This window comes from Nocardiopsis sp. CNZ308 (genome assembly GCF_004217075.1).
In genome coordinates, this window is the sequence record NZ_SHKJ01000001.1 from 6,660,145 (window position 1) to 6,717,525 (window position 57,381).

Below are 57,381 nucleotides of genomic sequence, written 5' to 3' on the forward strand. Positions count from 1 at the left end.
AGTTCGTGGCGGGCGAGCGGGGCCGCGACTACCTGGCCGAGCGGATCAACAGCCTGCGCGACCACTGGAAGCAGGCCCGCGAGGGCTCCACCCGGCTGGGCTACGAGCGCTCCACCCGGGAGCGCCAGCAGCTGCGCGGGCTGCTGACCAAGCCGGGCGAGGGCTCCTGGAGCGAGACCACCGTCGGCATGTCCATGCGCGAGACCGAGAACGAGATCAACCTGCTGGTGTCCGGCAGCGGCGACTTCTTCCGGCCGGTGCTCAACGAGCCGCCGTGGTCGTTCGCTCCGCCGAGCGCGCGCGGCGGCGACGACACCGAGGACGAGCGGACCCCGGCCCCGGCCGGACAGGCGAAGGAGCAGGGCTGATGCACAAGGAGACGCACCGGCGCAGGGTCGGCTCGGTCCGGCCCAGCCACCTGATGTTCACCAGCGGCGTGGGGTCCCTGGTGGACCTGCCCAACTTCGCTGTGCTGGTGCGCGGGCTGGACGAGTGGAACCACACCCACGCCTACGGCTGGGAGCCCATCGTCGAGCCCCGACTGCTCAAGGTGATCCAGGAGCAGCCGGGCCACCGCAAGGTGAAGGAGCTGCGCCCTGCGCCGTGGACCGAGGGGCTGGAGCGCGACCCCGGCGGACCCGCCGCCGGGGTGGGCGTGCCCACCACCCCCTTCCCGTCCTGGTTCCGGTGCACCTCCTGCGACGAGCTGGTGGCCCTGGACTCGGACATGCTCGCGTTCGAGAACACCAACCCGCGCAGGCCGCACGAGGCCCGCTTCGTGCACAACGTCGGCAGGCACAAGAAGGGCAAGCCGCTGGCGGTCCCCGCCCGGTTCGTGCTGGCGTGCACCGACGGCCACCTGGACGAGTTCCCCTACGCCCACTTCGTGCACCGGGGGGACGCCTGCCCCAAGGCCGAGAAGCCGCAGCTGAAGATGGAGGACCGGGGCGGCAACGTCGGCGCGAACGTGGAGCTGACGTGCGTGGTGTGCGGCGCGCACCGCAACATGCGCGACGCGAGCGGCGCGCGGGGCGAGGAGAACCTGCCGGCGTGCCGGGCACGCCACCCCCACCTGGGCGTGTTCGACCCGGAGGGATGCAGTCAAAATCCCAAGACCCTGGTGCTGGGCGCGTCCAACCAGTGGTTCTCGGAACTGCTGTCGACGCTGGCGGTCCCCTCCGGTCAGGGAGCGAGCGAGCTGGACTCCCTGGTGGAGCAGTACTGGGACATGTTGGAGGAGAGCCCCAAGGACCAGTACAAGGTACTGCGGCAGTTCGCGCCGCCCATGCGCGACCACTTCGGCAGGTGGGACGACGACACCGTGTACGCGGCGGTGGAGCGGCGCCGGGCGGTCCTGTCCGGACAGGCCGAGGGCGGCGGCGAGGCGGCGTCGGGCCGCCAGGCCCTGCGCACCGCCGAGTGGGAGGCGCTGTCCTCCCCCGACGCTCACGAGCCCCGGCCCGACTTCGCGCTGCGCCGTCTGGAGGGCGGCGTGCCCGAAGAGCTGCGGGGCGTGTTCGCCGACGTGGTGCAGGCCGAGCGGCTGCGCGAAGTGCGGGTGCTGACCGGGTTCACCCGCCTGGACTCCCCCGACCTGGACGACCCGTTGATGGTGCAGACGGTGCGGCTGTCGAAGGAGGACACCACCTGGCTCCCGGCCAGCGAGGTGCGCGGCGAGGGCATCTTCCTGCGGGTCCCGGAGGAGCTGCTGGCCGCCTGGGAGAAGCGGGTGTCCGACAGCCAGGCCCTGGAGCTGCACCGGGAGGCCTACGGCACCTTCCGGGAGAAGCGCTACTCCAACCGGGTCGGCTCGGGGTTCGAGCGGATGCGCAACTGGCCGGGCGCCCGCTACACCGCCCTGCACACCCTGTCGCACCTGCTGATCCGGACCATCGCCCTGGACTGCGGGTACAACGCGGCGAGCCTGTCCGAGCGCGTCTACGCCGGGACCGAGGAGGACCCGCGCGGGGGCATCCTCATCTACACGGCGGTGCCCGACGCCGAGGGGACTCTGGGCGGGCTGGTGTCCCAGGCCGAACCGGAGCGGCTCGTGCACCTGGTGCGCAAGGCCCTGCGCGGGGCCATGCACTGCTCCTCGGATCCGTTGTGCGCCGAGCGGCTGCCGCAGGCGAACGCGGACTTCCTGCACGGGGCGGCCTGCCACGTGTGCCTGTTCGTGTCCGAGACGACCTGCGAGCACGGCAACCGGTTCCTGGACCGCAGGTTCGTGGTGCCGATCGGGGATCCGGAGCTGGCCCTCTACCCTGAGCTTCCGTGACGAACTCCGCGAAACCCCCATCGTTCGAGGAGGCCGCCGCGGCGGCCTCCTCCGCCCTGGGCGCGTCCGGCCTGCGCGAGGTGGCCGCCCTCCTGGCCGACGGCTGGCCCGACCAGGCCCTCCTGGGATCGGTACGCGACCGGGAGGCGGCGGCGCCGCTGCTGGCCTCCCGCTCCCGGGAGGGCGTGCCCCCGGCCGAGGCCGCCGCGTTCCTGCGCGGGCTAGCCGCCGGGCACGCCGCCGCGACCGGAGGGGTGTCGGTGGAGACCGTGTGGACCGGGCCCTCCAGCCACTCCGTGCCCGTGCGCTCCACCGCCCAGGCGCTGCTGGAGGTGGTGGACGAGGCTCGCGAGGAGCTGGTGCTGATGACCTACTCCGCCCGGCGGCGCGCCGACATCCGCGAGGCGCTGGCGCGCGCCGTGGCACGGGGGGTGTCGGTGTCGGTGGTGGTGGAGACCCTGGCCGGGGCGGGCAGCGCGATCAGCGGCGAGGAACCGGGGCAGGCCTTCACCGGGATCGACGGGGTGCGTCTGTGGCACTGGCCGGTGGACCGGCGCGAGGGCAGGGGGGCCAAGGCGCACGCCAAGCTCGCCGTGGCCGACCGCCGGGCGCTGCTGGTCTCCAGCGCCAACCTCACCCAGTCGGGGGTGGCCACCAACATGGAGGCGGGCCTGCTGGTCCGGGGCGGCGCCACGCCGCGCCGGGTGGCCGAGCACGTCGTCGAACTCCAGGTGCGGGGCGTGCTCGCTCCGATGGGTGTGGGGGGCCGTTGATGGGCGCCGGAAATGACGGCGGCGGAGACATCGCGCGCGCTCTGGTGGGGCCGGCCGACATCGCGCGGCTGGCCGGTGTGCGCAGGCCCGCTGTGAGCAACTGGCGGCGGCGCTTCGACGACTTCCCCCGCCCGGTGGACGGCACCTCCGCCAACCCGCTGTTCGCGCTGGAAGCGGTGCGCGCGTGGTGTCGCCAGCACGACAAGGCCTTCGAGACGGACCGGACCGACCTGCTGTGGCAGCGGGTGCGCACCGAGGTCCCCGACGTGCGGCTCACCGCGTTCATGGCCTACGCGGGGCGCCAGCTCACCGACCTGCTGCCCGTGGGAGCCCGGCCTGATGGGGTGCCGGAGGAGTGGGTGGACCTGGCAGACGAGGTCCTGGCCGGAGACGATCCCGAACCGGTGTTCGAGGAGCTGTGCGCGCGCCTGACCAGGGAGCGGGGCCGGGCCGAGACCTCCCCGGAGCTGGCCGCGTGGATGGCCGAGCTCGCCGGAATCGGCGAGGGAAGCAGTGTGCTCGATCCGGCGTGCGGCACGGGCGTGCTGCTGTCGGCCGCGCTGCGGCGCGGCGCCCTGACCGTGTTCGGTCAGGACCGCGACCCCGACGCGCTGGACATCGCGACCGCGCTGCTGGTCGTTCCGCACGGGGTGAGCGCCACCGCCAAGGGCGATTCGCTGCGCTCCCCGGCCTTCGAAAGCTCCCGGGTGGACGCCGTGCTGTGCGACCCGCCCTTCCGCGACCGCGAGTGGGGCTACGAGGAGCTCGTGGACGACCCCCGGTGGGTGCACGGGCTGCCGCCCCGGGGCGAGGGCGAACTGGCGTGGGTCCAGCACTGCCTGTCGCGGGTGCGGCCCGGCGGGCGGGCGGTGGTGCTGCTGCCCGCCTCGGTGGCCTACCGGCCGGGCGGGCGGCGTATCCGCGCGAACCTGCTGCGCTCGGGCGCGCTGCGCGCCGTGCTGGAGGTCCCCGGTGGTGCGGGCGCGGAACCGGGGCGCCACGCGTGGGTGCTGGTGCGCCCGGAGGAGTCGCACGGCACCGGCGACGGGGTCCTGCTGGTCGCCTCGACGGAGGCGTCGGAGTCCGCGCGGGTGTGGGGGGACTTCGCCGCCGGACGACCGGTGGCCCCCGGCCCGTACTGGATGGTGGCCGAGGTCGGCCCGCTCCTGGACGAGGAGGTGGACCTGCGGCCCTCGCGGCTCCTGGACTCCGCGTCCAGGAGCGGTGCCGTCGTGCGCTACCCGGCTCTGCTGGGCGAGTTCGCCGAACTCCTGGACCAGGTGCGCGCGCTCTCGGACGAACTGGAACTCGTGCCGGACGGGGAGACCCCCATGACCACGCTCGGAGCGCTGGCGGACGCGGGCGCGGTCGAGCTGCACCGCGCGCCGATGGCGATGGGCACCGAGAGCGGCGAGGTGCCGGTGCTGACCGTGCGGGACGTGCGCTCCGGAGAAGGTCCGAGCGGACGGTGCGACCGCGTGCCCGGACTCGTGATGCTCCGGTACGGGGACGTGGTGGTGGCCGAGACGGTCCGCGACGCGCCCGTGCACGTGGTGGAGGAGGGCGGTGCCGCGCTGGGACCGCGTCTGCTGGCGCTGCGACCGGTGTGGGGACGCACCGACCCGGACTTCCTCGCCGGGGCGGTGGGAGCCGAGGCCGTCTCCTCCTCCCGAACCTCCAGCGGCCGGGCCGACGTGCGTTCGCTGCGCCTCCCCGCGCTGTCCCTGGAGGAGCAGCGCGCCTACGCGGGCGTCTGGTCCCGCATGGAGCAGGGGAGGGAACTCCTGGAACGGGTCGCGGGTCTGGGCGCGCGGCTGGCGGCGTTGGGAGGCCGAGGGCTTAGAGAAGGCGAGTTGCGACCGCGGGAGTCAGGGACATGAGCGCACCGGCGCCGGGAAAGCGCCTGCTGGAAGGACGTTACGAGCTCAACGCCACGCCGCTCGGGCGCGGCGGCATGGGCGAGGTCTACGAGGGGCACGACACCCGCCTGCTCCGGGAGGTGGCGGTCAAGTTCATCCGCTTCCCCGCCGACGCGGGCGACGACGAGCGCGCCGAGATGGTGCACCGGTTCGTACGCGAGTCCCGGATTACGGCGGGGCTCCAGCACCCGGGGGTCCCGGCGGTCTTCGACGCGGGTGCCGACGGGGACAAGCGGCCCTACCTGGTGATGCAGCGCGTCCACGGGGTGAGCGTCACCGACCTGGTGGCCGAGCAGGAGCGCCTGTCGGTGGGCTGGGCGGCGGGGATCGCCGCCCAGGTGTGCTCGGTGCTGGCCGCCGCGCACCGGGCCTCGCTGGTGCACCGGGACCTGAAGCCGGGCAACCTGATGCTGGAGGCGGACGGGACGGTGAAGGTCCTGGACTTCGGGTTGGCCGTGGTGCTGGACCGCGGCGACGCCTCGCAGATCACCCGGACCGGCCAGAGCCCGGGCACCCCCGAGTACATGGCGCCCGAGCAGCTGATGACGGGCAGGGCCAATCAGCGCAGCGACCTGTACGCGTTGGGCTGCGTCCTGCACGAGATGCTCACCGGGCGGCGGCTGTTCACCGCCTCCACGCCCTTCGCCGTGGCGTCCAAGCAGACCACCGAGCGCCCCGCCGATGTGCGGGACCTGTGCCCGGAGGTTCCGGCGGAGCTGGCGGAGGTGGTCACCGCCCTGTTGGAGAAGCACCCCGAGGACCGGCCCGCCGACGCCGTGGAGGTGTACGACAGGCTGATCGGCTGCGTGGACGCGCCTGAGCCGATCCCCGGGGTGCTGCACCCGCCCTCGCGGCCCAACCCGCACCTGATGTACGGAAGGGCGCTGTCCCGGGTCGTCCGCCATGTTCCGGCGGGCGGGGTTTCGGCTGCGCCCGGAGCGTCTCGGAACGAGGGCACGGTCCCGACCGGCGGGTCGGCCGGTTCCGCCGGGCGTCCCGCATCCGGGGACGTGTCCCGGGCATCGGAGAAGGCCGGGACTTCCTCGTGGGACGGGGTGTCCGTACCCCGGAGGGAGGGCCTGCGCAAGGCGCGTACCAGAGCCGCCGAGCTGGTGGGGTCCGCCCGGTACCGGCAGGCCGCCGCCACGCTGCGCGAGGCCGTCGAGCACGGCTCGGCGGTGTTCGGACCCACCGACTCCGAGGTGGTGGAGTTGCGGCTGGAGCAGGCCAACGCCCTGTTCGAGGGCGGCAACTTCCGCCAGGCGGGGCCGCTGTACGCGGAACTGGCCCGGGACCTGGCACAGGACGCCGGAGAGGAGGACCAGAGTCTGGTATTCCGGTGCCGTTTCCAGGACGCCACCTGTCTGGCCATGGGCGGTGAGGAGGAACCCGCCCTGAACGGTCTGACCTCCCTACTCGACGACGAGGTCGCGGTCTACGGTCCCGACGACCACCGCCCGTTGGAGCTGCGCCGCCAGATCGGGGTGCTCGAACTGACCCTGGGACGACTGGCCGAGGGTGCCGGAACCCTGCGCGGACTGCGCGCGGACCTGGTTCGCCTGCACGGCGCCGACCATCCGGAGGTCTCCCGGATCGACGGTCTCCTGGAGGAGGCGCCACCGCCGGACTGAACCGCTCCACCGCGTCCCCCCTTCCGACCCCTTCGAAGCACACGAGGTAAGCCGTGGCACAGCTCGCCGTCCACCGGGACTTCTTCCAGGAGTTCGCCAAACTGGAGAAGCCCGTCCAGGAACGGGTCACCGAGGTCTTCGCCAAGTTCGAGGAGGCCACCCACAGCGGTCTCCACCTGGAGAAGATCACCCGGGCACGCGACGACCGGTTCCGCACGATCCGCATCGACCAGTTCTGGCGCGGGGTGGTGCTGGCACCGGTGACAGGCGACACGTACACCCTGCTCAAGGTGCTGCCGCACGACAAGGCCTACGAGTGGGCCAGGACGCGCAGGGCGTCGGTCAACACGGCGACCGGCGGTATCGAACTGCGCGACGTGGAGGCGATCGACTCCAGCATCCCCTACCTGGAGAAGATGGCCCGCAAGACGCCGACCCGGCTGTTCGGCCACGTCGCGGACTCCGACCTGACACGGTTGGGGGTGGACGGGCAGACCCGGGACTTCGCGCGCACCCTGACCGACACCTTGCAACTGGAGGCGGCGCAGGGGCTGCTGCCGCCGGTGCAGTGGTCCGTGCTGTACGGACTGGCCGCCGGGATGAGCCCGGAGGAAGTCTGGGACGACATGGGCGCGGCGATCAGCGCCGAGCAGATCGACCCCGAGGACCTGGACGCCGCCGTTCGGCGCAGTTCTGACCGGGTGCTCCTGGTCAAGGGACCAGAGGAGCTGATGACCGCCCTGGCCCACCCCTTCGACCTGTGGCGGATCTACCTGCACCCGGTGCAGCGCGCGGTGGCGGAGGCCTCCTACCGTGGACCGGCCCGGGTCAGCGGCGGCCCGGGTACAGGCAAGACCGTGGTGGCGCTGCACCGCGCCCACCAACTGGCGCGACAGGACCAGGGACCGGTACTGCTGACCACGTTCACCTCGACCCTGGCCGAGGCACTGGAGCGCAACCTCGCCCTGCTCTCCGAGACCACCGGGAACCCGGGGACAGCTGATCGGGTGCGGGTGGAACACGTGGACCGGCTGGCCCACCGGGTGTTCCGGGAGGCGCACGGCAGGCCGAACCTGCTCGTCCCCGACCGGGAGCGGGAGCTGTGGCAGCGGATCTGTGCCGGGTTGGGCGTGGACCTGTCCCCCGCGTTCCTCGCCGAGGAGTGGCGTCAGGTGGTGCTGGCTCAGCGGGTGGAGTCGGCATCCGAGTACCTGGCTGTCAAGCGCACCGGACGCGGGCGCGGCCTCGCCCCCACGCAGAAGGCCCGGGTGTGGCAGGCGGTATGGGAGTTCCAGACTGAGCTGTCGGCACACGGGCTGTGGACGCACGAGACCGTGTGCGAGGAGGCGGCCCGACTGCTGGCCGAGCGCCCCGACACCGACAGGCCCTTCCGGCATGTGGTGGTGGACGAGGCCCAGGACCTGGGCGCCCACCAGTGGCGGCTGCTGCGGGCGGCTGTACCGCACGGCCCCGACGACCTGTTCGTCGCCGGGGACACCCACCAGAGCATCTACGGCCCCGGGATCACCCTGAGCGAGGTCGGGGTGAACGTGCGCGGCCGCTCCTCGAAGCTGCGGATCAACTACCGCACCACCGGCGAGATCCTCGGGTGGAGTCTGGGACTGATGCAAGGCCAGCCCGTGAACGACCTGGACGGGGGACCCGAGTCACTGACCGGTTGCCGCTCGGAGATGCACGGCGCGGAGCCGACGGCGAAGGGGTTCGCCAATCAGGAGGCGGAATCCGCGCACCTGAAGGAGACGGTCCGCGCCTGGCTCGACGCCGGGGTGCTGCCAGCCGAGATCGGAGTGGCGGCACGCTCCAACCGGGCCGCGGACCAGGCGCTGCTGGCCCTGGAGGAGGCCGGGATCCCAGCCGTTTCCCTGGCACGGGACCCGTCGGGGAACGGCGCAGGGGCCGCCGTCGGCACGATGCACCGCATGAAGGGGCTGGAGTTTCGCTGCCTGGCCGTGGTCGGCGCCGGGAGCAGCCAGCTGCCCGCCCCCCGAAGCGTCACACCCGAGGAGGAGGATCCCGGTGCGCACGTCCGGGATCTGCTGCGCGAACGCAGCCTGCTGTTCGTGGCGTGCACCCGAGCGCGCGAGCAGCTGAGCGTGAGCTGGCACCAGGAGCCCAGTCCGTTCCTGGAACCGCTGGTGAACCGGACCTGAGCGGCCCGTCGCTCACGCGTACGACGCCCCACCGAACGGAGGAAGTCCCCCACCATGGCGAAACTGTCCCAACTCCTCGACCAGGTCGACTCCGGCACGATCCTGCTCCCCGAGTTCCAGCGCGGCTACGTGTGGAACCGTGACCAGGTGCGCGGTCTGATGCGGTCGATGTACCTGTCCCACCCGGTCGGCAGCCTGCTCCTGTGGGAGACCTCCGACACCGGTGTCTCCGCCCGGGGCGGCGCCACCGGCAACGGCACCTACCTGATGCTGCTGGACGGCCAGCAGCGCATCACCTCGCTGTACGGGATCGTCAGGGGGCGCCCACCCGGTTTCTTCGACGGCGACGCCAAGGCGTTCACCGGCCTGTACTTCAACGTGGAGAGCGAGGAGTTCGCCTTCTACTCACGCAACCGGATGGCCGGGGACGCGCGGTGGGTGAACGTGACCGAGCTGTTCACGAAGGGGGCGATGCACTACATGCGCCCCCTTATGGACGCCTTCCCCGAACAGGCCGAGACCTTCCTGAACCGGCTGAACCGACTGCGCCAGATGACGGAGCGGGAGTTCCACCAGGAGAAGATCACCGGGGCGGACAAGGACGTCGAGGAGGTCGTCGGAATCTTCAACCGGGTCAACTCCGGCGGCACCAAGCTCTCCAAGGGTGACCTGGCGCTGGCCAAGGTGTGCGCCCAGTGGCCCGACGCGCGCAGGGTGATGCGCACGGCCATCGACCGCTGGCGCGAGCGCGGCTACACGTTCACACTGGACTGGCTGCTGCGGACCACCCTGGCGGTAGCCACGGGCAAGGCCCGGTTCGAGCAGATGTCCAAGGTGGGGGCCGAGGACTTCCGCGATGCGCTGGCGCGAACAGCCGACCACACCGACACGCTCCTGGAGGCGGTCTCGGGAAGGCTGGGCCTGGACCACGACCGCGTTCTGAAGAGCCACTCCTCGCTGATCGTCGCCGTGCGCCTGCTGGAGCTCAACGGCGGAGCGTTCGATGACCGGGCGCACCGCGACAAGGTCCTGTACTGGTACATGCACTCGGCGCTGTGGGGCCGCTACAACGGCCCCACCGAGAGCACCCTGCAACGGGACTTCGACACCGCGGAGCGCAGCGGGGTAGACGGGCTGATCGCGGCGCTGGAACGCTCCCGGAGCGGTTCCCTCAAGGTCCGGCCGCACGACTTCGAGGGGACGCAGGGGTCGCGGTTCTACCCGCTGCTGTACCTGCTGGTGAGGGCCAGGGGTTCCCGGGACCTGGGAACCGGCCAGGAACTGACCGCCGAGGCACTGGGCTCGCACAGTCATCTGCTGCGGCACACCCTCTTCCCGACCCCTCTGCTGCGCGGGCGCGACGCCAAGTCCGACGCGATCGCCAACTTCTGCTTCCTCACGGAGCGGAACGATCTGGAGGTCGGTCAGCGAGCGCCGGACGAGTACCTGGCCGAGGCCGAGGCAGCGCACCCCGGGGTGCTGGCCTCACAGTGGATCCCCGGGGACTCCGCGCTGTGGAGGCCGGAGCGCTACCGCGACTTCCTGGCCGCACGACGGGAGTTGCTGGCCGAGGCTGCGCAGTCCTTCCTGGAGGGGCTGCGGCAGGGAACCGCGCCTGAAGAGAAAGAACTGCGTCCGCTGACGGTGACGGCAGAGGAGGCTGCCGACCCGCGCAGCGCCCAGGTGCGTGCGCTGGTCGAGGAGATGCGTCAGACGGGATACGCCGAGCCGGATCTGGGCACGGCGATCAACGACCCGGAACGGGGCGGGGTGATCGCCGAGGCCGAGGCGTTCTGGCCGGACGGGCTCCAACACGGACTGGGCAAGCCGGTGGTGCTGGAACTGGATCCGGAACAGGCCGACCTGCCCAGGTTGCAGGAGTTGGGCTATGAGGTGTTCACATCCGTGGAGGCGTTGGCGGGGTTCGTCCGGCGACTGGGGCAGGACGCCGCGGGTGAGGCTTCGGCTGCCGAGCCGGTGGCGGAGGTCGGCGATCGGGAGGCCGACCCCGACGTGGCCGCCTTCGGCAGGGCGATGGTGGAGGGGTACGAGCGGGCCAAGGTGGAGGCGGGGTACACCGCCTCGTTCTTCCTGGGCATGCTCGCGGAACTGGGCCCTCTGGAGACGGCGCGCAAGCTGCTCAACGCCCCGGCTGTCTCGGACGGGTTCTCCAACCTGTGGGACCGGGGCCGCCTGGACCTGACGGTGGAGGCGTTGGTGCTGCGCCCGGAGTTCTCACCGCTGTTCACCGAGGAGGAGCTGGGCAGGGCGCGGAGCCGCCTGGGCCAGTTCGGCTACACGCTCCCGAGCACCGTCTGAATCGCTCGGGAACGGGTGTGCGCCGCGCGGAAGGGGCGGTGCCGGGTGGATCCGGCGCCGCCCCCGTGCGGGTCACAGGGCCCGCAGCACCACCAGGTCGCAGGTGATGGCCTCCTTGACGTGGTAGACGCTCTGCGGGGTGCTCTCCTCCAGGCACACGGCCCCGGCTTCCCGCAGTGCCCCAGCCCTGGCCTCGCACCCGGAGCCGGGCCGGGGACCGTGACCACGACCGGTGCGCCCGAGTGGGGCAGGTCGGCCTCGGTGAGGTCGCGGGAGACCGTACCGGGCGGGGCGCGCCCCTGTCAGCGCAGCTCCCCTCGGTACCGACGGAGCTCACGGCGTGGTGGGTTCCCCGTCCGTGACCGGCTCGGCGCCCTCCAGGACGAGCATGTCGACCACCAGGGAGCGGACCCGGCCGTCCTCGGTACGGCCGATCCAGACCGGGTAACTACCGTCTCCCCAGCCGCTCGGGACGACGGTCAGGTCGCCTCCGGTCTTCGGGTCGGGGAGCCGCCGGGACCACGGGCTGGTGTCCCGCGCCTGCTGGAGGGGATCGTCGAGCGCCGCGAGGTCGGGGTCGACGGTGTTGGCCACCGCGTGGGCCAGCCGGAGCAGGTTGTGGTTGCTCCGGTACTGGTCATAGCGCTCATCGCTGGGAGACAGGCCGATCGCCTCCATGAAGGCGTCGCGCACGTCGGGGTGGAACTCAGGCCGGGCGATCAGCGCACGGGCGGTGTCCTGCCATGTCCGCTCCCTGTCCCTGATCGCCTGGAGCTGCTCCTCGGGCAGCCCGTGGAAGACGCGCTCGTAGACGTGGAAGTCGTCGAAGAGATCGGCGAAGTAGGGCAGGCAGGCCGCGTCGGTGATACCGATCTGCCCGCCGTCCACGCCGACGCCGTAGAAGTGGTCCTCCTCCAGGTCGTGCGGGTCCTGCCCCGGGCGCAGGGCCATCTCCCAGGAGGCGACCGGGAGGGCTTCGAGGTTCCGGACGTCCACGCGCAGGGCCATGACGCACGAGGGCCTCTCGTCGCCGTCCTCCCCGAGGTGGAGCAGGGACAGGCGCATCGGGTGTTCCCCCGGCGGGAGGGGCGCGGTGAAGGCATCGGTGTCCTTGGCGAAGGCCAGGGAGCTGGGGTCGTAGACCATGACGCGCCCGGTGGGCAGGTTCACGGTGCCGATGTCGCGGACGCCCACCGTTCCCGTCCCGGGATACCAGGAGCTCGTGAACCGGCTTCCGGGACGGAAGAGGTCGTCGACGCGCCGGGGTGCGAGGGGACGCGGCGGTGTCCAGGGGGCCGCCACGGGAGCGCCGCCCGGTTCCACCGCGGCCTCGCTGAGCCGGAGTTCCCTCTCGGCGAGGACGGGGTGCGCCCGCAGGAGGGCGGCCCAGTCCCCGAACGGCGGGGCGGGCAGCGTGACCACGCGGGCCAGTTCCGGGTCCGGGGCGCGGTTGACCGACGTCAGGCCGCCGCCGTGCTGCGTCTGGTACCGGTAGAGGCCGCGCTCACGGTTGAGTGTCTCGACCCTGACGGTCCAGTCGTCGCGCCGGTCCGGCATCGCTCCCCGCGGGGGGTGGTTCCACTGGAAGCCGTGTGAGAGGAGGAGTTCTCCGCCTCCGTCCGCGCGGGTGTAGCGGTGGTGGGTGTGGCAGCGGCCCTCGGCGTCGAACAGCCAGATCCCGCAGTGCCGGTCGGCCCAGGAGATCTCCAGGAGGACGAGCGGTGCCGTGTCGGGGGTGCGGACCAGGACGGCGTACTGTTCACCGGCCCCGTCCCGGGCCCGTGCCGTCGCCGTGTCCAGGAGGCCGATGGGCGCGGCGGTGGTGGGATCCCAGCCCTCGCAGTAGACGACTTCGAGCGGGGTGGGGGTGGTGGGCATGGGGGTGTTCCTCGTGTTCGGGGGATGTGCGCGAAGAACGTAACGGACACGGGTGACCTTTTCTGTACACCTCAGCCGTGCCTGAACATGGACCGATGAGTTCTGTCACTCCGGATGGTCACTATGGGCAGGAGACGACAACGTTCCCGGAGAGGACGCCTGATGACGGAGACGAGGACCCGCACCCTGGACGTGCCGGGCGCCGTTCTGCGCTACGACGTTCGGAGCGGCTCGTCAGCCGGGCCGCCCGTCCTGCTGCTGATCGGCTCTCCGATGGACGCCAGCGGGTTCACCACCCTGGCCCGCCACTTCACCGACCGCACGGTCGTGACCTACGATCCCCGCGGGATCGGGCGCAGCGAGCGCGCCGACGGCGGAGCCGGGGGCACACCCGAGGAGCACGCGGACGACCTGCACCGGCTGGTCTCGGCCCTCGGCGCCGGACCGGTGGACCTCTTCGCCAGCAGCGGCGGCGCCGTCAACGCCCTGGCCCTGGTGGCCCGGCATCCGGAGCAGGTACGCACCCTCGTGGCGCACGAACCGCCCGCCGTCCAGGTGCTGCCGGACCGGGAACGGGCGCTGGCCGCGAGCGTGGACATCCGCCGAACGTACGAACGCGACGGCCTGGGCCCCGCGATGGCGAAGTTCCTCGCGCTCATCAACCACCAGGGGCCGCTTCCGGCCGACTTCACCGACCGTCTCGCTCCGAACCCCGCCGACTTCGGACTGCCCGCCGAGGACGACGGTTCCCGCGACGACCCGATGCTCGGGCAGCTCATCCCATGCACCCACTTCCAGCACGACGTCGACCGGCTGCGCGCGGCGTCGACGCGCATCGTCCTCGGCGCCGGGGCCGAAAGCGGGGGTGAGCTGTGCAACCGGGCGGCCGAGGCCGTGGCCGAGCGGCTCGGAACGGCGGTCGTCACCTTCCCCAGCCACCACGCCGGTTTCCTCGGCGGCGAGTTCGGCGTGAAGGGTGACCCCGACGCCTTCGCCGCCGTCCTGCGCCGCGTCCTGGCGGAGGGAGTCTGAGGCCCGGCGCCGGATCCGGTCCGGCGCGGGGCTGCGTCGGGCCGTGAGGCGTGGGCGTAGAAGCCCTGCGGCGCGGGCGAACCCGCTGCCCGCCCCGCGCGTCCGAAGGGATGGCCGTGTCCCTGCGGGGCGGAGGCGGCGGGGAGGGGCGCATGGGCTGGCGAAGGGCTTGGTCGGGAGACATCGGACTTCTGTCACCGGGGAAGGCGTTCGTCGTGTTCCTGGCCAGCGCGGCGCTGGCCTGCGCGTTGATCCCGGTGTCGGTGCGGTTCTCAGGCCATGAGCTGCGGGCTCTGGGAGCCGCCTACGGCTGGACCGGGCAGGAGGGCGTCCTTGAGGTCACCGAGTCGGTGCCCCTCTCGGATGGGGGCTCGCTGTGCCTGGGTGTCTTCCGTTCCGGGGACGACGGACCCGTGCGGACCGGTGTCCACCTGTACCTGTCGGGGCCCTGTGAGCCCGGCCGCCTGGAGTCGGCCCGCCTCGTCCCCGGCGAACCGTCCTGGATGGTGACCACGGAACCGGACCGCGCCTACGCGGACGCGGGGTTCGGGAGCGGTGTCACCACGTCGGTCCTCGGGTTCGTCCTCGTCAACCTCTTCTGCCTCGGTTTTGGTCTGGTGTTCGCCCAGGCCGCCTTGGGCCTGGGCACCGCGCTCCTGAGGAGGGCGTGGCTGCGCCGGGGCGCGGCCCCGGAACCGTGAGACCCCTGCGAAAGGGGCGCGTGCGTCAGTCGTAGGAGCAGCGGGGGTGCGGAACGATCCCGCGTTCGGGCCTGCGGGGGCGCGGGCAGCGGTCGCGCACGCGGTCGCGGAGGGCCCTGCGGCGCGGGTCGGCCTCCGCGGCGGGTGCGGTGACGGGCGTGGTGTGCGCGGGAGGGGCGCACGGCGCGAGGAGGACGTGGGGGTTTCCCAGCGCGGCGGTGAGGGCGAGTGCGAGGAGTCCGGAGCAGGGGCGCAGGAACCGACGGTGTCGCTCGGGCATGGGCACCAGCCTGGCAGCCGTCGCCTTGTGTGGTGGGGTGATCACGCAAGGAGAGGTGTCCGGTTCAGGCCAGGGACTGCGTGTGTGAACCGTGTTGTACCCGGGTAACCGGTTCGGTCGGTGAGGTGGGGACACGCGTTCCGGGGACGAACCCGGGCGCCGCCCGCCGCGTCCCGCAGCGTTCCCGCGCCCGGAGCGGGCCCGGGTGGCAAGGCCCCGGCCGGGGCTGGCGGCGACCCGTCCACCGGGACAGCGGCCCCGGCGCGAGGCGGCGTCCTCGGCCGGGGCGGGTGCGGACGGGGCGGGAACGGGCAGACCAGGGCTGGTGCGGACGGAGCGGCAACGGGCCGGGCGGGAACGGGCGGGGCGGCTTCCTCGGACGGACCGGACGGGGTGCGGGGTCAGGCCCCGGTCGGGCCCTCCGTGCCGCTCCCCGTCGGCGCGGAGGCCTCGGCCGGGACGTCCGCGGGCGGGCGGCGGGCCCAGTAGGTGGCCACGAGCGCGCCGGAGATGTTGTGCCAGACCGAGAACAGGGCGCCGGGCAGAGCGGCGAGCGGCGCGAAGTGGGCGGTCGCCAGGGCCGCGGCGAGACCGGAGTTCTGCATCCCCACCTCGACGCTGGCCGCGCGGCGGGCGGTCTCGGGCAGCCTGGTGACCACGCCGACCAGGTAGCCGAGCGCCAGGCCCAGGGAGTTGTGCAGCACCACGGCCAGGGCGACCAGGAGGCCGGAGGAGAGCACGGCGTCGGCGTTGGCGCCCACCACCGCGGCGACCACGACGACGATGCCGACGACGGACACCAGCGGCAGGACGGGCAGGACCCTCTCCACGAACCGGCGCGCGGCCATGCGCAGCAGCAGTCCGGCCAGGACCGGGACCAGGACGACCTGGAGGATGGAGACGAACAGGTCGCCTGCGGCGACGGGCAGGGTGGAACCGGCCAGGGCCAGGACCAGGAGCGGGGTCAGCAGCGGGGCGAGCAGGGTGGAGATCGAGGTCATCGCCACCGACAGGGCCACGTCGCCGCGGGCGAGGTAGACGATGACGTTGGAGGCGGTGCCGCCGGGGGCGGAGCCGACCAGGACCATGCCCACCACGAGCAGCGGCGGCAGGCCGAGGGCCTGGGCGATCCCCCAGCCCAGCAGAGGCATGACCGTGTACTGGGCCAGGACGCCGAGGACGACGGCCTTGGGATGTCTGGCCACGATCGCGAAGTCCACGGGGCGCATGGTGAGCCCCATGCCGAACATGATCACCCCGAGCAGCAGGGAGATGTAGGGGGCGAGGAGGGCGGCCTGCCCGGGGGCGGCCAGGCCCGCGATCCCTCCGGCGAGGACCAGCAGGGCGAACCACCTGCCGACGAAGTCGGCGACGCGCGTGAGAACTGACATCGAAGGACTACTTCCCGTGGGTACCCGGGGGCGGCGGAGCACCGCTCCCCGGACGGTCGCCGCCGCGAGGGTCGGCCGCCGCGCGGCCATGGTAGTCCCCGCGTTCGGCGCGAGCGGTGGTCAGGGCGGGTCCCGGACCGGAAACGGCTCCGCGCCGTGGCGTTCCCCACAGGGCACCGGCGCCGGGGCGGGTGACGAACCGCCCGGACGGGGAAGGGGCAGTCCATGACCGACATCTCCCCTGACGACGCGGCCGAGGACAGGACGTACCCCGACAGGACGTACCCCGGCGAGGGCCGGAGGGGCCCCCGGGAGTGGCGGTTCGTGTGGCGCCACCGGTACGCCCTCGTGCTGGGCCTGGTCGTGGCGTTGATGGTCGGCGCGTGGGTGGCCCAGAGTTCGGCGCGGCCGCTGCTGTGGGTCGTGGCGGCGCTGGGGGTGGCCGCCCTGCTGTGGTGGTGCCGCGTGCGGCTGCGCCTGGCCCGGGAGAAGTGGCGGGTGGCGCGGGTCGACCTGTCGGAGGTCGACCGGATGACCGGTGTGGAGTTCGAGGAGCACGTGGCGGGGCTGATGCGCACGCACGGCTACACCGCCGTGACGGTGGTCGGCGGGGCCGACGACGGAGGGGTGGACGTGCTGGGCCGGGCGCCGGACGGGCAGGCCGTGGTGGTGCAGTGCAAGCGGTGGAACAGCCCGGTGCCCCCGAACGAGGTCCGCGCCTTCCTCGGCGTCCTCGCCACCAGTTACGAGGGGTACCGGGGGGTGTTCGTGGCCTCGAACGGCTTCACCGAGGCCGCCGCCCGTGAGGGCGAGGGGTACATGACCCTGGTGGACCGGGAGCGGTTGGCGCGGTGGATGGGCGGTTCGGGCGCGCCCGAACCGCCTCCGGCGTGAGTGCCCCGTTCCCGGCGGCCGCGGTACCCGGTCAGTCCCACCAGAACTGCCAGACCGGGCGGTCGACGAGTATCTCGGCGTAGGCCCTCAGGTCGCGGTGGGAACCCTGCCAGAGGTTGTCCGGGCAGAACGCGAAGTGCTCGGCCGCCACGCGCAGGGCCTGCCCGCCGTCGGTCGGCGGGGCGCCGACCGCCAGGGTGAGGGTCGCGAACCCCATGCCCAGCACGCGCGCTCCGAAGCGGCGTTCCCAGTCGGCCACGACGGCCGCGAACACGGCGGTGTCGTTGTCGTAGTTGAGCGGCCCCGCCCATCCGGAGGCGGCGATGGCCTCGGCCCCCGAGGCCGCCGGAACCAGTCCGAGCCGCAGCCCCGGCACGTGTTCGACGAGGAGTTCGGCGCATTCGACGGCCGTCCGCTCGGGCGCTCCCTCGGGCACGTCCGCGGCGGGGGCCGGGCCGGGCCACGACGCCCCGTAGGGAGCGGTGGTCGATAGCGGGTCGGTGCTCGGGTCGGCCTCCTCGCCGGAGGCGTGCTGTCTCCACCACCGGGCGAGCAGTTCCGCCGGGTCGTGGTCTCCCGGTGAGGAGATCCAGCCGGGGAACAGCTCCTGGGACTCCCAGGGCCGCACCGGGTCCCCGTGCATCCCTTCCAGCAGCAGCGGCCACAGCCCGGAACGGTGGTGCTCGGCCAGGAGCTCGGACCACAGTCCGGCCGGTGCGGAGTCGTGGCTCAGCCACAGCAGCGGAGTGCCGTCCTCCGAGGACACCGTGTGTCCGGGCGGAAGCTGTGCGGAGAGCGCCTTCTGGGGATCCATGTCGCGATCGTAGGCGTCCCCGGTGACGGTTCGCGGCGGCGCGGGCGCGCCCGCGCCGTTGCCCGTCCTGGCGCGGCGGGCGTGACCGCTCCGGCTCCGGACGCGGCGGCGGCGCGCGGGCCGGTGCCGGACCGGACCGCGCCCGGTCCGGTCCGGTCGGTCGGTGCGTACGGGCCGGTCAGGTGGCGAGCGCCCGCAGGGGTCCGTCCAGTTCGCGCCGGTAGAAGTCGACGAACCCGTCCGGGTCGGGCCCGGCGTTCTGCATGACCAGGCGGTCGAAGCCCGCGTCGACGTACGCGCGGACGGCCTCGACGTAGCGTTCGGGGTCGGGCCCGCAGGCGAAGTGCCCCAGCACGTCCTCCTCCCGGACCGTGGTGGTGGCGGCCGCGAAGTTGACCGGGTTGGGCAGCTCGCTCATGACCTTCCAGCCGGTCAGGGCCCAGCGGGAGGTCTCCAGGGCCGCCCGTGCGGCGGTGTGCTCGTCCTCGGCCCAGGCCATGGGCACCTCGGCGTAGCGGGGGCCCTCTCCCCCGGCGTCGCGGTAGTCCCGCACGATCGCGGCCTTGGGCTCGGTGGCGAACAGCCCGTCGCCGAATTCGGCGGCGAGCCTGGCCGACTGCCCGCCGCTGGCGGCGACGGCGATCAGCGGCGCCTCCTCGGGCAGGTCGAACACCCGGGCGTCCTCCAGCCGCAGGTACTCGCCCTCGTAGGACTGGTAACCGCCGCCCCACAGGAGGCGGATGATCTCCAGGGCCTCGCGCAGCATGTGGTGGCGCACCTGGACGGAGTCGGGGAACTCCTGGCCGACGACGTGTTCGTTGAGCCGCTCCCCGGAGCCGACGCCGAGGACGAAGCGGCCCTTCGAGAGCAGGGCCAGGGTCGCGGCGGCCTGGGCGATGATCGCCGGGTGGTAGCGCACGGTCGGGCAGGTCACTCCGGTGGCCAGTCCGATCCGCTCGGTCCTGGTCGCGATGGCGCCGAGCACGGTCCAGGCGAAGGGTGAGTGGCCCTGGTTGTCCAGCCAGGGGTGGTAGTGGTCGCTGATCTCCACGAAGTCGAACCCGGCGCGCTCGGCCAGCTCCGCCTGCCGGACGAGTTCCTCCGGGCCGAAGGCCTCGGCCGCCAGTTTGTACCCGATCTGCATGCGTCTCCCCTGTTCGGTGGTGTCGGGCGCCGACCCGCGCGCACCGGAGGGGCCCGCCCCCGACCGGACCGGTGGGCCGCGGGCCCGGACACCATTCACTCAGGGCACCCATACAACTACCGTCCGGTGTCGCGAGAAGGTTGCGACACACCCGCCTCCGGGTCAGGGCCGCGCGACCGGAGACCCGAGCGGGGCACGGCGCGGAGCCGCCCGCGGAAAAGCAGTCAGGTGATCACGGAGAGCAACAGAGGGAGGAAAAACGTCTCCTGCCATTATCAATCTATAGCGCACCCCGGGGCTTGCGGCAAGACCCGGGTCGTGCCGCACAATTTCCCTTCGAAACCGGAATCCGCGTGAATTCGGGACGTGTGAAAAGCGTGTGCCGTCGTCGGCGCACCGATCACGTACCGACGTCCCAGCACTGGTGGGGACCGCGGTGCGCTCACAGGTGTCTGACGCGGGAACACGGACGTGCGCCCCGCGAAAACACGCGGAACGGCCGGTGGAGAGCGATCTCGTTGAACGGGGAATCCATGATTGACGTGACCGTGGTCGGCGGCGGACCGACCGGCCTGATGCTCGCCAGCGAGCTGCGGCTGCACGGTGTGCGCGTGGTCGTGCTGGAGAGGCTCACCGAGCCGACCCGGCAGGCCCGCGCCCAGGGTCTGCACACGCGCAGCGTGGAGGTGATGGACCAGCGCGGTCTGCTGGAGCGGTTCCTCGCGGTCGGGAAGAAGTTCCGGGTCGGCGGCATCTTCGGCGGCATCACCAAGCCGTGGCCCGACGGGCTGGACACGGCCCACCCGTACGGCCTGGCCATCGAGCAGCCGGTCACCGAACGCCTGCTCCACGAGCGCGCCCTCGAACTCGGCGCCGACGTCCGGCGCGGCCACGAGCTGGTCGGGTTGAGCCAGGACGAGGACGGGGTGAGCGTCGAACTGGCGGACGGCACGCGTCTGCGCTCGCGCTACCTCGTCGGCTGCGACGGCGCCCGCAGCACGGTGCGCAAGCTGCTCGGCGTCGGCTTCCCCGGCGAGCCCGCCAGGGTCGAGACGCTGCTGGGCGAGATGGAGGCGACCGAGGATCCGGAGTCGATCGCCGCCGTCGTCGCGCGGGTCCGCAGGACCCATCTGCGGTTCGGCCTCGCCCCGCTCACGGGCGGAGACGGGGACCGGAAGGGGGTGTACCGCGTCATCGTGCCCGCCGACGGGGTGGCCGAGGACCGCACGAGCGCGCCGACCCTGGAGGAGTTCAGGCGGCAGCTGCGGTCCCACGCGGGCACCGACTTCGGCGTGCACTCGCCGCGCTGGCTGTCCCGGTTCGGCGACGCCACCCGGTTGGCCGAGCGCTACCGGGTCGGCCGGGTGCTGCTGGCCGGGGACGCGGCGCACGTCCACCCGCCGACCGGCGGGCAGGGGCTCAACCTCGGTGTCCAGGACGCGTTCAACCTCGGTTGGAAGCTGGCCGCCGAGGTCGGGGGCTGGGCGCCGGAGGGGCTGCTGGACAGCTACCACGCCGAACGGCGCCCGGTGGCCGCCGCCGTGCTGGACAACACCCGCGCGCAGATGGTGCTGCTGGGCACCGAGCCGGGCGCGGTCGCGCTGCGGGGACTGCTGTCCAGGCTGATGGACTTCGAGGAGGCGAACCGGTACGTGACCGGGCTCGTCACCGCGACGGACCTGCGCTACGACCTCGGCGAGGGGCACGCGCTGCTCGGCAGGCGGATGCGCGACATCCCCCTGGCCCAGGGGCGCCTCTACGAGCTGACGCACGACGGACGCGGGCTGCTGCTCGACCGGACCGGTCGGCTCTCGGTGGCGGGCTGGGCGGACCGGGTCGACCACGTCGTCGATACCGGCGGGGCCGGCGAGGAGCTGGGCGCGCCCGCCGTGCTGCTGCGGCCGGACGGCCACGTGGCCTGGGCCGGCGGGGACCAGCGTGAGCTGCTCGACCGGCTGCCGAGGTGGTTCGGCGCCGCCGCGGGCTGAGCGCGCCTGCGGACCCCGTCAGCGCCCGCACCTGGGAAAACCGGTTGCGGGCGCGCGCCGCGCCGTGGAAACCTGCCGGGGCGCTCGCGGCGGTGACCGGGCGCCTACGGCGAAACCCCTGTGGAGAGCGGTCTTGGGCTACATCGACGTCAACCAGGTCAGCCACACCCTGCCCGACGGCAGGATCCTGCTGGACGCGGTGTCCTTCCGCGTGGGCGAGGGTTCCAAGGCGGCGCTGGTGGGCGCCAACGGCGCGGGCAAGAGCACCCTGCTGCGGATCGTGCGCGGCGAGCAGCGCCCCCAGGGCGGCGCGGTCACCCTGGACGGCGAACTCGGCGTGATGCCGCAGTTCATCGGGCACGTGCGCGACGAGACCACCGTCCACGAACTGCTGGTGTCGGTCTCCCCCGCCCCGGTGCGCGAGGCGCACGCGGACCTGGAGGCGGCCGAGGCGGCCATGATGGTCGACGACGGCGAGAGGACGCAGATGCGCTACGCCGCGGCCATCGCCCGCTACGGCGACGCGGGCGGCTACGACGCCGAGGTCGTGTGGGACCAGTGCTGTACGGCGGCGCTGGTACCACGAACCTCTGAACCCCTTACGGGACAGTCACTCTGAGAGGGTCACTACCGGTTCCTAAGTTCCTGGTACCAGGATATGCAGTGATAGTGAGTGTGTCCAGGTCACGAGGGTACCCACACCTAGGGTCCTGGGGCACTGATACCGAGAACCCCGCACCCATCGTTGGATGTTGATACAAAGATTGATACACAACACGAGACATCCGATGATTGTCTCTTGCTTCATCGGATCATCGAAGCTCTGAGATCAACGCTACGACACGAACGCAAGTGTCCGAAGCTTCGCATACATGTAGCGGTCACCGATCGCTTGCGAGGGCATCTGAGAGCGTCACAGGTGGCAGTGCGTCCGAAGCGGTGTCCCGGGGTCTGGTTTCCGGGGTCTCCGGGACGCTAGACCCCCTGGAAACAATGACGTTCGGTGCTGTTGCCGTGTCTGTTGCGTGGTCTGCGCGGAGAATTGCGCGATACCCGGTTCCACTGCCACAAATGCGTGGACACTCTGTCCAAGACACTAGTAGCCAATTCGCAGGCAGCGGAGACAGCTCTGACCCGTGGATTTTTTGCTCAGCATTTTTTGACACCTAAAGGGACCCCCTGTCCCACGGTCACGAGCTACAACCCCGAGTTTCAATGAAACCCTTTGTCAGGCGGCTTTGTCACTCTGTCCGAGGAATGTCCGAAAGGTGTGTTACAATCAGATAAAGGGGAAAGTCCCCTGGTTCAAAGGGGGCTTCGATGTCCGATTGGATTCCACTGTACCCACCGGTACGAAAGCGTTGTATGCGCATGGCGACCCTTTACGACACGGGTACCCCGGTCGCGGAGATCGCCGCTACCTTCCAGGTCTGCGAAAAGACGGTATACCGTTCGATCGCTGCTGGGCGACGGCTGAACGAGGCAATGGCGCGCGCGGAACGAGAACTCTCGTGGAGCGCGTAACCTCCGAACAACTCCGAAGGATTATCGAACTGCTCCGAGTAGATCCGATGATCACACCGGAGCAGGCACGAGAGATGGTCACAGCGACCGAGGAGAGTAACCATGGCAGTTGATAACCCACACGAGTCACCGAAGGGTCGTTCCTTTCTCGACGATTACCAGGCGCTGGGTGACGAACCCAAAAAGGACGACACCACAGACAGGCTGATGCAGCAGCTTCGCAACCAGAAGAAGGGTCTCCGTCACCCGACCCAGCAGCAGCTTTACGACAAGTACCTCAAGAGTGTCGAACGCGAAAAGGACGACGACCGCTGGGAACGTCAGCGTGCACTACAGTTGATCGCTCAGTATCCGTTTCCCGAGCAGAGCGACATCAACGCCGCAAAGGCACAGGCGAAGCGGGAACGCCAGCACATGGTGAAGCTCCGCCGCGAAGACGCGCGTGTCAAAGCAGAGGAAGCCGCTGTTCACGCTGTGTCTATCGGAAACACCCCCGGATACAAGCTCCGGCGTCTGTTGGAGTCAGTTCGCGCAAAGGGCACCTACGACGCCAAGGATGTCATTCTGTGGCAGAACCTCCAGCGCACTATCGAGAGTTCCCACGACGTCCAGGTTCCGACTCTTGACGAGATCCTCAAGAATCGTGATTACCGGGAAAACCCCATGAGGGACGTATGGGAAACCAACTCAGCGGGTGACCCCATCCCCGGACGCGAGCAAGAGCAGTAATTCCCCTACGGAGTGGATTCTCCGTCATAGTCTTCGGTCTCAGAGATTCTTCTCCAGTCCTCGTATCTCACGAGACCATTCCCAAGCTCCCCACGGATGTGGGTTGAGCTGACAAAAGGGGCGGTTGGGGCATAGCTAGCACACCCCCGTCCCGGGAACTCGGCGTAGCTTACCGAGGTCACCGAAATCGACCCCGGTACCGGAGCTGTCACCGGTACCGGGGTCACCCTCTCCGTTGAGCGGACGCTCCGGAACCCTTTTCAGTGCGTGGTGGATTCCCGTGCTCACGAGCCGGAATCCACTAATGCATTGGGAGGAACCGTGGCGGGATTCAAGATCGCTTCGGGTTACGTCGAAGTCGAAGTCCTCTACGACCAGAGGAAGCTGAGAAAAGAAGCAGACCGCGCCGGTAAGGACGCCGGTTCGAGGTTCTCGTCTGCGTTCTCCAGAGAAACCCGGAACGTCCTTTCTGGGTTCGGAAAGAACACCGGCACCTTCACCAAGATAGGTGACGCCGCCGGAAAGTCCTTCGCGGACTCGTTCGGTAAGAGCTTCCAGAAGACGCTACCGACATACCTCAAGACCGACGTCGTCACCAAGTCGCTCTCGAAAGACATCGACAAGACCGGAACCGACCTTGGTCGCCGGTTCGCGGAGTCCTTCGGTCGTGGTTTCTCGCAGTCGATGCCGAAGCTCACGGTTTCCGGTTCGGGTTTCTCCGAGTCGGGTGCCGCCGCTGGTCGGGCGTATTCCGCTGGGTTCCAACGCGGCATTGACGATAACCGGACGATGTTCTCCGGAGTCGAGCGCGAGGGACGCCGGTCCACGGGAATCCTCGGCGGCCTCGCACGCGCGGGAGCCGGAATCTTCACCAAGTCCTTCGGTGAGGTAATGGAGACCGGTACCCGAACCGCAATGGGTTCGTTCAAACGCGTGATGTCCAAGCAGGTCGGTCTCACCGTTGGAATGGTCGTCGCGGCGGTCGGAGCGATCGCCGTTGCGATGCCCGCTATCGGAGCTGGCATCGCCGGAGCGCTCACCATCGGCTTCGCATCCGGCATCGGTGTCCTCGGTGTTCTCGCGTGGGCGGAATCCGCGAAGGTCAAGGGTGCCTTCCGTGACATGTCGAACTTCATCGTCTCGGACTTCAAACGCGTCTCCGCTCCCATGGAGTCGGTACTCACCGACCTAGCAGGGGATATCCGAACGACCTACGAGTCACTGTCCCCGAGTCTGTCGACGTTCTTCGCGACCGCCGCTCCGTCGTTCAAATCGTTCCAGCGTGACATTCTCCAGGGGTTCTCCGAGTGGGGTCCCGCTATCGAGGGTGCCGGGTCTGCGTTCTCGTCTCTGTCGGTCCATATGGGTCCGATGCTTCAGGAGAAGATCGGTGAACTCGGTGGCGCTTTCGAGCGGATGTTCGCTGCTGTCGAGAGGAATCCCGAAGCGGTCACCGCTGTCTTCGCCGGAATCATGAACCTCATTATCGGGGTCATCAACGTCGTCACGTGGTTGACGAATACCTGGGGCAAGATGGTCGAAGCCTGGAACAACGACACGGGTCAGATTCGAACGATCCTGACGTTCCTCGGATCTTTCATCTCCGCGTTCTTCCAGACGTTCACGAAGTCTCTCGGATTCGTGATTCAGTTCCTCGGCGCTTTCTTCGCGACCTTCGGTCAGACGTTTACCCACGTCGGCAACTTCATTGACCGCGTCGTCGGTGGAATCGGTACGACGTTCGTCACGGTGAAGAACACCATTGTCTCTGCTTTCGGTACCGCGATTACCTGGGTCCAAACCACCGTTGGTTCCTGGGTCGGGTGGATTCAAGCTCGGTTCTCCGGATTCGTCGCCGGTGCCGTCGCCATCTGGAACAACTTCAATATCGGTCTGCGCTTCATCGTGGGTTCCGTGGTGGGTTGGGTCCGGAACACCTTCAGTTCGTGGGTTGGGTGGATATACGCGAAGTTCAACGCACTCCGAACCAATGCGTCGAACATCTGGAACGGATTCACCTCGGGAATCCGGAACATCGTCGGTGCGGTCGTCTCTTGGGTCCGAAACACCTTCTCCAGTTGGGTCGGTTGGATCTATGCACGCTTCAATGCACTGAAGACCAACGCGTCCAACATTTGGAACTCCTTCACCGCTGGCATCCGCAACATCGTTGGTGCGGTGGTCAACTGGGTCCGCAATACATTTAGCTCCTGGGTCGGGTGGATCTACGCGAAGTTCAACGCTCTCCGAACCAATGCCGTCAACATCTGGAACGCATTCCGGAACGGTATTTCGAACGTCGTCCGGAACGTCGTCAACTGGGTCAGGAATACATTCTCCGGATGGGTTGCGTGGATCTATAACAAGTTCAACGCGCTTCGGTACAACGCAGAGAAAATCTGGTGGCAGTTCCGACACGGCATCGCCCGCGTCGTTTCCGCAGTCGTCAACTGGGTTCGTAACACATTCTCCGGATGGGTTGCGTGGATCTACGCGAAGTTCAACGCTCTCAAGGCGAACGCGGTCAACATCTGGAACGCCCTCCGAAACGGCATCGCGAACATTGTCCGAGGCGTCGTCAATTGGGTCCGGAACACCATCGCTGGGTGGGTCGGGTGGATTCAGTCCAGGTTCGGTCACCTCCGCGTCGCTGCCCTGAACATCTGGAACCGGATCAAGGACGGGATCGTTTCCCGAGTCCGGGACTTCCGGAACAAAGCGATGAGCGTCGTAAACAACTTCAAGGACAAGTTCATCGACGCGTTCGACCGCGCGAAAAAGGGTTTCGAACGGGTCTGGAACAAAGTGATGGACGTCGCGAAGACGCCCGTCAAGTTCATGATCAACACCGTTTATAACGACGGAATCCGAGTTCTCTGGTCGAAGATCGCGGATCACGTTCCGGGTCTCGGTTATCTCAAGCGGGTTAACCTTCCGAAGGGATTCGCGCGAGGCGGTATCCTTCCTGGTCAGTCGTCCTATCGTGACGGTGACGACCAACTCGTTCCGATGCGTCGCGGTGAGGGCGTATACGTCAGCGAAGCGATGCGCGACCCCTACGAGCGGCGACGCCTGCACGCGGTGAACCAGGCCGCCATGAAGGGTCGTCCCCTTTCGAGGTTCCGCGACGGGTTCGCTGCGGGTGGTGTCGCCAGCTCTGGAGACGTCTCCGCGAACATCCGCAAGGGTAACTACGGTGAGGGAATCCCCGTCGAGGGATTCACCCTCGGCGGAATCGTAGGCGACTGGGCACGGAATACCTTCGCCAGCGTCAAGGAGTTCACCGAGGACAAGCTTGGTGACATCGTCGGGTGGGCGAAGAAACCGTTTACGGACGCCTTCAATTCCCTCCGTGGCGGCGAGTCCGGCGGTTCCACCAAGAAGACGTTCCCCGGTGTTCCGTACCACGCGGGTCAGCGTCTGTGGGAGAAAATGAAGTCGTTGTTCCAGTCGAAGGATGACGAGCACAATGCGTCCGGTTCGAACTGGTCGGGCGCGACCGGAACCCTAAAGGCAGCGGTCGACTGGGCGAAGTCCCAGCACGGCAAGAAATACCAGTGGGGCGGTAACGGCAACCCCTCCTGGGACTGTTCGGGTTACCTCTCCGCGATCGAATCCGTCATCCGAGGACAGAAGCCGCACCGTCGCTGGTCGACGCATGCTTTCGGGTCGCGCGGACCCTCGGGATGGGAACGCGATCTCGACTCGCCGTTCATGGTGGGTATCACCCATCGCGGGGTCGGTCACACTGCGGGAACCCTAATGGGAAACAAAGTCGAATCCGCCGGTGGTGGAAAGGGCGTCCGGTTCAATCGCGGCGCTCTGGGTCACGACTCCGGGAAGTTCCAAGCTCGGTACGGGTTCCACCCCGCGATCTCGAAAGCAAAACGTTCGGGTGGCGGCGGTTCCGGTAATACCATGATGACCTCATTCTGGGACTCTCATACGCCGATGGCGAACGGTAAGCGGATGCACGCGAACGCTATCGCGTCGTCTGTCATTCCCCTCGGGACGAAACTCCAAGTCAAGGTCGGAGGTAAGACCGCGACCGGTTCCGTGGACGACCTCGGTCCCGCTTCGTTCGTGTATCGGAGGCATCACCCGAAGGCGCTTCTGGACCTCGCAGAACCCATGATGAACAAGCTCACCGGTCGTCGTTCGAATACTGTGAACGGCAGCTTCAACGTCTTGAAGCGCGGTTCCGGTCGAACCCTCTTCGGGTATACAAACTGGAATGGTAAGTACTCCCCGGGTCGCTCGACTCGGGGGTTCACCACTGGCGGTGTCGTCGGGGGGACCTCGCTGGGAATGGGCAGCCACGACGTGGGCGGCCTGCTACCGGACCGCCACGTCGCTCACAACCGTTCCGGTGAAGCCGAAATGGTCGCGACTCTCGATCAGCTCCGGTCGATTGTCGCGGCGCAGCAGAACGCTGGTGACACCATTAACTTCTACGGTGATCTCACCATCGACTGTAAGGACCTTGACGACATGCGAGGCGTCGTGAAGATGGTCAAGGGTCTCCGTCAGTCTGCGCGAGCCAACGGCGGCAACGTCCGCTTCGAGACGCGACGGAGCTAGCAATTAGACGCAATTCACGGCAACTAAAGGACCCCGTGGCGGCATCCGCCACGGGGTCCTCGTCTTGCGTCCAGGGGTAGGGACTACCCCGGGGAAGTGCTCCCGACGCCGGAGCGTTGATCTGAGGAGCGTCTAGAGGGTGTTCCGCGCTGCGCGGAGGACAGCGACGAACTCAGACGCGGGGAGGGACAGGGTTCCCTTGTCCCGGTTCTGGGTGTCGCGCAGCTCCGCGACGCGGTCCACGGTCCTCGCCTCAACGCAGTTGGACGACGAACCGGAGTACGTCGACTTGGTCCACTGGTCGTTCAACTGGTCAACTCCCGTAGCGCTTCCTTGCTGTTCTGTGCTGGCAACGCTAGCGCAAGAGCGTCCCGCAGCAGGTCCCGGACCCGGGGTAGGACACCGTCACCATAGACCGCGTCGTCTTCGAGGTGATCGGACGCGGCGACCTCCCGACCGTCGCGCAACCGGTAGAGACTGAACGGTCCGGGGACGCCCAGGAGCACGCTCCGTTCCGGCAGGACGTAGAACGTGACCCGGTCGGGGAGGTTCAGAAGGTGTTCGACCTGTGCGGCCCGGACCGGCTCCGACACCGCCAGAAGCGCTGTCAGAGGGAACACAGCGGACACCGTCGCGGAGATCTCCCCCAACCGCTCGGAACGCAAGCGCGCGAGGTGTTCGACGTCCTGGACCTTCCTGCCGCTCCGGTAGACCTCCGCCGCGTACTCCGGACACCAGAGCAACCCCGGTAGAGCGACCGCCGTCACAAGGTCGATCCGGACCGCTTCGGACTCCAGAGCGGCGACGCTCCGAAGGAAGGGTGGCAGGTCCTCGGTGACGGTCCGCTCCCAGACCTCTAACAGCGCTCCGTTCGCGGCGAGAGCGGTGTCCAGCGCGGTGACGGCGCTCCGGGACGGACGGGTCTTCCCCCCGACGTACCGGGACAACGACGCGGGTGAGACGCGTGCTCTCGCCGCCAGCGCCCGCTGAGTGAGTCCGGAGACTTCGAGGTACCGGGAAAGCATGTCGGGGAACGCGGAGGGGGTCGTCATGGGACGGTTGTACACGCTGTTGCACTGCGGTGTCCCGGGGTTGCTGGAATCCGTCACGGTGTGGCGCAACCCCGCACGTCACGGGACCGTGGACGCATGGAACAGAGAGAACGAAGCAGCGACCCGTACCTCACAGCGCGCGACGCGTTCATGACGCAGCGTGGTCTTGCGTTCACGTGTGAGTGGAGGCGCTTCCCGTGGACGCGCGGTGCGGACGTTGAGCGCGCCATAGTCGGACCCCCTTACTTGGGGAACGTCTGTATCGGACTCCGCGACGGTTCGGTGTGGTCGTGGGAGGATCCGCGCGGAGGGTACCGAGTGGTCCCCAGGGACGATCTAGCAGGGTTGGTCGAACAGGTGATCGAAACCCGCGCGGGTTACACGCCGCCGCTTCCCCGTCGCGGGTGAGCGATAAGCGAACCGTTGTTCGCTATCCGAACGCATGGTGTCCCACGCCACAAAGGTCAACCTAACCCGGCATCCGCTTCGGAGGAATCCGAACCACAACATGTAGGGGGTGGTGGTGTATCAACAGGTATCAGGGGGTACTCTCCCCCTCCGTACATGGAGTTTTTTCACCTTCTGTCGTTGCAGAAAAACGCTATAGAAGAGGGGGAGACCACCCCCTCCAAACCCCCCGATACACCATCTCCGCTATTCGTCGCTGTAGTGGCTTCTCCCGGACGCGACCCCCGTTTGACTAGGGTCGTATGGGTTCACGACTCCCGACGCCGCAGCGGGCATCTGAGGGACGGATAGACGGTGTTGTGTCCGGAGCTGTGACGGACGGTTCAGCGGTCGGCTTCCGGGGGTGACGCAAGGTGGGGTATCAGGGGGGTCTCCGCCGCTCCGCTCTATAGAGATTTCTTGTGTGTCTTTTCGTCATGTCAAAGAGTAACACAGAAAATCTCTATATAAAGGGAGGAAGCCGAACCCCCCTGACACCCCACCCCAGACACTTCCCGGGTGCCGGATATCCGACGCAGCAAGGGATGTCGCGGTTCAGACACCCGTATTCCCCGGGGGTCCCGAGAGGTATCAACCCCACCGACTCGACACCGCCGACCCCTCCGGCGTCGTCTCCGAAGGGTCGGTTTACGGACGACGTGTAGTAGATTTCCACCACATACCCCCTCGAAGCACACGAAGAAGGACCCGCTTCGGCGGGTCCTTCGAGGTGGATAGGGTCACTTCCGGCGGTCGCTTGCTGCGCGTGCCAGGCACGACTTACAGGTCCCCTTAACGTAGGTCTTGCCACTCTTGGTGTACTTACCGAACTCCCCGAGTGTCTTGTCATGTCCGCAGTCGCCGCAGAACTTCGAATCACCGCGCTTCAAAGACTCCAGGCGTAGGAACAAGTCCACCCGCGCCTGTCGCTCCTCCGAGTGAAGTCGTCTCGCCTCCACGAGTTCGGTCGTTAGTCGCCGGTTCTCCCACCCCAGCACCCGGTTCTCTTCCCGGAGCTTCGCGAGTTCGTCACGCTGCTTCTGTCCGCGTTCCCGGGAACGTCGGTTGCGCTCCTCGCGATTCTCTTCGTGATGCTTCGCAGACGCCTCGCGGTGGCAGTCACGGCACCAATCGCCGTCGCACCGGAAGTTCTGCTCTCCGAGCGTCTTGTCACATCCGGGACACACCTGGTCGACACCGGTTGCTTCTCGACACTCCGCGCAGCGCCGATCGAACCGGTAACGGTAATCCGTCGCCACGTCTTTGTCCGTCGCGCACTCCGGACACTCCCGGGTCGTCGCGTCCGGGTCGATCATGACAAACCCGCCTCCTCCACCAACTCCCGGAGACGACGGAGTTCGTCCCGCTGCTGCCGTCCATGTTCCCGAGAGCGAGTGTTTCGCTTCTCCCGGTTCTTCCGGTGGTACGCCCTCTGGTATTCCCGGTTGCAGGTGCGGCAGTATCCGCCCTTCACGGTACTGGGTGCGAAATCGGTGGTGGTGTTCTCGCATCGCGAGCACGTCATGAGTCGCATGTCTTCCCCCTCGTCGTAACTGTTACTGATTCTACTTCCCGGTTTCGGGGTCGAACTACTCACGACCCCTCACGCAGCTCTTGCACACCGTGTGTCGTATCTCGGAGCCGTCGCGGTTTCTTCCCTTTCGGTGAAACTCCGCGAGGACACGAGACCGGCCGCAGCTCCTGCACCGCCGGACACCGGCGACCGCTTCGAGCGTGCGCATCGCTGCTTCCGACTGGGGGTGAGTGAACTTCGAACGTTGACACGGAGTGCACAGCAACTGAAGATTGTCGAGTCGGTGAGAACTCCGGGGGTCGGATACGGGGATGACGTGATCCAACGACGGTCCCCGCCCCGTGCGCCACGTTCCAAGACACTGGTTGCACCGGGGGTAGAGCTTCATGAGAACCGCGAGCGGAACCAGTTCGGATTGAACCGGTTCGGCCCCGTGGAACCGCTTGTAACGGAACTCGAAATTCGAAGCGAGTCGCTTGGGGTCCCAGTCCCAGCAATCCTTACAGGCGGATCGAAGCTGGTCACCCGAGTTCGCGTAGAACTCCCAAACGGGAAGCACCCGCTTGCACCGGCTGCACTGCTTCGTCCACATCTGATCTGATATACTATCGGTAACGCTCATGACCTCTCCTGGGTGTGTTTCGGGGGTTGGTGTCCCCGGTCTTGTGTGATCTCGCTTGGTTGCCGCCGCCGCCCGCTCCTGGGGCGGCGGCGGTTCCTTTTATCAGAGTCCGGCGTCCCGAACGACCTTGCGGAGGTTCTCCAGCTCCTCGCGGTCGCGCTCTGCTTTCTTCCGAGCGGCGTACTCGCGCTGGTACTCCGCACTACAGGGACGACAGTAACCAGCGGTGGGCGTGAAATTCGTCGTCTCCTCCTTGCAACGAGGACACCGTTTCTTTCGCGGTGTCGGCTCGGTATCGCGAGCCGCGAAATACGCCGCTGCGGCTTCCTTGGTACAGGAGCGGCACACGAGATCGTCGTCGTCGAAGTCCGTCGTAACCTGTCGACACTCGGGACACACCATCATTTTCTCTTTCGCCGCCTGGTACGTGCACAGGCGGCAGAACTGACCCTGTCGCGTGAAGTTCGACGTTCTCTCGTGACACCGGGGACAGACTCGGACTTCCGGACTCACGACGCCTCCTCAAACTCGGTGAGCGCCGCGCTCAAACGATCGACTAACTCGCGGAGTTGGTCGTGGTCGAAGTCTCCCGTGAGCAGGTCCACGATCGCGGTGATCTTCGCGAACTCGCGTGCTTCACGTGCTTCACGGACCCGCTCGGAGTCCGTTGCGTACACGCGTTCCCGGTTCCGAAGAACCTGGGTCGCTGTTGTCAGGATGGGGTGACGGATAATCAGCTCGGGACGGACGTACATCACGTGTCCTTTCGTTTCTCGACTCGGCAGAGGTGGCAGCGGCAGCGACTCATTCCGCACCCTCTGCGAAGACAGGTCCGGTGCAGAACGACGGCGAGTCGGTGTCGATTTCGATAAACGTCACGGCTCCACCAGAACAGGTCTGGCGTGCATAGAACCTGGTGCCGTTGATGATGCGCAGGTCCGAGAGGGTGGCGTCTCCGCCGCACTCGGGACATTCAAAGAGTGGAACGTTCACGATTCGTTCTCCCCCTTGACGGGAATCCACGCACCGTTAGTCCGCTTGGGATGCCGCCGACACAGTGCGGAACGCACCCTGACGCCGTCCTGGACACCCTTGTGGAAATCGTGCAGCGGTCGCCGCTTCCGGCACCGAAAGCACATTTCCCCCTCGGGTTCGGGCTTCGGTTCCGCTTGGTTCATCTGCTGTACTTCCCCGGGGGAAACAGGGAACCACAAACCGCCGCCCCGGGGGTTGGTCTCCTTGCAGCGACCGCTTCGGGCGTACCCGTATCCATCGGATTTGATGACGAACGCTTCCAGGGGATGGTTGTCGGTACACGACAAACACGCATACCCTTCTCGTTTGTCGATCTTCACGACGCCACCCGACCCTTGATGAACTCCTCGAAACGACCGTCGGTGACGTCGTTCAGGACCTCCAGGATTCCGAGATAGCACCGGTCGTCCTGAACGAAGGTGCCGTCTTCGACACTCATGTAGAAAGTGATCCGAGACCTTGCGATCGCGTAGCGAATCCGAAGACCCCGTTTCTCCTCCTCGGTGCCGTCGAAGTTTCGGAGTTCGTTCTGTAGCACTACGTAGAAATCACGCGCGACATCGACGTTTTTGCTGGTGATACTCATTTTCTCTCCCTGGTTCAGCCCCGCGATTCGGGGTTGTTACCCCATAGTAACATGGAAATTGGACATTCCTCGGACAAAGTGTCCATTTGCACGCATTGGAAAGGGTTACCCGCGTCGGACACGGGGCGCAAGTTCCCATTAGCAAAGGATCCTCGCACCCCGTGTGATATGCGTCACATGGACCGAATCCGGTCGCGAATCCGGAAGCGGAGACGGGTCGCCCAACTTTCGCAGCTATAGCACTTAAAGCTGCGATAGCCGATACCAGCGGTGACGAGCGGCCGGAACGACGTCCGGGGAAGCAGTTCCTGACACCGGAAGCACGTGTACGACATAGCGAAGCCGTTTCTGTGACCACGTAGCAGGGGGACTAGGTCCCCTACCGTGGTTGCGCGTCGCCGTTCATGTCTCCCCCTGCGTCGTCTGTAGCTACATCTTCGGTCACCGTTCACCGGGTGACAAGAGCCAAAACGCTTTTGTCCTTTTTGAAACGGGCACCGGCTACAAGCCCCTGTTCCCAGTGAATCCCGCGACCCCGACTTTCAAGTCTGGGTAAAGTAGCTCTCCTCCTCGGTCACCGCGTCCGGATGTCGGGACGTACCCGGACGCGGCGACTGGTTCCAGTCTCCGGCACGGCGTCCCGATTCGGGAAGAACCAAAACGGAAATCGCTAGTTACCGCTTCGAGATCACTGCAACCAGGGGGTTTCCGTCGCACGGAGTAGCGTTGAGTAAGGAGTCCGCGACGCCGCACAGAGAACCCGCTCCGGTCGCCGGAGCGGGTTCGTGTCCCCCGTCAGAGGTTGTCAGCGATGCTGTGCCGCTTGTTCAGCTCCGCAGCGCGCCGCGCGGTCGCTTCGCGGACATAGCGCTTCATGGACGCCGTTCCCGTCCACCCTCCCGCGTGCTGCACGGTGAGTTCTCCGGCGTCCGTCCCGAGCTGCGCCGTCGCCCATGTGTGGCGGAACCGGTGCGGGTGCACGTGAGCGACTCCGGCGCGCTGACAGTACCGAGTCACGACAGGTTGGAGAGCCTTGTAGTTCATCGCTCCCTGCGTCGTCAGAAACAGGTCGGGTAGGTCCCGGTGCTTGTGACCGGACCGCGCGCGGAGATACCGCCGGAGTTCGGTAGCCGTTCGTGCTCCGAACCCGACCGTCCTAGGTCCGGACTTCCCGGAGATCGTGACGGTGTTGGCTGTCACGTTCACATCAGTGAGCTTCATGTTGAGTAGTTCCCCGACACGGCATCCGGTGTCCACCAGAACCAGCAGAATCAGACGGTTCCTGTGGTCGTTGAACCGTCCGTTCCCCTTGACTGCTAGCAGCTTTCGGAGGTCTTCCGGTGACACGGTCGGCACCGGCTTCACGGGTGCGGTGGGTGCGGGAACCCGGTCAACTGGTGATACCAGGATCTCACCCTCCGAGACGAACCATCGGTACATCGCTCGGACGTCACCGTGGAACCGGACGATCGAAGCGGGTGCGGTCCCTTCCGCGTACTCCGCTGCCAGGAACGACCGCACGGTTCGCGGTGTCGCCTTCAACAGCTCCCCGTCTCCCACGTGGCGCAGGTACCTGTCCAGTGAGTACCGGTAGGTCCGGAGCGTGTGAGGGGAGCGTCCCCGCAACCGAACCGCGTCGATGAAGTCGGCTACAAGCATCTCATTCTGGTTCATGATGCAGCGTTTCTGTGAGGGGTAGGAATCCCCTTCGGAGTGGTGTTTGCGCAGGTCACGGCGACGCGGGCGGCTACGACGCCGAGGTCGTGTGGGACCAGTGCTGCACGGCGGCGCTGGGCGCCCCCTACGAGCGCTGCCGGTGGCGCGAGGTGCGCACGCTGTCGGGCGGCGAGCAGAAACGCCTGGTCGTCGAGGCCCTGCTACGGGGCCCGGCGCCGGTGCTGCTGTTGGACGAGCCGGACAACTACCTCGACGTTCCGGGCAAGCGCTGGCTGGAGGAGGCGCTGCTGGCCACCCCCAAGACGGTCCTGTTCGTCTCGCACGACCGCGAGCTGCTGAGCCGGGTTCCGGACCGGATCGTCACGGTCGAACTGGGCGCGGCGGGCAACACGGCGTGGGTGCACGGGGGCGCGTTCGACACCTACCACAACGCCCGCCGGGAGCGGTTCGCGCGGCTGGACGAGCTGCGGCGGCGCTGGGACGAGGAGCACACCAAGCTCAGGGCGCTGGTGGCCGCCTACAAGCAGAAGGCCGCCTACAACTCCGACATGGCCTCGCGCTACCAGTCGGCGCGGACCCGGCTGCGCAGGTTCGAGGAGGCGGGGCCGCCGCAGAAGCTGCCCCGGGAGCAGAACCTGCGGATGCGGCTGCGCGGCGGCCGGACGGGCAAGCGGGCGCTGGTGTGCGAGGGGCTGGAGCTGACCGGGCTGATGCGCCCGTTCGACCTGGAGGTCTGGTACGGCGAGCGGGTGGCGGTGCTGGGCTCCAACGGGTCGGGCAAGTCGCACTTCCTGCGGCTGGCGGCCGGGGGCGGCAGCGATCCCCGGTCGTCGGTGCTGCCGGAGGAGGACAGGGCGAAGGTGCCGCCGGTGGAGCACGGCGGCACGGCGCGGCTGGGCGCGCGGGTGCTGCCGGGGTGGTTCGCGCAGACCCACGAGCACCCCGAGTTCGCGGGGCGCACGCTGCTGGACATCCTGCACCGGGGGCAGGGCACCCGCCGGGGCGTGCCCCGCGACGAGGCGGGGCGGGCGCTGGACCGCTACGAGCTGGCGCCGGCCGCGGAGCAGACCTTCGACACGCTCTCGGGCGGTCAGCAGGCGCGGTTCCAGATCCTGCTGCTGGAGCTGTCGGGGGCGACGATGCTGCTGCTGGACGAGCCCACGGACAACCTGGACGTGGTGTCGGCGGAGGCGCTGGAGTCGGCGCTGGAGGCCTACGACGGCACGATCCTGGCGGTGACGCACGACCGCTGGTTCGCCCGCGGGTTCGACCGGTTCGTGGTGTTCGGCGCCGACGGAGGCGTCTACGAGGCGCCGGAGCCGGTGTGGGACGAGGGGCGGGTGCGCCGCGAACGGTAGGGGCTCCTCGACTCGGAAGAGGGGACGATAGGTTGATAAAAACTGCATAAGCCTCAGAAGGTTATTGATGCGACATCCCCCGCCGCTCGCCCGTCTCCTGCTCCTGGCCGGGTTCCTCGGCGCGTTCCTGGCCGCGCTGCCGTGGGAGCCCGCCCCGGCCCACGCCTCCCCCGACTACGGCACCTCCTCCGCCGAGGCCGGGGAGTTCTACGCCCGCGTGCTGGAGGAGCACGGCGGCGTGTTCGTGGAGGAGGAACTCGCCGGTGTGCTGGACCGCCGCGAGACCGCCGAGGACCTGCGCGCCCTGCTGGAGGAGTACGGCGTCACCGTCGACGTGCTGGTCATGGCCGGTCGCGGCGAGCACCTCGCCGCGTACGACCTGGCCTTCGCCATCAGCGTGCACAGCGATCGTCCCCTCCTCGTCCTTTCCGTGGACAGCCTCCACATCGGCTACGCCAACCTGGGGAAGGCGGGTCTGCACCTGAGCGCCGTGGAGTACGCCATCACCACCGGCGCCTGGTCCGAGCTCCCCGCCGACAGACTCGAACGCGTGCTGCGCGTGTCCGACCACCCCGACATGGACGAGCTCGCGGAACAGGCCGATGAGGAGTTCCTCGCCCGCTCCGACATCGCGCTCGACGAGGGCCAGGAGCGGGACTCCGCGGCCAGGGCCACGCTGTTCTGGCGTGAGTACCGGTGGGTGCCGTGGGCCGGAGGCGCCCTGGGCGCCGCCCTGACCTACACGGCGGTCGTCACGGCCCTGCGCTGGTACCGGCACGCGCGTTCGTCACGAGGGGAAGGGCTCGCATGAGCCGCACACGCCCGCGGTACGCCCTTCTGACCCGGGTACTGGCCGCCCTGCTCCTGTGCGCGCTCCCCTCCCCCGCGCACGCGGCCGAACCCGACACCTCCGTCGGGTCCGTCGCGGAGATCACCGACCTCTCCCGGGTGGAGCGGGTCGCCGGGGAGCTGGAGGACAGCCCCCTGTACGTCCACCACGAGCTGCGAAGCCAGTGGTCGCAGCGCTCTCTGGAGGAGGTGGAGGAGAGCCTGACCTCCGGACCGCTGGCGGACCTGTCGGTACGCGTCGTGGTCTACCCGTCGGTGCCCGGGGACGAGACCGCGGGACAGCCCGCGCTGTTCCTGAGCGCCCTGCACGAGGTGTCGGGGCGGGACGGGGTCTACGTGGCGGTCACCAGGGACCACCGGGTGGCGTTCGCGACCTTCGACAGCCCCCTGCGGGTTCCCGACGTCGACACCGAGGGGCTCGGGCTCGGTTACGCTGCCCGCACCCACCAGATCCTGGACCTGCTGGAGGAGGCTTCCCTCGGTCCCGAGACCTCCGTCGAGCTGACCCGGGGAGATCCGTCCGATCGCGATGAGGCGGTCCGGCGCCCGCGTGGCGACGCCGAGCGGTTCTGGTTCGCGGCACTGTTCCCCGGTGTCCTCCTCGGACTGGTGCTCGTGGGCGTGCGCGTCCTCTTCAGCAGGCCATCGACCTGGCAGCCCCTGAGTTGGCCGCCCCAACCGCTACGGCCGCTCCGGGCCCTGGCAGGACGGCTGCGGTCGCGGATCGCAGGGTTCCGGTCATGGAGCGCGGGGCTGCGGACCGCCGCCGAGAACCCGTACAGGGCGAGGTGGGCGCCCAACCGGCCGTGGCGCTGGTGGCTGCGCCCGGTCCTGGGCCGTGAGCTGCGCCGCTTGCGCCTGCTCGTCGAGGCGGCCCCCGCCGACCACCCCGAACGCGCCCGGGCAGTGGAGGCCTACGACGCCGCCGGGCTCATCGCCCAGTCCCCGGACCTGCCGCCGCAGGCCATGGTCTGCGCGGTCGTCGTGGCCCGCAACGGCGTCCAGCTGATGAGGCACCCCGACCTTCCGCTCCTGGAGCCCTGCCAATTCAACCCTCTGCACGGGGCGGCGAGCAGTAGGGGCCGCGAGTACCGCCTTCGAAGGCGCCTGACGTGGTGGCAGGTCTGCGATCGCTGCGTCGGGCGACGGTTCGACCCGCGTTTCGGTCTCTTCACGCCCTCCCTGCCCCTCCTGGTGAACGGGGAGCCCACGCACTACCGCCATGCCAAGGACGTCTGGGCCGAGGCCGCCACCGCTCCTGATCGCGCCTTCGCGCGTATCCGCACAGAACTGGAGGTGTGAGCGATGCGAGCGCTCGCCCTGTCCCTGCTGGCCGCCCTCGCCGCGCTGTCCGCCCCCGCCGCGGCGGCCCCCGCGCACGCCGATGGCAACTGGCGCTACGCCGAGGCCACCGTCTCGTCGGACGACCCCCTCCACGTCGGCCCCCGGCACCGGTCCGCCATGGACGCGCTGGCAGAGGAGGCGCTGCGGGAGCGCCTGGAGGAGGCGGAGGTACCGGTCTACATCGTGATGGTCACCCAGCGGGGCAACCTGGAGGAGTACCCGGCCGCGATGGCGAGGGCCGCCGGTTCCCCCGGGTACTTCTTCGTCATCGGCTGGGACGGTCAGGAGGTGCACGGAGGCCAGTACGGCATGGACGACACCCTCGTCGACGGGCTGGACACGGCACAGATGGCCGCGGCGGTGGTCAACGACGATCCCGAGTGGGCGCAGGCTCCCGCCGCCGAGCGGCTGCACCGGCTCGTGGACCTGACCGAGAGCGGCGAGGCCCCCTCGGCCTACCGGGACCTCCGTGACGGCCCCGGTCCCTCCGGGTGGACGCTGGCCCTGGGCGGCGCAGGTGCGGCGGGGATCGCGGCGGCGCTCTGGTCCGGGATCCGCCGGTGGTCGCGCCGTCCGATCCGCGTGGTGCCGCTGACCGAGGTGGTCGCCGCCACCGTCGGTCAGGCGCAGCAGGACGAGTACCGTGCCCGGATCTCCGAACGCCTCACCGGGTGCGGGCAGCGGGTGTCCGCGCGCGGGGACTCCTCGGAGGAGGTTCAGCGGGCGCTGGAGGCCTACACCGCCGCGGCCAAGGTGTTCGACTCCGCCGACGACAAGTCCGACCTGGTGGGCGTGCAGGTCCTGCTGGACATGTGCGACGCGGCACTGGACGGCGAGATCCGACCGGCGCACTGCTTCTTCGACCCGCGCCACGCCGGCGGCAAGGCCATGGTCCGGTGGCGGGCCCCGGCCTCGTTCGACTCGGTGCGGGTCCTGGCGTGCCGCGAGTGCCGCAAGGCCGTCAGGGCGCACCTCACTCCGCAGTCGGTCCTGGACTCCACCGGCGCACGCCCGCTCCCCTACTACTCCGTGCCGCCGGAGCACAGCGTGTGGGCGGCGACCGGGTACGGCACCCTGGTCTCGGACCTGCCCGCGCGGATCATGCGCGGTGAGCACCGCGGGCAGGACGGCGACCGCAGGGCCTGACCGGACCCCACCCCTTCGCCATGACGCCGCCATGCCAGGCCGCAGGCTGGCATGGCAGCGTCATCCCAGGCCGGGCCCCCGCATCACACCGGGGCCGTTCTCGGTCGAGCCGCTATCCGACGGGCGGTTCGGTGTCGATCACGGCCGAGCAGTCCTCCGGGCGTCCGCCCACGGTGAGCGTGCCGCACCGGTCAGGGGCGCAGCACGACCGGGAACTCCCTCAGACTGGTGACCGAGAGCGCGGACTGCACCCGCAGCTCCTCGTCGGGGACGGCCAGCCGCAGGTCGGGGTAGCGCTCGAAGAGCATCGGCAGGATGATCCCGGCCTCCAGGCGCGACAGCGGCGCCCCGGGGCAGATGTGCGGGCCGTACCCGAAGGTGATGTGGCGCCCCTTGGTGCGCTGCGGGTCGAAGACGGACGGGTCCGGGTCCTCACCGAACTCCGCGCGGTCGCGGGTGGCCGCGCCGTAGTGCGTCATCAGCGCCTCGCCCTTGCGGATGGTCTGCCCGCCGACCTCCACGTCCTCGGTGGCGAAGCGGAACATCATGACGTTGTTGGGCGGGTCGTAGCGCAGCGTCTCCTCGATGACCTGCTCCCACGTCACCTTGTCCGCCTTGAGCAGGGCGAACTGGTCGGGGTGGGCGAGCAGGGCGCGCACCACGTTGTTGAGCAGGTTGACGGTGGTCTCGTGCCCGGCCGCCACCACCGTCAGCAGGGTGATGGTGACCTCGGTGTCGCTGAGGGAGTCGCCGTCCTCCCGGGCCCTGAGCAGGTCGGCGGTGAAGTCGTCGTGCTCGTCCAGGCTGGCGCGCTTGCGGGCGACCATCTCGGCGAAGAACTGGAACAGGGCGCCGTAGATCCGCAGGTGCTCGCCCTCCTCGGTCGTGCCGGAGAAGAGCTTGGCGTACATCTCGCCGAGCTGGGCGTACTCGGCCTCGGCCACCCCGTACAGTTCGCCGATCACCCCCATGGGAACCCGGAAGGTGAACTCCGACTTCAGGTCCAGGGGTTCGTGCGCGCGCGGCTCCAGGGCGTCCAGCGCCCGGGCGGTGATCTCCTCGATGCGCGGGCGCAGGCGCTCCACCCGGCGCGCCGAGAAGGGGCTGGCGGTGAGTCTGCGCATGCGCCGGTGGGCGGCGCCGTCCTGGGCCAGCATGTTGGAGCCGTCGGTGGGGATCGTGCCCATCAGCGGCCAGCCCTCGGGGACCCGGCCGCTCTGGTAGTCGTCCCAGTGGTCGACGCTCTTGACGAACCGGGGGTCGTTGAGGGTGGCGCGGCTGACCTCGTGGTGGGTGGTGGCCCAGGCGCGGACCCCGCCGGGGAGTTCGACCCGGGTGACGGGTCCGGCCTGGTGGAGGCGTTCGCGGTCGGCCTGCACGTCGTCGGGCACGGCGTGCACCAGCGGGACTCCGTCGGGGGTGTGCTGGACGGGACAGGGCATCACAGGACTCCTTGCGGGGGTGTGGGGGTGAAGGTGACCGGCAGTGACACGACTCCCCGCACCCAGGGCGAGGGCCGCCAGCGGACCTCCTCGGCGGGGATGGCCAGTTCCACGTCGGGCAGGCGGTCCAGCAGCACCTCCACCGCCGTGACCGCCATGACCTCGGCGATCCCCTGCGCGGCGTGGGGGCAGCTGTGCTCGCCGTGGGAGAAGGACAGGTGGGCGTGGTTGCCCCTGACGGCCGAGGAGCGCTCGCCGGTGTGCAGCCGGGGGTCCTTGTTGGCCGCGGCGTAGCCCAGCAGGAGCAGGTCGCCCCTGCGGATGACCCTGCCGTCCAGCTCGACGTCGCGGGCGGCGAAGCGCCCGGCGTTCATCTGGGACGGGGAGTCCTCCCACAGGACCTCGGCCAGGGCCTCGCGCACGCTGCTGCGGGCGCCCGCCATGGAGGCGGAGAAGCGGTCGTCGGTGAGCATCAGGCGCAGCGCGTTGCCGATCCACTCGGAGGTGGTCTGGTGGGCGCCGCCCAGGACGGCGACCAGTTCGGCGACCAGGTCCGCGTCGCCGTAACCCGCCGGGTGGGCGATCATCCGGGACACCACGTCGGGTCCGGGGTCGGCGCGGCGGGAGGCGACGAGCCGGGCGAACTCGGCGGCGACCTGGGCGTGGGCGCCGACGGCGTCGGGACCGGCGTCGAACAGGGTGCCCATCAGGGTGGTGACCGCCTCGCCGCGTTCGTCGTCGAGGCCGTACATCCAGCACAGGACCAGGGACGGGAGCCGCTGCGCGTAGTGCGTGCGCAGGTCGGTGCCGCTGGAGGCGCAGAACCCGTCGACGAGACGGTCGGCCAGGCGGGCGGTGACCGCGCGCAGCTCGTGCGGGTCGGCCCCGTTCAGGGCGTCGTTGACCGCGGCGGTGCGGCGACGGTGCTCCTCGCCCTCCGCGGACAGCAGGTTGGGCTGGGGCGCGAGCACCGGCAGCAGCGGCCAGTCCGGCGGCACCCGGTCCCAGGCGTTCCAGCGGCGGGGGTCGCGCGCGAACACCTCGGGTGTGTTGAGGACGTGGTGGAGCTCGTGGTAGCCGATGACCAGCCACGCGGGGATGTCGCCCTCCATGAGCACGGGCACGACGGAACCGTGTTCGGCGCGCATGGCCCGGTAGGAACCCTGGGGGTCGGCGTTGAAGCGGGGGTCGTACAGCCGGACGGGGTCGGCCACTCTCGGTCCTCCGGGAGAAGGGGGCGGGCGGCCGCTCGGCTCGGCCGTCGGGGATGGGTCCGGTGCCGCCTCCGGGGTTCGGGGAACACCGGAGGCGGGTCCGAGGGGCGCGTCGGCCGGGTCTGGGGCCGGCGCGCTAGGGACGCAGCAGAACGGGCAGTTCCTGGAGGCTGTTGACGATGATCGAGGGGTGGTGGCGCAGCTCCCCGTCGGGGACCGCCAGCTCCAGGTCGGGGTAGCGCTCGAAGAGCATGGGCAGGGCGATCCGCCCCTCCATGCGGGCCAGGGTGGCTCCGGGACACACGTGCGGCCCGTACCCGAAGGAGATGTGACGGCCCTGGGAGCGGGTGAGGTCGAAGGCGTCGGGGTGGGGGTCCTCACCGTGCTCGGCCCGGTCGCGGCTGACCGCCCCGTAGGAGACCATGAGCGCCTCCCCCCTGCGGATCGTGCTCCCGGCGGCCTCGACGTCCTCGGTGGCGAACCGGAAGATCATGTTGGAGGTGGGCGGGTCGTAGCGCAGCGTCTCCTCCACGACCGCGTCCCAGCCGACCTTCCCCTCCTTGACCAGGGCGAACTGGTCGGGATGGGTGAGCAGGGCGCGCACGGCGTTGCACAGCAGGTTGACGGTGGTCTCGTGCCCCGCGGCCACGGTGACCTGGAGGGTGCCGCGCACCTCCAGGTCGGTGAGGGCGTCGCCGTTCTCGTCCGCACGGAGGAGGTCGCTGGTCAGGTCCTGCCCGGGCCGGGCGCGCCTGTCGGCGACCATGTCGTCGTAGTACTTCTCCAGGGTGGCGTAGACCCGCGTGAACTCCTCGGGGCCGGTGACCGAGGAGAAGAACTTCACGTACAGCTCGCGCAGGTGGTCGAACTCGCTCCGGTCCACCCCGTACAGCTCGCCGATGACGTTCATCGGAAGCCGGAAGGCGAACTCCGACTTCAGGTCCAGGGGTTCGTGCGCGCGGGGCTCCATGGCGTCGAGCAGCTCGGCGGTGAGCTCGCGGATCCGCGGGCGCAGGCGCTCGACGCTGCGCGCGGAGAAGGCCCGGGCGGTGAGCAGGCGCAGCCTTCGGTGCTCGGCCCCGTCGGTGCCCAGGAGGTTGGTGGGGGTCGGCGGGATGGTGCTGAGCAGCGGCCAGGCCTCGGGGATGCGGCCGCTCTGGTAGTCGTCCCAGTGGGCGACGTCCTTGACCAGGCGGGGGTCGGTGAGCAGGGCGCGGGCGGCCTCGTGGTGGGTGACGGCCCAGGCGGTCACGCCGCCCGGCAGCTCGACCCGGGTGAGGGGCCCGGCGGCGTACAGGGTCTCGCGCTCGGCGCGCAGGTCGGTGACGTGGGGGTCCAGGACCAGGGTGCCTTCGGGATCGTGCTGGACGGGGCAGGGCATCAGTGCGCTCCCAGGGGCGGTACGGGGGTGAAGGCCACGGGCAGTGAGGCGACGCCCCGCACCCAGGGCGAGGGGCGCCATCGCAGTTCGGAGGGGTCGACGGCCAGTTCGAGGTCGGGCAGCCGGTCCATGAGCACCTCGATGCCGGTCACCGCGACGACCTCGGCGATCTCCTGCGCCGGGTAGGGGCAGGAGTGCTCGCCGTGGGAGAAGGACAGGTGGGCGTGGTTGCCCCGGTCGCCGGGGGCGGGGCCCGCGGAGCGCACGCGCGGGTCGGTGTTGGCCCCCGCCAGCCCGAGCAGCACCAGGTCGCCCCGGCGGATGAGCTGTCCGCCCAGCTCCACGTCGTGGACGGCGAAGCGGCCCGCGTGGACCTGCGTGGGGGTGTCCTCCCACAGGACCTCGTTGAGCGCCTCCCGGGCGCTGCGGCGGGCGCCCGCGAGGGAGGAGGCGAAGTGGTCGTCGGTGAGCATCAGGCGCAGCGCGTTGCCCAGCCACTCGCCGGTGGGCTGGTTGCCGCCCCCGAGCAGGACGACCAGCTCGGGGACCGCCTCCTCGTCGGTGTAGCCCGCGGGATGGGCGAGCAGGCGCGAGACCACGTCGGACCCGGGCTCGGCGCGCCGTCGGGCGACGAGTTCGGTCATGGCGGCCAGGAGGGCGCGTTGGGCCTCCAGTGCCCGGGCCCCGCCGTCGATCATGGTGGTCATGAGGGAGGCGGCGTGGTCGCCCCGCTCGTCGTCCAGCCCGTAGAGCCAGCTCAGCACCAGGGCCGGCAGGCGCGCGGTGTAGGAGGGGCGCAGGTCCGTCCCGGCCGAGGCGCAGAACCCGTCGACGAGGCGGTCGGCCAGGCGGGCGGTGACCGCGCGCAGCTCGTGCGGGTCGGTCCCGGCCAGGGCGTCGGCGACCGCTCCGGCGCGCCTGCGGTGCTCGTCCCCTTCCGAGTACAGGACGGTGGGCAGCTGCATCACCAGCGGCAGCAGCGGCCAGTCCGGCGGCACCCGGTCCCAGGCGTTCCAGCGGTGCGAGGCGCGCGCGAACACCTCGGGGGCGTTGAGGACGTGGTGCAGCTCGCGGTAGCCGATGACCAGCCACGCGGGCACGTCGCCCTCCATGAGCACGGGCACCACGGAACCGTGTTCGGCGCGCATGGCCCGGTACGTGCCGCCGGGGTCGGTCCGGAAGTCGGGGCCGTGGAGGCGGACCGGGCGGATCCCTGTGCCGCTCACCGGGCAGGTCCCGGTGCCGCTCACCGGGTAGGACCGGGGGGCGCTCACCGGGCGGCTTCCGTGACCAGGGCGCGGACGTGGCCGACCAGCGCGATGAGGACCCGCTTGGCCGAGTCGCGTGCGCGCGCGTCGCAGCGCAGCAGCGGTACCGAGGCGTCCAGGTCCAGGGCGGCGCGCACCTTCTCCAGGCTGTGCTCGGCCTCGCCGAAGTCGTTGTGGGCCACGACGAAGGGCGTGCCCTGGGCCTCCAGGCGGTCGATGGCGTAGAAGGAGTCCTCCAGGCGCCGGGTGTCCACCAGGACCACCGCGCCCAGGGCCCCGGAGAACAGGCGGTCCCACAGGAACCAGAAGCGTTCCTGGCCCGGGGCGCCGAAGACGTAGAGCACCGAGGCGGCGTCCAGGGTGATGCGGCCGAAGTCGAAGGCGACGGTGGTGGCGCGCTTGGACTCCACCCCGTCCACGTCGTCGACGCCGTGCCCCGCCCGGGTCATGGTCTCCTCGGTGCTGAGCGGGCGGATCTCGCTGACCGAGCGGACCAGGGTGGTCTTGCCGACCCCGAAGCCGCCCACGACCGCGATCTTGAGGGCGTACTCGGCGGTGTCGGGCAGCGGGACGCGGACGGCCTCGCGGGTGCGGTCCGCGGCGGCGTACGGGGGGTCCGGGGGCGGGGCCGAGCGGGGATCAGAGGTTGTGGAGTGCAACGAGGACCTTCTCCAACACGTCCGGGGAGGCGAGGGGGTGGGCCGGTGAGGGCGCGGGGCGGGGGTGGCGCGCGGTGGCCAGGCCGGTGTCGAGCAGGTCGGTGACCAGGATGCGCACGATCGCCACCGGCAGGCGCAGGTGGGCGGAGATCTCCACCACCGCCGTCGGGCCCCGGCACAGCCGCAGGATCCGGGCGTGCTCGGACTGCATGCCGGGGGCGGGCGCGCTCTCGGCCACGATGAGGGTCACCGCGTCCAGGGAGTCGTCGGCCCCGCCGCTGCGGCCCGAGGTGATGACGTAGAGGCGGTCCGGACCCTCCTGCTGGTGCGGGCGCGTCATGCCGGTCCGGCTCCGGCGCGGGGCGGGGTGGTCAGGTGCTCGCCCATCTGCTCGACCAGCTCGTTCATGTTGTGGCCGACCAGACCGGGTTCGGCCTCCTCGGAGGTGATGACGGCCAGGTGTGCGCCGTGTCCGGCCTCGACGATGAACAGCAGGCCGCCGTAGAACTCGGCCATGGCCTGACGGACGCCGCCCGCCCCGTCGCCGAACTCCACCGAGGCGCTGTGCGCCAGGCTCTGCACCCCGGCGGCGATCGCGGCGAGGTGGTCGGCGCTGTCGGCGCGCAGGCCGGAGCTGTGGCAGAGCTTGAGCCCGTCGCGGGAGAGGACGAGGGCGTGCCGGGTGCCGGGCGTGCGTTCCAGGAGGCCTTCGAGGAGCCAGGTCAGCGTGTCGAGGTCCATCATGCGTCCTTGTCGTTCGGGCCGCGCACCGCGGAGCGGAACTCGCCGAAGCCCCTCGCCACGGCGGCGGGGTTGCTCCTGCGCGGTGCGGGCCTGGTGTTCTCGGCCGCCGCGAGGGTCCTGCCCCGGCGGCGCCGGGGCAGTCCGTCGACGTCCTCCGCGGCGGTCTCCTCCGCGGCCGGGGGGACCGCGGCGGGGGTGGGGGCGGTGTCGGGTTCCCGGGCGGCCCCGGGCGGGGGCGCCGGGGAGTCGGGGGCCACGGGCTCGGGCAGGGGTTTGACGAGCTTGCGGGGCAGCAGGAGGACGACCGCCGTGCCACCGCGCGAGGAGGAGCGGAAGGACACCGACAGGCCGTAGCGGTGGGCGATCTGGCCGACGACCGACAGGCCCAGCCGGGTTCCGGAGATGGCGGCCAGGTCCAGGCCGTTCTCGACGGCGCGGCGGGCGCGGCGCAGGGCCTCCTCCCCCATGACCAGGCCGCCGTCCTCGACCATGACCGCGATTCCGGCCTGGACCTCCTCGACGTGGACGTGGACCTCGGCGGTGGGCGGGGAGAACCTGGCGGCGTTGTCCAGGATCTCGGCCAGGGCGTGGATGACGCCCTCGGCGGCGAACCCGGCGACCGCCTGCGTGGAGGCGTTGTGCACGCGGACGCGCTGGTAGGCGCCGATGCGGGCCATGGCGCCGCGGACGACGCTCTCCATGCCGATGGCCCGGCCCCAGCGGCGGCCGGAGCGGGCCCCGGTGAGGACGGCGATGCTGTCGGCGACGCGTCCGACCTGGGCGGTGCTGTGGTCCAGGTGCATGAGGTCGCCGAGGACGCCGGCGCTGGTGTCCCCGTCGCCGTGGCGCTCCTGCATCCGGCGCAGGTCGGCGAGCATGGTGGTGCTCAGGGCCTGGACGCGCCCGGCGGCGGTGGCGCAGGCGGCCATAGCGGCCGAGCGCCGGCGTTCGGCGGCGGCGATCTCGGTGGCGGCGGCCCGCAGGACGGCGTGGCCCCCGTGGTCGGCGGGGAGGGGCAGGGCGCGCAGGGCGGTGTCGGCGGAGTCGCCCGCGCGCAGGCGCCGCGCCAGGAGGGGCAGGTACTCGTCGGCCAGGGAGGCGGTGTCGGCGCGCAGCGCGTCGAGCCGGGCGCCCAGGTCGTGGATCCGCCGGTCGCGCCGGTCGAGCAGCACCGCGAGGACCAGCAGGAACACGAGGGGAACCGCGGAGGCGGCCAGGACGGGCAGGGTCCGGGCCTCGGGCGCGGCCCACGGGAGCACGGCCCAGAAGGGCAGCGCCGCGAGGGGGAGGAGGAGCCAGCGCGGCGCGGACGGCCGCGCGGGCACGGCTCCTCGGGGGAGGGGGGTCTCAGCAGTCATGGGGCTCCACGTCCGGCCGCGCCGTCGCTCCTGGTTCCGGCACGTGAGGACGCACCGAAGGGGACGTTTCCGGCACGATGTGCACACCTAAAGGAAGGGGATTAATTTCCCCGGCCTGCGCTTTTCGGTGTACGGCGAGTCAACATACCACCAGACACCTCGGGCGGCCATGTCGGCATAATGGCATCTTTATCGCACACGGGGGACGGAGAGCCGGATTCCCTACCAGAGGGCGGATTCCGGAGAGTGATAATCGGCGGCCCGAGAAGGTCCGACCTTTTCCGGAAGCCATTGTCGAGCGCCCGGCTTTTCCAGTCGTGAACTGCGGGAACCGTGCGGCGGCGGGTTCGGGGGGAAGCGCGGTAAGGGTGGACACAGTGTGACGGGCGGGGTTGGCGCGAGGCCGCCCGCGGTCGCGGGTGGCCGGGAACGGCCGCGGACGGCGGCGCGGAACTGGCCTGAGTCGGCCACGGGTTCCGCCGGGGACGGACGCCGGCCCTTCGGGGCGCGGCGGGCGGGACGGACGACGACCCCGCGGACCGCGGAGCACGGCCCACGGCATGGAAGGCGACCGGCGGGAGCGCGCGACGCCCCGCGAACGGCGACCTGCGGGGCCACGCGGCAGTCGGGGGGACGCAACGGACGGCGCGCGACCGGCGGGCGCAGGGGCACGACCAGCCGTCGGCGGACGAGGGCGGGCCGGGCGGAGGGACCGCGCCCGATGGGGACGGGCGGGGCCGCGCGTCCGTCGGCGCGACCGCGCGGCTGTTGATTCGGCCCCAAAGGCGCGGCGCCTCCCCCACCAGGCAGGAGGGCGCGCCGGGAAGGCGAAAACGGGGCTTAGCGGATGTTTTTCTCCCCCTGCGGGCGTATATAGAGACACACCCGAAACAGCCAGCATGGAGTGTCCCATGTCACATGTGCCACACTCGGCGCACCGGACGATGTTTTGGGATCGGGGTGGCCCCCAGACGCCGGAGGTGGTTCGACCTCAGGTCAGCGGGGAATCTTGACGTGGACCGACGCGTTACACCCCGCGAGACCGCACAAGCGCCTGGAGGCACCCACACGATGGCCGAGCGAGCACTTCGCGGCACCCGGCTCGGGGCGACGAGCTACGAGAACGACCGCAACACCGACCTGGCTCCGCGGCAGGAAGTCACCTACGACTGCACCCGGGGCCACCGCTTCTCGGTCACCTTCGCGACCGAGGCAGAGATTCCCGCCGAGTGGGAGTGCCGTTTCTGCGGCGACCGCGCCCTGCGGCGGGACGGCTCCGGCGAGGAGCCCAAGAACGTCAAGCCCACGCGCACCCACTGGGACATGCTGCTGGAGCGCCGGAGCATGGAGGACCTGGAAGAGGTCCTCGCCGAGCGCCTGGCCCTGCTCCGCGCCCGCCGCCGCGAGGAGGCGGCCAAGGTGGAGGAGATCGCCAGGCAGCGGCAGAGCGCCTGAGGCACCCCGCGACACACGGGGGCGGCGGACACGGTCCGCCGCCCCCGTCGTCGTGTCGGGCCCGGGGAACACCGGGGCCGCAGGGGTGATCCTGCTCCCAATGCCGTTGTGGGCGTCCCACAACGGCGCTGGGAGCAGGATCACCGGGGGAGGGCTGCGTGCGCCCCTCCACGGCGTCCCCGGCGCGGACGCCGGTCCCGCCGCAAGCGCTAGTCGCGCTGGAAGGGGTCGCGGGTGATGCCCACCAGCTCTTTGACCGACCCGATCACACGTGTGGGGCGGTAGGGGAACTGCTCGGCGGTCTCGCGCTCGGAGATGCCCGAGAGCACCAGCACGGTCTGCAGGCCCGCCTCCAACCCGCTGAGCACGTCGGTGTCCATCCGGTCGCCCACCATCAGGGTGTTCTCCGAGTGCGCGCCGATCCGGCGCAGCGCCGACCGCATCATCAGCGGGTTGGGCTTGCCCACGAAGTAGGGGCGGCGGCCGGTGGCCTTCTCGATCAGCGCGGCGACCGCGCCCGTGGCGGGCAGCGGACCCTCGGCGCTGGGACCGGTCTCGTCGGGGTTGGTGGCGATGAACCGCGCGCCGCCGCGGACCAGGCGGATCGCGCGGGTTATGGCCTCGAAGCTGTAGGTGCGGGTCTCACCGAGCACCACGTAGTCGGGGTCGCGCTCGGTCATCACGTAGCCGACGTTGTGCAGGGCGGTGGTCAGGCCGGACTCGCCGACGACGTAGGCCGACCCGTTGGGGCGCTGGGTCTGGAGGAACTGGGCGGTGGCCAGGGCCGACGTCCAGATCGACTCCTCGGGGATGTCCAGGCCCGAGCTGAGCAGACGCGCCCGCAGATCGCGGGGGGTGTAGATGGAGTTGTTGGTCAACACCATGAACGGGATCCCGTTCTCGCGCAGCTCCGCGATGAGCTCGTCCGCGCCCGGGATGGGGTGCTGCTCGCGTACGAGCACGCCGTCCATGTCGAATAGGTAGTTCCACTCGTTGCTCACGTGCCCCATTGTGCCGTCCGGGGCAAGGAGCACGCCATTCCCACCCCCCGGTAGGCGAGCACCCTCACACCGGCCCGGTCCCGGCCGCGGGCTCCTCCTCGGGGAAGCGCCCGTCCAGGTGCTCGCGGAAGACCGCCCGCAGGTACTCCCCGTCGCGGCCGCGGGCGGAGCAGCCGACCGCGCTGCCGTCGAGGTGGTCGAGGGTCGCGGTCACCCGTCCGCCCCGCTGGGTGAGCCGGGCGGAGGAGACCTGGGGCAGGCGCACGGGTTCGCGGAAGCTGTCCGCCCCGCGGCCTCCCCCCGCCGTCGCGGCCCGGCCCCGGGAGTCGGCGGCCCGTCGCGCCCACCGCCGCACCCTCGGCAGGAGCAGCAGGGGGAAGCACACGACGAGCAGTACCGGCAGGGCGTGGATCGCGAGCGTGGCGAGGATCTCCCCGGCCCCGTAGTGGAGCCCGGTGAGCAGGAGCGCGGCGAGGCAGACCGCCACCGGCAGGCAGCAGGGCCCGACTCAGATCGGCGGCCAGGGCACCGCGGGCCAGTCCGGCGCCGGGTAGGGGTGGACGCCGTGCTGGATGAGCAGGTCCACCCGGCTGCGCACCGCGTAGGCCTCCGGTCCGGTCAGGTGCCGCGCCAGCTCCCGGGACAGGACGCTGTCCGCGTCGGCGAGCTGGTCGCGCACCGATCCCAGTGCCTCCAGGGCGTCCTGGGGCAGCGGCTGGCCCTGCCACTGCCACAGCACGGTGCGCAGCTTGTAGTCCTCGGCGAGGGAGACCCCGTGGTCGCAGCCGTACAGGTGCCCGCCGGGGGTGGGCAGCAGGTGGCCGATCTTGCGGTCGGAGTTGTTGATGACCGCGTCGAACACCGCCATGCGGCGCAGGTCGGCGTTGTCGGTCTCCCGTGCCAGGGCGACCAGGTCCACGGTGGTGTCGCCGTGCACCCACAGCTGCACCATGCCCTCGCCGAACGGGCCGTCGCGGTGCACCGTGGGCGGGACGATCCCCCAGCCCAGCGCCTCGGAGACGGCGTGGGCGCTGACCTCGCGCCCGGCCAGGGTCCCGTCGGGGAAGTCCCACAGCGGCCGCTCCCCCGCCACCGGCTTGTACACGCAGGCGGCCGAGCGCACGCCGTCGGAGACGGTGCAGTACAGGGTGGCGTTGGAGGCGGCGGTCAGCCGCCCCTCCACGGTGATCTCGCCGGTGCGGAGCAGGTCGAGCCCGACGGCCGGGCTGAGGCCGTCGAAGGCGTCGGCGGTGTCCCTCATCGCGGGCCCCCGGGTCTGCGCGCCCGGCGGCCCGCCGCTGGTGTGCTCATCGGCGTGCTCAGACGAGGCTGTCCGGTCGGTAGCCGTTCTGGCGTACGCAGATGTGGCCGGCGGGGTCGAGCGGGCGTCCGCACAGCGGGCAGTCCGGGCGTCCGGCGGCGACCACCTTCAGCGCGCGTCCGGCGAAGGAGCGCGCGGCGCCGGGGGTGAGGTAGACGCGCAGGACGTCGCGGTGGGCGGGGGCCTCCTCGGCGAAGACCTCCAGCTCCTCCTCGTCGTCCTCCAGCAGGTCCTCACCGGCGGTCTCGTCGATCTCCTGGGCCTCGATGATGACGCGGGCGGCCTCGGCGTCCCAGGCCAGGGCCAGGGTGCCGACCCGGAAGTCCTGCTCGATGGGCTGCTCCAGGGGAGCGTCGTCCTCGGGCGGAGCGGTGTCCTCCGGCGGGGAGCCGAAGCGCCGGTGCACCTCTTCCAGTAGTTCCTCGATACGGGTGGCGAGCGCCTCGACCTGCGCCTTCTCCAGGACCACGCTGGTGATGCGCCCCTCTCCCACGGCTTGGAGGAAGAAGGTGCGGTCTCCCGGCTGGCCCACGGTCCCCGCGACGAACCGCTCCGGCGGATTGAACTGAAAGACGGGCATGCCAAGAACCTTACGGGATGCGGGCCTACCGGCGCCAAACCCGCCGGACGCGCTGGTGGGCCCGGGCGGGGCCGGGGGTCCGGGCGTCGGGCGGGTGCGCACCGCGTCACACCCCCTTGACTTCAACAAATGTTGAGGTTGTTGGTTGGTCCCAGCGGGACGGACCACCGCCCCCGAGAGGAACGGACGCGGCATGAGCGACGCCAAGAAGACCGAGCCCCCTACCCATCGGAGCCCCGGGGACCCCGCGGGGTCCCACGCCGAGATCCACGCTCTCGTGCGCAGCCTGCAGGACGCCTTCAACTCCCACGACCCGGTGGCGCTGGCCGACCACTACGCCGGGGACGCGCTGTGGGCCTCGGCCGCGGGCAGGCGGATGGTCGGTGCCGCGCGGATCGCGGCGTTCGCCAGGGAGGTGGCGCCGAGGCTGGCGGACTCCTACGCCCGGTACGAGGTGGCCGACCTGCTGGAGATCCGTCCGGACGTGATCGCCGTGCAGGTGGCCCAGACGGCGGTGGACGCGGACGGGGAGCCGACCGGTGCTCCCGCGGGCAGCGCGCTGTACGTCTACGCCCGGGGAGAGGACGGCTGGCGCATCAGCGCGGGCCAGAACATGATCGTGGCCCGGTGACCCGTTGACCCGTGGGGCGGGACGTGTTCTCGGGGAGGCAGGACGCCGACCGGGGCCTCCGGCGCGTCTGGCGGTCGGGCCCCGGCCCCGGCGGACCGCCGAGGTTCCTCGGCGGTCCGCCGGGGCCGGGCGGGGCACACGGGTTCAGGCAACGGGCGCGAGGCCGTCGGGGCCGGACTCGCGAGCCGGGCGGGGCGCACCAGGGTCCGGGCGGGGGACCTCCTCCTGCCCGCCTGGGCGGAGGAGGTCCCCTCAGGGGGCGTCGGCGGGGGTCTCCCGGGAGCCCGCGCCGCCGCCCACGGCCGCGTCGCCGCTGGCCTCGGCGGGGGTCGGCAGGCTCGCGGTCAGGCTCTCCCCCGTGTCGTTGAGCTTGTTGAGGAAGGGGCGAGTGCGCGTGTAGGTGATGGAGGTGACCGAACAGGGGTCCACCCGCAGGCGCTGGAACAGGTCCAGGTGCATGCCGAGGGCGTCGGCGACGATGGCCTTGATGATGTCGCCGTGGCTGCACACCACGTACACGGGCGGGTCCTGGGGCGCGGACGGGACACCCGGGACCTCGGACGGGGAACCCGGGGACGGGGCCTCGGACGGCGCCGAGAGCAGGCGGGCGTTCCAGTCGCGCACGGCCGCGACCGCGCGGGCCGAGGACTCGGCCAGGGCCTCCCCGCCGGGGAAGCGCGCGGCGCTGGGGTGGTCCTGCACCACGCGCCAGAGGGGTTCGTCGGACAGTTCACCGAGGCCGCGGCCGGTCCAGGAGCCGTAGTCGCACTCCACGAAGCGCTCGTCGGTGGTGACGGGGACGCCGAGCTGCGCGGCGACGGCCTCGGCGGTCTCCTGGCAGCGTTCGAGCGGGCTGGAGACCAGGGCCGCCGGGCGGAGCCCGGTGAGCCGACCGGCCAGGTGCGCGGCCTGGACGCGGCCGGTGTCGTTGAGGTGGACGCCCTCGGCGCGCCCCGCCAGGCGGGGGCCGGTGGCGTCGGTCATCCCGTGCCGGATGAGGAGGAGGGTGACCGCCTCGGGTGCGGGCGGTGGGGGCGGAGTGTCCTGGGGTGCTGCGGGTGTCGCCATGGTCACAGGGTAGGCCCGTGGCGGACGGGAGGGCAGGACCCCGGCCGCGGCCGCGGGGACGGTGTGCCGCGGCGGGCGCGGCGGATCCGGGCCACCAGGTTCGAAGGGCCCGTTCCCGGAGCCGGAACACGGGCGCGGGCGCGGCGAACGCCCCGGTCACGGCCGCGCCGGAGGGGAGCGGCGGGGGGTGGGCCCAGGGACGGCGTCGGACGGACGCGGTACTCTCCGCCGCATGGAACAGCGACAGGTGGGCAGATCAGGGCTCTGGGTCTCTCGTACCGCTCTCGGCACGATGACCTGGGGCAAGGACACCTCCGAGGAGGAGGCCGGGCAGCAGCTCACCGCGTTCGTGGACGCGGGCGGCACGCTCGTGGACACCGCGGACATCTACACCGGCGGCCAGAGCGAGCGGATCCTGGGGCGCCTGCTGCGCGCCTCGGTGCGCCGCGAGGACGTGGTGGTGGCCACCAAGAGCGGCCACACGCCCGACGGCTACCGGCCGGTGGACGCCTCCCGGCGGCACCTGCTGGCCTCCCTGGACGCCTCGCTGCGACGCCTTCAGACCGACTACGTGGACCTGTGGCAGCTGCACGTGTTCGACCCCTCCACGCCGCCCGAGGAGTCGCTGGCCGCGATGGAGGCGGCCGTGGCGGCGGGCAAGGCGCGCTACGTGGGCACGGGGAACCTGGAGTCGTGGCAGTTCGCGACCCTGGCCACCTGGCAGCGCGCGCACCCCGGGCGCGTGCCCCTGGTGAGTGTGGGGACCGAGTACTCGCTGCTCAACCGGGGCGCCGACCACGGCCTGCGGCCCGCCGCGGCGGTGGCCGGGGCCCACCTGATCGCGTGGTCGCCGCTGGGGCGCGGCGTGCTCACCGCCAAGTACCGCAACGGGACGCCGCCGGACTCGCGGGCGGCCTTCTCCCACATGGCGCCGTACGTGGAGCCCTACCTGGACGACCGCAGCCGCCGGGTGGTGGAGTCGGTGTGCACGGCGGCCGAGGGCCTGGGCGTGTCGCCGCTGGCGGTGGCGCTGAGCTGGGCGCGCGACCAGGAGGGCGTGGCCGCGGCGGTGGTCGGTCCGCGCACCCTCGCCCAGCTGGAGGAGATCCTGGGTGTGGAGGGCGTGGAGCTACCGCCCAAGATCCGCGACGCGCTCGACGACGCCACGGCGCGCCCCGAGCGCTGAGGCCCCCGTCGGTGCTCCCCCGGTCCCTCCTCCGGGGAACGCGCGGAGCGGCACCGACCGGCGGCGACGCCTAGGGCCCACACACGCGGGGGCCGCGATCGAGCGCTGAAGGGTCGGCCGTGGCCAACCCCCCGGCGCCCGCGCACGCGGGGAACGCCCCGCCGCCCGTCCGGTTCCGGCCGGGCCCGATCAGCCGCACGGCGCGCCCACCGCCGGTTCCATGGTGGGCGAGCCCACGGCCGGGCCCGCTCAGCCCCGGATCGCGGGCGGGATCGAAAAGTTCTTGTCGAACACGTTGTGCGGGTCGTACGCGGCCTTGAGGGCCCGCAGCCTGTCCAGGGTGGGCTCGGGGAAGGCCTGCGCGAGCACCTCGGGTCCGGTACGGGTGTCGAAGCTCAGGTACATGCCCTCCAGGTGCTTGTCCAGGTCCGCCCACCGCTCGTCCATGCGCACGGCGCTCCGGGTTCCCGTCATGGCCGCCAGCACGAAGTTCTGCGACCGGTGGGCGTAGGCGGTGGCGTCGGCCGCCAGGTCGTTGACCGCGCCGCCGACCTGTCTGAGCTGCATGAACATGACGTCGCCCGAGGTGAGCAGCCCGGCCAGGCCCTCGGACGCGTCCGGGGTGATGTGGTGCAGCAGGCCCGAGCGCGCCTCGGGCAGCCCGTGGCCCTGGTGGGGCCCGTCGGGGCGGGCGAGGATCGCGGGGTAGGGCGCGAGCTGGGCGCGCTGGTCCAGGACGGGGCCCACGGACAGGAAGGGCTCCAGCGCCCGCACGGCCAGGTCGGTGTCGTCCCCGGCGTAGACCACCATGGCCTGGGCCGCGGGGCCGCTCCCGCCGCGCGCGGGGCCGGTGGTGAGGAAGGCGGTGACCTCGCGCGGCGCTGCCTCGGCGACCTCGCCCCAGGCCCGGAGGAAGGCGGCGGTGTCGGTCGCGTCGTAGACGAACTGGCCGAGGACCACGTCGCGCACCGGGGCGGCCGTGGCCTCGACGGCGGTGAGCACGCCGAAGTTGGCGCCCGCGCCGCGCATGGCCCAGAACAGGTCGGGGTGGTGGTCGGCGTCGGCGCGCACGGGGGTTCCGTCCGCGGTGACGACCTCGACGGCGGTGACGTTGTCGATGGTCAGGCCGTGGGCGCGGGACATGTAGCCCACGCCGCCGGTGGTGGCCAGTCCCCCGACGCCCACTCCCCCGTGGTCGCCCGAGCTGAGGGCCAGGCCGTGGAAGGCGAGGGTGTCGGCGACCTCGCCCCAGCGGGCACCGGCGCCGAGCCGGACCAGGCCGGACTCCGCGTCCAGGACCTCGACGCCGTTCATCCGCGAGAGGTCCACGACGACGCCGCCGTCGCCGGTGGAGCGCCCGCTGATGCCGTGGCCGCCGCTGCGCACGTGCAGGTCGGCGTCCTGGGCGCGGGCGTGGGCGAGGGCCTCGGCGACCTCCTCGGCGCTGCCGGGGCGCAGGACCAGTCCCGGTGAGCCCTTCTGCATGTAGCCGTGGCGGACGCGGGCGTAGGCGCGGTCGCCGGGTTCGACGGCGTGCTCGCGCAGGCTCTCGGGGACGCCGTCGTAGTCGATGCCGGAGCGGCGCGCGGCCAGGGAGGCGGCGGCGCGGGCCGGGCCGGTGTCGGTGCCCGCGTCGGCGCGCTCGCGCTCCACGGCCTCGCGCAGGGCGGGGGCGACCTCGGCGCCGAAGGTCTGGATGGTGCGCGGGTCGTCGGTGCCCACGATGAACGTGGAGTAGCCGTGTTCGAGGACCAGGGGCAGCAGGTCGTCCACCCACTGCTCGGGCGGGCCCTGGAGGAAGTCCTTCCCGGTGGGCAGGAAGGCGATCTGGGCGAGGTTGAGCATGCGGCGGACCTGGCGGGGGTCGCGCCCGGCGGCCAGCGCGGCCTCGTCGATGGTGCGGTGGGCCTCGGCCATGTCCTCCAGCTTGAGGTAGCCGAGACTGGGCAGCCAGCCGTCCGCCTTGGCGCCGACCAGCCGCAGCATGCGGGGCTTGTAGGCGCCCAGGCTGATGCCGATCTCGTGGGCGGGCGCGGGGCCGCGCTTCATGCCGCGCACGCGGTGGTGCTCCCCGTCCACGCGGACGCCGCCGCGGGCGTCGGTGTCCCAGGCGGCGCGGATGACGTCGATGCCCTCGCTGAGCGCGTCCACGGCCTGGCGCGGGGTGAGGCGCTTGCCGCCCATGCCCTCGATGCCGTCCCAGAACGCTCCGGCGCCCAGGGCGAGTTCGAAGCGGCCGTGGGAGAGCAGGTCGAGGCTGGCGGCGGAGCGGGCGAGCACCCCGGGCGGGCGCAGGGGCAGGTTGAGGACGTTGGCCGACACGCTCAGGCGCGTGGTGCGCGCGGCCACCCAGCTGAGCAGGGTCCAGGTGTCGAG

General features: G+C 70.5%; 48 protein-coding genes and 2 pseudogenes (2 of these 50 cut by a window edge). 21 read left to right on the forward strand and 29 right to left on the reverse strand.

The features are described from left to right. The 7 genes in view from drmA to EV372_RS28630 are tightly spaced (at most 54 nt apart) and all read left to right on the forward strand, a layout consistent with a single transcriptional unit that may run on beyond the window. Positions 1 to 368, forward strand: the 3' portion of a protein-coding gene (drmA, locus tag EV372_RS28600) for a DISARM system helicase DrmA (protein WP_130398635.1). 3,571 nt of this gene lie to the left of the window's left edge; only the last 368 of its 3,939 coding nucleotides appear in the window; the start codon falls outside the window, past its left edge; it ends in the stop codon at positions 366 to 368. After that, the gene (gene drmB / locus EV372_RS28605; protein WP_130398636.1) at positions 368 to 2,278 is read left to right on the forward strand and encodes a DUF1998 domain-containing protein; all 1,911 of its coding nucleotides are present in this window, start codon (positions 368 to 370) and stop codon (positions 2,276 to 2,278) included. Before drmA ends, drmB begins: the two co-directional genes overlap by 1 nt. Then, complete coding sequence (gene drmC, locus EV372_RS28610) at positions 2,275 to 3,051, forward strand: DISARM system phospholipase D-like protein DrmC (protein WP_130398637.1); 777 nt, start codon at positions 2,275 to 2,277, stop codon at positions 3,049 to 3,051. Before drmB ends, drmC begins: the two co-directional genes overlap by 4 nt. Further along, positions 3,051 to 4,931 (forward strand): N-6 DNA methylase, encoded by a 1,881-nt coding sequence (locus tag EV372_RS28615; protein ID WP_130398638.1) that lies wholly within the window; start codon positions 3,051 to 3,053, stop codon positions 4,929 to 4,931. Before drmC ends, EV372_RS28615 begins: the two co-directional genes overlap by 1 nt. Then, positions 4,928 to 6,601: a serine/threonine-protein kinase gene (locus EV372_RS28620; protein ID WP_130398639.1), complete on the forward strand. Its 1,674-nt coding sequence runs from the start codon at positions 4,928 to 4,930 to the stop codon at positions 6,599 to 6,601. Before EV372_RS28615 ends, EV372_RS28620 begins: the two co-directional genes overlap by 4 nt. 53 nt (positions 6,602 to 6,654) lie before the next feature. After that, positions 6,655 to 8,772, forward strand: a complete 2,118-nt coding sequence (locus tag EV372_RS28625) for a UvrD-helicase domain-containing protein (protein WP_130398640.1) — start codon at positions 6,655 to 6,657, stop codon at positions 8,770 to 8,772. A gap of 54 nt (positions 8,773 to 8,826) precedes the next feature. Further along, on the forward strand, positions 8,827 to 11,091 hold the full coding sequence (locus tag EV372_RS28630) for a DUF262 domain-containing protein (protein WP_130398641.1): 2,265 nt from the start codon (positions 8,827 to 8,829) through the stop codon (positions 11,089 to 11,091). A gap of 333 nt (positions 11,092 to 11,424) precedes the next feature. Here the strand turns inward: EV372_RS28630 and EV372_RS28640 are convergent, their stop codons facing one another. Next, positions 11,425 to 12,969, reverse strand: coding sequence for a DUF4241 domain-containing protein (locus tag EV372_RS28640; protein ID WP_130398642.1), 1,545 nt, complete (start codon positions 12,967 to 12,969; stop codon positions 11,425 to 11,427). Positions 12,970 to 13,131: 162 nt separating this feature from the next. On the opposite strand from EV372_RS28640, the gene EV372_RS28645 reads away from it, so the two are divergent. Together EV372_RS28645 and EV372_RS28650 are read left to right on the forward strand one after the other, a co-directional pair. Then, positions 13,132 to 14,001, forward strand: coding sequence for an alpha/beta fold hydrolase (locus EV372_RS28645; RefSeq protein WP_130398643.1), 870 nt, complete (start codon positions 13,132 to 13,134; stop codon positions 13,999 to 14,001). A gap of 215 nt (positions 14,002 to 14,216) precedes the next feature. Then, entirely contained in the window at positions 14,217 to 14,702 is a 486-nt protein-coding gene (locus EV372_RS28650; RefSeq protein ID WP_130398644.1) for a hypothetical protein, read from the forward strand. Between the two features lie 25 nt (positions 14,703 to 14,727). Here EV372_RS28650 and EV372_RS28655 read toward each other — a convergent pair whose 3' ends face one another. Both EV372_RS28655 and EV372_RS28660 read right to left on the reverse strand, forming a co-directional pair. After that, on the reverse strand, positions 14,728 to 14,982 hold the full coding sequence (locus tag EV372_RS28655) for a hypothetical protein (protein WP_130398645.1): 255 nt from the start codon (positions 14,980 to 14,982) through the stop codon (positions 14,728 to 14,730). A 401-nt stretch (positions 14,983 to 15,383) separates the two neighbouring features. Beyond that, on the reverse strand, positions 15,384 to 16,373 hold the full coding sequence (locus EV372_RS28660; RefSeq protein WP_130398646.1) for a bile acid:sodium symporter family protein: 990 nt from the start codon (positions 16,371 to 16,373) through the stop codon (positions 15,384 to 15,386). 225 nt (positions 16,374 to 16,598) lie between these two features. Here EV372_RS28660 and EV372_RS28665 point away from each other — a divergent pair, with 225 nt between their 5' ends. Continuing rightward, positions 16,599 to 17,267 carry a restriction endonuclease gene (locus EV372_RS28665; protein WP_130398647.1) on the forward strand — a complete coding sequence of 223 codons (669 nt, stop codon included), beginning with the start codon at positions 16,599 to 16,601 and terminating at the stop codon, positions 17,265 to 17,267. Positions 17,268 to 17,298: 31 nt separating this feature from the next. Here the strand turns inward: EV372_RS28665 and EV372_RS28670 are convergent, their stop codons facing one another. Next, positions 17,299 to 18,081, reverse strand: coding sequence for a DUF4253 domain-containing protein (locus tag EV372_RS28670; protein WP_130398648.1), 783 nt, complete (start codon positions 18,079 to 18,081; stop codon positions 17,299 to 17,301). A gap of 178 nt (positions 18,082 to 18,259) precedes the next feature. Beyond that, complete coding sequence (locus EV372_RS28675) at positions 18,260 to 19,225, reverse strand: TIGR03557 family F420-dependent LLM class oxidoreductase (RefSeq protein WP_130398649.1); 966 nt, start codon at positions 19,223 to 19,225, stop codon at positions 18,260 to 18,262. Between the two features lie 533 nt (positions 19,226 to 19,758). Between EV372_RS28675 and rox the strand changes: the two genes are divergently transcribed. From rox to EV372_RS28695, 4 genes and pseudogenes are all read left to right on the forward strand, one after another. After that, positions 19,759 to 21,213 carry a rifampin monooxygenase gene (gene rox, locus EV372_RS28680; protein ID WP_130398650.1) on the forward strand — a complete coding sequence of 485 codons (1,455 nt, stop codon included), beginning with the start codon at positions 19,759 to 19,761 and terminating at the stop codon, positions 21,211 to 21,213. Positions 21,214 to 21,346: 133 nt separating this feature from the next. Further along, positions 21,347 to 21,790: pseudogene (locus EV372_RS28685) on the forward strand (ATP-binding cassette domain-containing protein); the annotation flags it as partial. A gap of 1,049 nt (positions 21,791 to 22,839) precedes the next feature. Beyond that, complete coding sequence (locus EV372_RS28690; RefSeq protein WP_130398651.1) at positions 22,840 to 23,466, forward strand: hypothetical protein; 627 nt, start codon at positions 22,840 to 22,842, stop codon at positions 23,464 to 23,466. Between the two features lie 321 nt (positions 23,467 to 23,787). Next, entirely contained in the window at positions 23,788 to 28,047 is a 4,260-nt protein-coding gene (locus EV372_RS28695; RefSeq protein ID WP_130398652.1) for a hypothetical protein, read from the forward strand. A gap of 132 nt (positions 28,048 to 28,179) precedes the next feature. On the opposite strand, the gene EV372_RS28700 is transcribed toward EV372_RS28695, so the two are convergent. From EV372_RS28700 to EV372_RS28750, 10 genes are all read right to left on the reverse strand, one after another. Continuing rightward, the gene (locus tag EV372_RS28700) at positions 28,180 to 28,356 is read right to left on the reverse strand and encodes a DUF397 domain-containing protein (RefSeq protein ID WP_130398653.1); all 177 of its coding nucleotides are present in this window, start codon (positions 28,354 to 28,356) and stop codon (positions 28,180 to 28,182) included. Next, positions 28,353 to 29,099, reverse strand: a complete 747-nt coding sequence (locus tag EV372_RS28705) for a Scr1 family TA system antitoxin-like transcriptional regulator (RefSeq protein ID WP_130398654.1) — start codon at positions 29,097 to 29,099, stop codon at positions 28,353 to 28,355. Before EV372_RS28705 ends, EV372_RS28700 begins: the two co-directional genes overlap by 4 nt. A 1,187-nt stretch (positions 29,100 to 30,286) precedes the next feature. Beyond that, positions 30,287 to 30,862 carry a hypothetical protein gene (locus EV372_RS28715; protein ID WP_130398656.1) on the reverse strand — a complete coding sequence of 192 codons (576 nt, stop codon included), beginning with the start codon at positions 30,860 to 30,862 and terminating at the stop codon, positions 30,287 to 30,289. Positions 30,863 to 31,135: 273 nt separating this feature from the next. Further along, positions 31,136 to 31,702 carry an HNH endonuclease gene (locus EV372_RS28720; RefSeq protein ID WP_130398657.1) on the reverse strand — a complete coding sequence of 189 codons (567 nt, stop codon included), beginning with the start codon at positions 31,700 to 31,702 and terminating at the stop codon, positions 31,136 to 31,138. Continuing rightward, on the reverse strand, positions 31,686 to 31,808 hold the full coding sequence (locus EV372_RS28725; RefSeq protein WP_130399167.1) for a hypothetical protein: 123 nt from the start codon (positions 31,806 to 31,808) through the stop codon (positions 31,686 to 31,688). Before EV372_RS28725 ends, EV372_RS28720 begins: the two co-directional genes overlap by 17 nt. Further along, positions 31,805 to 32,215: a hypothetical protein gene (locus EV372_RS28730; protein ID WP_130398658.1), complete on the reverse strand. Its 411-nt coding sequence runs from the start codon at positions 32,213 to 32,215 to the stop codon at positions 31,805 to 31,807. The genes EV372_RS28725 and EV372_RS28730 overlap by 4 nt, the downstream gene beginning before the upstream one ends. Then, positions 32,212 to 32,457, reverse strand: coding sequence for a hypothetical protein (locus EV372_RS28735; protein ID WP_130398659.1), 246 nt, complete (start codon positions 32,455 to 32,457; stop codon positions 32,212 to 32,214). The genes EV372_RS28730 and EV372_RS28735 overlap by 4 nt, the downstream gene beginning before the upstream one ends. Positions 32,458 to 32,506: 49 nt before the next feature. Next, a complete protein-coding gene (locus EV372_RS28740; protein WP_130398660.1) occupies positions 32,507 to 32,695 on the reverse strand; it encodes a hypothetical protein in 189 nt (62 codons plus the stop codon). A gap of 358 nt (positions 32,696 to 33,053) precedes the next feature. Continuing rightward, positions 33,054 to 33,323, reverse strand: a complete 270-nt coding sequence (locus EV372_RS28745; RefSeq protein ID WP_130398661.1) for a hypothetical protein — start codon at positions 33,321 to 33,323, stop codon at positions 33,054 to 33,056. Between the two features lie 795 nt (positions 33,324 to 34,118). Further along, complete coding sequence (locus tag EV372_RS28750) at positions 34,119 to 34,997, reverse strand: tyrosine-type recombinase/integrase (RefSeq protein WP_130398662.1); 879 nt, start codon at positions 34,995 to 34,997, stop codon at positions 34,119 to 34,121. Positions 34,998 to 35,047: 50 nt separating this feature from the next. On the opposite strand from EV372_RS28750, the pseudogene EV372_RS28755 reads away from it, so the two are divergent. The 4 genes and pseudogenes from EV372_RS28755 to EV372_RS28770 form a co-directional block, all read left to right on the forward strand. Next, a pseudogene (locus EV372_RS28755) lies at positions 35,048 to 36,358 on the forward strand (ATP-binding cassette domain-containing protein); the annotation flags it as partial. A 67-nt stretch (positions 36,359 to 36,425) separates the two neighbouring features. After that, complete coding sequence (locus EV372_RS28760; RefSeq protein WP_130398663.1) at positions 36,426 to 37,169, forward strand: hypothetical protein; 744 nt, start codon at positions 36,426 to 36,428, stop codon at positions 37,167 to 37,169. Then, positions 37,166 to 38,509: a hypothetical protein gene (locus EV372_RS28765; RefSeq protein WP_130398664.1), complete on the forward strand. Its 1,344-nt coding sequence runs from the start codon at positions 37,166 to 37,168 to the stop codon at positions 38,507 to 38,509. Before EV372_RS28760 ends, EV372_RS28765 begins: the two co-directional genes overlap by 4 nt. Positions 38,510 to 38,512: 3 nt before the next feature. Beyond that, complete coding sequence (locus EV372_RS28770) at positions 38,513 to 39,697, forward strand: hypothetical protein (RefSeq protein WP_130398665.1); 1,185 nt, start codon at positions 38,513 to 38,515, stop codon at positions 39,695 to 39,697. Positions 39,698 to 39,888: 191 nt separating this feature from the next. On the opposite strand, the gene EV372_RS28775 is transcribed toward EV372_RS28770, so the two are convergent. The 8 genes from EV372_RS28775 to EV372_RS28810 form a co-directional block, all read right to left on the reverse strand. Continuing rightward, positions 39,889 to 41,139 (reverse strand): cytochrome P450 family protein, encoded by a 1,251-nt coding sequence (locus EV372_RS28775; RefSeq protein WP_130398666.1) that lies wholly within the window; start codon positions 41,137 to 41,139, stop codon positions 39,889 to 39,891. After that, entirely contained in the window at positions 41,139 to 42,353 is a 1,215-nt protein-coding gene (locus tag EV372_RS28780) for a cytochrome P450 (RefSeq protein ID WP_130398667.1), read from the reverse strand. The genes EV372_RS28775 and EV372_RS28780 overlap by 1 nt, the downstream gene beginning before the upstream one ends. Positions 42,354 to 42,489: 136 nt before the next feature. Continuing rightward, complete coding sequence (locus EV372_RS28785) at positions 42,490 to 43,734, reverse strand: cytochrome P450 family protein (RefSeq protein WP_130398668.1); 1,245 nt, start codon at positions 43,732 to 43,734, stop codon at positions 42,490 to 42,492. Continuing rightward, a complete protein-coding gene (locus EV372_RS28790) occupies positions 43,734 to 44,945 on the reverse strand; it encodes a cytochrome P450 (RefSeq protein ID WP_165436096.1) in 1,212 nt (403 codons plus the stop codon). The genes EV372_RS28785 and EV372_RS28790 overlap by 1 nt, the downstream gene beginning before the upstream one ends. A 59-nt stretch (positions 44,946 to 45,004) precedes the next feature. After that, positions 45,005 to 45,661, reverse strand: a complete 657-nt coding sequence (locus EV372_RS28795; RefSeq protein WP_130398669.1) for a GTP-binding protein — start codon at positions 45,659 to 45,661, stop codon at positions 45,005 to 45,007. Further along, complete coding sequence (locus EV372_RS28800; RefSeq protein ID WP_130398670.1) at positions 45,642 to 46,001, reverse strand: DUF742 domain-containing protein; 360 nt, start codon at positions 45,999 to 46,001, stop codon at positions 45,642 to 45,644. The genes EV372_RS28795 and EV372_RS28800 overlap by 20 nt, the downstream gene beginning before the upstream one ends. Continuing rightward, positions 45,998 to 46,402 (reverse strand): roadblock/LC7 domain-containing protein, encoded by a 405-nt coding sequence (locus EV372_RS28805; protein WP_017564416.1) that lies wholly within the window; start codon positions 46,400 to 46,402, stop codon positions 45,998 to 46,000. Before EV372_RS28805 ends, EV372_RS28800 begins: the two co-directional genes overlap by 4 nt. Further along, positions 46,402 to 47,763: an ATP-binding protein gene (locus EV372_RS28810; RefSeq protein ID WP_197044340.1), complete on the reverse strand. Its 1,362-nt coding sequence runs from the start codon at positions 47,761 to 47,763 to the stop codon at positions 46,402 to 46,404. The genes EV372_RS28805 and EV372_RS28810 overlap by 1 nt, the downstream gene beginning before the upstream one ends. A gap of 1,071 nt (positions 47,764 to 48,834) precedes the next feature. Here EV372_RS28810 and EV372_RS28815 point away from each other — a divergent pair. After that, positions 48,835 to 49,218, forward strand: coding sequence for an RNA polymerase-binding protein RbpA (locus EV372_RS28815; protein ID WP_130398671.1), 384 nt, complete (start codon positions 48,835 to 48,837; stop codon positions 49,216 to 49,218). 209 nt (positions 49,219 to 49,427) lie between these two features. On the opposite strand, the gene EV372_RS28820 is transcribed toward EV372_RS28815, so the two are convergent. Genes EV372_RS28820 through EV372_RS28835 form a run of 4 tightly spaced genes read right to left on the reverse strand, consistent with a single transcriptional unit; the run spans position 49,428 to position 52,120 of the window. Continuing rightward, positions 49,428 to 50,228: an HAD-IIA family hydrolase gene (locus tag EV372_RS28820; RefSeq protein WP_013153777.1), complete on the reverse strand. Its 801-nt coding sequence runs from the start codon at positions 50,226 to 50,228 to the stop codon at positions 49,428 to 49,430. A gap of 55 nt (positions 50,229 to 50,283) precedes the next feature. Further along, positions 50,284 to 50,706, reverse strand: coding sequence for a hypothetical protein (locus tag EV372_RS28825; RefSeq protein ID WP_253794213.1), 423 nt, complete (start codon positions 50,704 to 50,706; stop codon positions 50,284 to 50,286). 21 nt (positions 50,707 to 50,727) lie between these two features. Next, entirely contained in the window at positions 50,728 to 51,480 is a 753-nt protein-coding gene (locus tag EV372_RS28830) for an SCO1664 family protein (protein ID WP_130398672.1), read from the reverse strand. Positions 51,481 to 51,538: 58 nt separating this feature from the next. Beyond that, positions 51,539 to 52,120, reverse strand: coding sequence for a DUF3090 domain-containing protein (locus EV372_RS28835; RefSeq protein WP_013153779.1), 582 nt, complete (start codon positions 52,118 to 52,120; stop codon positions 51,539 to 51,541). Positions 52,121 to 52,313: 193 nt separating this feature from the next. Here EV372_RS28835 and EV372_RS28840 point away from each other — a divergent pair, with 193 nt between their 5' ends. Then, entirely contained in the window at positions 52,314 to 52,751 is a 438-nt protein-coding gene (locus EV372_RS28840) for an SgcJ/EcaC family oxidoreductase (protein WP_130398673.1), read from the forward strand. A gap of 252 nt (positions 52,752 to 53,003) precedes the next feature. Here the strand turns inward: EV372_RS28840 and EV372_RS28845 are convergent, their stop codons facing one another. Continuing rightward, positions 53,004 to 53,819: a histidine phosphatase family protein gene (locus EV372_RS28845; protein ID WP_130398674.1), complete on the reverse strand. Its 816-nt coding sequence runs from the start codon at positions 53,817 to 53,819 to the stop codon at positions 53,004 to 53,006. A 232-nt stretch (positions 53,820 to 54,051) separates the two neighbouring features. Here EV372_RS28845 and EV372_RS28850 point away from each other — a divergent pair, with 232 nt between their 5' ends. After that, positions 54,052 to 55,005, forward strand: coding sequence for an aldo/keto reductase (locus EV372_RS28850; RefSeq protein ID WP_197044341.1), 954 nt, complete (start codon positions 54,052 to 54,054; stop codon positions 55,003 to 55,005). Between the two features lie 249 nt (positions 55,006 to 55,254). Here the strand turns inward: EV372_RS28850 and EV372_RS28855 are convergent, their stop codons facing one another. After that, positions 55,255 to 57,381, reverse strand: partial view of an LLM class flavin-dependent oxidoreductase gene (locus tag EV372_RS28855; RefSeq protein ID WP_130398675.1) — the 3' portion only. It continues 150 nt past the right edge of the window; only the last 2,127 of its 2,277 coding nucleotides appear in the window; its start codon lies off the right edge, out of view — the gene reads right to left on this strand; its stop codon occupies positions 55,255 to 55,257.

Bases quoted from the DNA above. Each gene is read 5' to 3' on its own strand.
- EV372_RS28670 (WP_130398648.1), bottom strand. From the start codon at position 18,081: ATGGATCCCCAGAAGGCGCTCTCCGCACAGCTTCCGCCCGGACACACG.
- EV372_RS28805 (WP_017564416.1), bottom strand. From the start codon at position 46,402: ATGGACCTCGACACGCTGACCTGGCTCCTCGAAGGCCTCCTGGAACGC.
- EV372_RS28645 (WP_130398643.1), top strand. From the start codon at position 13,132: ATGACGGAGACGAGGACCCGCACCCTGGACGTGCCGGGCGCCGTTCTG.
- EV372_RS28820 (WP_013153777.1), bottom strand. From the start codon at position 50,228: ATGGGGCACGTGAGCAACGAGTGGAACTACCTATTCGACATGGACGGC.
- EV372_RS28735 (WP_130398659.1), bottom strand. From the start codon at position 32,457: ATGTACGTCCGTCCCGAGCTGATTATCCGTCACCCCATCCTGACAACA.
- EV372_RS28850 (WP_197044341.1), top strand. From the start codon at position 54,052: ATGGAACAGCGACAGGTGGGCAGATCAGGGCTCTGGGTCTCTCGTACC.
- EV372_RS28840 (WP_130398673.1), top strand. From the start codon at position 52,314: ATGAGCGACGCCAAGAAGACCGAGCCCCCTACCCATCGGAGCCCCGGG.
- EV372_RS28765 (WP_130398664.1), top strand. From the start codon at position 37,166: ATGAGCCGCACACGCCCGCGGTACGCCCTTCTGACCCGGGTACTGGCC.
- EV372_RS28810 (WP_197044340.1), bottom strand. From the start codon at position 47,763: ATGACTGCTGAGACCCCCCTCCCCCGAGGAGCCGTGCCCGCGCGGCCG.
- EV372_RS28620 (WP_130398639.1), top strand. From the start codon at position 4,928: ATGAGCGCACCGGCGCCGGGAAAGCGCCTGCTGGAAGGACGTTACGAG.
- EV372_RS28655 (WP_130398645.1), bottom strand. From the start codon at position 14,982: ATGCCCGAGCGACACCGTCGGTTCCTGCGCCCCTGCTCCGGACTCCTC.
- EV372_RS28835 (WP_013153779.1), bottom strand. From the start codon at position 52,120: ATGCCCGTCTTTCAGTTCAATCCGCCGGAGCGGTTCGTCGCGGGGACC.
- rox (WP_130398650.1), top strand. From the start codon at position 19,759: ATGATTGACGTGACCGTGGTCGGCGGCGGACCGACCGGCCTGATGCTC.
- EV372_RS28665 (WP_130398647.1), top strand. From the start codon at position 16,599: ATGACCGACATCTCCCCTGACGACGCGGCCGAGGACAGGACGTACCCC.
- EV372_RS28630 (WP_130398641.1), top strand. From the start codon at position 8,827: ATGGCGAAACTGTCCCAACTCCTCGACCAGGTCGACTCCGGCACGATC.
- EV372_RS28830 (WP_130398672.1), bottom strand. From the start codon at position 51,480: ATGAGGGACACCGCCGACGCCTTCGACGGCCTCAGCCCGGCCGTCGGG.
- EV372_RS28720 (WP_130398657.1), bottom strand. From the start codon at position 31,702: ATGAGCGTTACCGATAGTATATCAGATCAGATGTGGACGAAGCAGTGC.
- EV372_RS28750 (WP_130398662.1), bottom strand. From the start codon at position 34,997: ATGAACCAGAATGAGATGCTTGTAGCCGACTTCATCGACGCGGTTCGG.
- EV372_RS28745 (WP_130398661.1), bottom strand. From the start codon at position 33,323: ATGAGTATCACCAGCAAAAACGTCGATGTCGCGCGTGATTTCTACGTA.
- EV372_RS28690 (WP_130398651.1), top strand. From the start codon at position 22,840: ATGGCAGTTGATAACCCACACGAGTCACCGAAGGGTCGTTCCTTTCTC.
- EV372_RS28800 (WP_130398670.1), bottom strand. From the start codon at position 46,001: ATGACGCGCCCGCACCAGCAGGAGGGTCCGGACCGCCTCTACGTCATC.
- EV372_RS28815 (WP_130398671.1), top strand. From the start codon at position 48,835: ATGGCCGAGCGAGCACTTCGCGGCACCCGGCTCGGGGCGACGAGCTAC.
- EV372_RS28715 (WP_130398656.1), bottom strand. From the start codon at position 30,862: ATGATCGACCCGGACGCGACGACCCGGGAGTGTCCGGAGTGCGCGACG.
- EV372_RS28785 (WP_130398668.1), bottom strand. From the start codon at position 43,734: ATGCCCTGCCCCGTCCAGCACGATCCCGAAGGCACCCTGGTCCTGGAC.
- EV372_RS28775 (WP_130398666.1), bottom strand. From the start codon at position 41,139: ATGCCCTGTCCCGTCCAGCACACCCCCGACGGAGTCCCGCTGGTGCAC.
- EV372_RS28615 (WP_130398638.1), top strand. From the start codon at position 3,051: ATGGGCGCCGGAAATGACGGCGGCGGAGACATCGCGCGCGCTCTGGTG.
- EV372_RS28660 (WP_130398646.1), bottom strand. From the start codon at position 16,373: ATGTCAGTTCTCACGCGCGTCGCCGACTTCGTCGGCAGGTGGTTCGCC.
- EV372_RS28705 (WP_130398654.1), bottom strand. From the start codon at position 29,099: ATGACGACCCCCTCCGCGTTCCCCGACATGCTTTCCCGGTACCTCGAA.
- EV372_RS28675 (WP_130398649.1), bottom strand. From the start codon at position 19,225: ATGCAGATCGGGTACAAACTGGCGGCCGAGGCCTTCGGCCCGGAGGAA.
- EV372_RS28760 (WP_130398663.1), top strand. From the start codon at position 36,426: ATGCGACATCCCCCGCCGCTCGCCCGTCTCCTGCTCCTGGCCGGGTTC.
- EV372_RS28845 (WP_130398674.1), bottom strand. From the start codon at position 53,819: ATGGCGACACCCGCAGCACCCCAGGACACTCCGCCCCCACCGCCCGCA.
- drmB (WP_130398636.1), top strand. From the start codon at position 368: ATGCACAAGGAGACGCACCGGCGCAGGGTCGGCTCGGTCCGGCCCAGC.
- EV372_RS28640 (WP_130398642.1), bottom strand. From the start codon at position 12,969: ATGCCCACCACCCCCACCCCGCTCGAAGTCGTCTACTGCGAGGGCTGG.
- EV372_RS28770 (WP_130398665.1), top strand. From the start codon at position 38,513: ATGCGAGCGCTCGCCCTGTCCCTGCTGGCCGCCCTCGCCGCGCTGTCC.